Source organism: Pseudoalteromonas sp. McH1-7, assembly GCF_013366255.1.
GTDB lineage: Bacteria > Pseudomonadota > Gammaproteobacteria > Enterobacterales > Alteromonadaceae > Pseudoalteromonas > Pseudoalteromonas peptidolytica.
Genome location: NZ_JABWPQ010000003.1, coordinates 173015 through 230685, shown reverse-complemented (window position 1 = coordinate 230685; position 57671 = coordinate 173015). Strand labels below are relative to the sequence as shown.

Genomic DNA, 57671 nt, shown 5'->3' with positions numbered 1-57671 from the left:
ACCGCGACTCTGCCGTTGAAAAGCCCCTTATCAATCCAGCGTTTCACATCTTGGCACGCTTTGTCTAAAACGACTTCACCAATCTCAATTATTTGTCCTGTTTCTTCCGCGATAGGGATAAATACACCGGGGCTGATAACCCCTTTCTTTGGGGTAATAAAGCGTACTAGTGCTTCCATTCCAACTAGCTCACCTGTTTTGATATTCATTTTCGGTTGATAGTAGACGACAAAGTGATCTTCTTTTAGGCCGTAGCGCATTAGGTTTTCTATTTGTAAGCGTTTTACCGCTTGTTCGTTCATAGAATCGTTGAAGAACAAATAATGATTACCTTTTTGCTTGGCGTGATACATCGCGGTATCTGCGTTTTTCAACAAGCTTTCTGGCGACTTGCCATCCTCGGGGCACAGTACAATACCCACAGAAGAGGTGATAACTAACTCGTGGTTAGCAATTTTAAACGGGGTCGCAATCGCTGCTAAAAACTGCTTAGCAGTACGTGTAATAGTATGAATATCGTTGGTACCAGATATGACCAAAGCAAACTCATCACCGCCAAGGCGATAAAATGTATCTTGTTGACGCGCTAGTTTGTTTAAGCGCATAGCGAGTTTTGCAAGCAGGGTATCACCAAGCTGGTGTCCAAGAGAATCGTTGATTTTTTTGAAGTTGTCTAAATCAAAAACCAAAAGGGCGTGGTGCGTGCCTTGCTGTGAAAGTTTTTGTAGGTTAGTAAAAAATAGATTCCGGTTGGGTAAACCTGTGGTGCGATCGCGGTTAGATAAATTATGAAGCTGTGATTCAGCTTTTTTGCGCTCTGTTAAATCTGAATACACCACCACATAGTTACTAATTTGGCCATGATTATTTTTAATTTCATCTATGGTAATTTCAATGGGAAGTAGCACATCAGCCGCGTTTCGAAGCTTTAATTCTTCTTGCCAGTGTTCCGTTTGACTAAGTTGCGATTTTACTTGCGTAACAAATTTATTGTCATAGCCAGGTAAGTTAAAAGGCTTATTGATATAGTGCTCACGTTGTCCCCCAAATAATTTTAGATAGCTTGGGTTGAGATCAACTAAGTTATAGTCTTTGTCATATATTGCAATGGCATCCGTAAGGGATTCAACGCACTTAGCGAATAAATTAAGCCTTTCTTCGGTGCTCTTAAAGTGGCCAATATCTCGAACCGTACCTGTCATTCTAAGTGGATTTAGGTTCGTGTCTTTTTCAATAATTTTACCTCTATCTAAAACCCAATGATATTGTCCTAACTCATCCTTAATACGATAGCTGGCTTCAAAAAATGGGGTTTTTTCTGCGAAATGTTGCTTCATTAACTTTTCAACAATTAACAGATCTTGAGGATGGATCCGATGCTGATTGGGAATGATGTTACCTGGTTTTGCTGAGTTCATCCCATATTTGTCATTTATCCGAACAATCTCACCAGATTGGATATTCCAATCCCATAGAGTATCACCGCTACCTTCTATGGTACTTTTAAATCGTTGTTCGGTATGTTTTAGTTCAATGGTGGACTTTTTTAGTTGATGATTAGACCAGACTAAATAAGGGATACTGAGCAGTGCAAGAATAAAAGGGATGAGCCAAGCAAGTTGAGCATACGTCAATACACTAATGTCACTGGCGACCGCAGTAAACGGTGTAAGAGTGAATAGTATTGTACTGATTATTATTGTTTTTATTTGTTTGCTCATAAAATGCGTAACTCATCATTGCGATCTCTAATCTAAATCAAGCCCGCGTAGTAGTCAAAAAGAAAACGTTGATTAAGGTAAAATTCAGGTTGATTCTGCTTTTTAACATTAGATAAACAAAACTTTGGATGAAATTCATTACGATAGAGGATTAATGCGCACACTTTATTGCATAAAATGTACGCTTTGAGGTACCAAATAAATGAGAAAAGTCACAGTAAGTATGGCAACAAAGCTCTAGTTACATTGTAAAACTAACCTTGGAGAGTCTGGTTTGAGCATATTATCAACATAAGCAACCACATCTGAGCGCTCCAATTTGTCTAAAGCTGCAATTAACCGGCATTGCATATCAAATTGGTGGAAGTCATTAGTGATCGAGATCCACAATCGCTGTGCCCTTAATCGTAGGTTTTTATCTTTTTCAGAGATTTGTAATAGTAAGCTCTCTTTTGAACGTTGCCAGCTAGCTTCGTCACACTCTCGCAGCTGTTTAGCAAACGTTTTTAAAAACGCGCTATGTCTAGTAAGTAGGTGCTCACTATTGAAGTTTGGTGATTGAATATAAAACGCCACACCTGCACGGGTATTAAAGGGGGCATAGCCTGCACCAACTAAGTAACCAAGTTGTTCTTTTGTTCTTAATTGCTCAAAGTAATCTTGATTTAGTAAGTTGTTGATCGCCATCAAGGTTACTTTTTCTTCTACGGAATTAGTTTGTGATTGAAAATATTCAATGAAGGCATGATCGTTGCCTTCACGTTGAATTTGTATACCCTCAACACGGTTAATCTCATTAAGCGGACGTTTTAAGTCATCCAGAATTTCACTATTGGAAAATAGCCCATGAACAGAAGTTTTTAGTTTTTCTGCATGGCGACGTTGCCAGTTGCCATGCATAAACGCTTTTACGTGAATGGCAGAGAAAAACTGCTTTCGAAACAATTGAAACTCATTGAAGCTTGCACTTTTTAAAGCGATGGCTAGGTCTTCAGGGCTTGGATTCCATGGCATTAAATGTGCTCCAAGGCAGCTGAAGAGTTCACTCACAGGTTTGTTTTTATTATGATTTTTCCAGTGCCGAATAAGCTGCTTTTTGTACTCGGCAAAGCGGGCTGCATGGATAGGTTGATGAAGCAAAGCTTCAACTAACTCAAGCACTAACGTGATCTGATTACCTGTTAGCCCCGCAGTGTGTAATGTTAACCCACCTTGATGAGAGTTGATGTGATAACTGAGCCCAGCGAGTTCAGCACTGTAAAATCGTTCAGCGACGGCATCCATAAAAAGGTCTGCAAATAGTCTCGAAAGCGCCATATGCTTGTGGCAGGTCACTGACGGTGCAGAGTCTATTTCGAGATAGAAATGTCCTTTTGTAACCCTAAAGGTGGTATCTTGTTTAAACCAAAACTCAAATCCTGGTTGGTCGGCTAATCGAACGGGTTTGTCTTGCTCGTATTCCACAGCATGAAGTGGGTTTTTAGCACTGAGGTATGGATTAATCGAAGGCAGTGACATTTGAGGCAATGGCATATGCACATTATATAGTGATTCAATCCATTCTTTCGCAATCGTGGTGACGCTGTACGGTGTGTTGTACCACTTTGCCTTGTGACTGACTTCAACATCAGGGTGGATCAGCACTAACCGCATGTTTGTTGGACACAAATACGAGAGTAGCTTTTCATGATGCGCTTGACTGAAGCCGTCCATACGATAATCACCGTATAAGAAGTCCGCTTCAGAGTAATGATGCATGTTAACGCTAATTGAGTTAACCCAATCTAGCATGCGTCCTACTTCTTGGTTATCGAATGCAATATCTAATAATGTACTTTTATCCTGGTAAAGGCGTGGTAGTGCAGCGGTGTTTTGTTTGATTAATGCCAAATACTCGAACAGCATTTCAACGATGTCTTCATAGTACTCTATTCCCTCGTCGGTGAGTGCAAAGCTGATGTTGAAATCACGAAAATTACTACCTGTGATCCCACCGCCCGCAGACAAGGCGTTGATCCACCCTTGGGATTTTAAAATGGAATATAACGATCCCTTTCCCTCGTAACCCAATAAGTGTGCCAGAAAGCTAACGCTTTTGTGTTTGTATAGATCTTCAGGGTTTGGCATTGCAAAACTCACAATAAGCTTCTGCATGTGCTTTCGCGGCTTTATTTGTAACTCGAGTTGTAAGTCACTCTGACGGTACATTGGTACGTGTATGGCTTGTTTTTGCTCCTGTGAGCCAACAATATTACCAAAAGGAAGGCTATATTGTTTTAAGGTTGCTAATGGTTGAGGGGCAGCAATAACAAGCGTCATCCATTGTGCTTGATAGTGCGCATTAAAAAATGCCCTGAGTTCGGATGCGATATTATCCCCTCGGTCAGCTAGCGTATCTCGGGTACCTACTGAAAACTTAGCGAAAGGGTGGGCTGGATTGATGGTTTCTTTATGTACCTGGTAAATACGGCGGCCATCGTCTTTGATTTTCATTTTGAATTCAGCGTCAATGGCTTCACGTTCCTTTTCTGTATCACCTTCACTTAATAAAGGAGACACAAAAAACTGACTAAAGCGCTCTAAGGCTTCTTCTAATCGCTCCGCATCGCAATCGAAATAATAGCTAGAGTGCTCGGTTCCTGTCCAGGCATTGCTCTGACCGCCATATTGGCTAATAAACTGAGAAAAGCCACCCGAGTCAGGGTGCTCAATAGTTCCGAGAAATAGCATATGCTCTAAAAAGTGAGCCATACCTTGACGGTCTTCTGGGTCATCAAAATGGCCAACATTAACTGTTAACGATACGGCACTCTTGGCTGTTGACTCATCATTAATCAACAAAACTCTAAGACCATTGTCCAGTGTTAAGAATTGGTACTGCCGACTATCATTATTACTCAGTTTCAATATGCTGCTGCCGATAAATTAGTTAAAAGAAAGGTGAAGGTGATGCAAATTTCATTTCATGTTAATCCTTCATTTGTTTTAATATAGCGAACAAACTGGCTAGATAGCTACTGGTTTCAAGAAAATAATGTTAGCCATCCTAACGTTGGCATTGTTTAGACCAAGGTTTAAGTAGTGGTCTAGAGAAATATATTTTACAGAGTCATCAGGCCTAGCTGTATTAACTAACACAAAAGCGAAAGAAGAGCATGCTTTGTGTTAAAAGACGCCGAAACTGAAACGGGTATGGTGCAAGTGTTAATACGTATAAATGTAGAGTAGTGCAGAAAAGGTGCTAAATAGTATGAAGACTATCTTGATTATGCGTCATGGTGAAGCGCAAGCTATGCAGGCTGATGATGCCAGTAGGGCGCTGACACAGCTAGGTTTAAAACAAGCAAAAGACATGGGGCAATGGCTGGAACAACACTTTAAGATTGATGCGGCCTTGGTTAGTCCATATACACGAGCCCAGCAAACGGCCGAGCAGGTATTTTCCTTCCAGTCGCCGCAATTTGTTGAAACCTGTGCAGATATTGTTCCCAGTGGTTCTGCAAACACAGCTACAGATTATCTCGAAACACTCATATCCATGCACCCAGAACATCAGACTTGGCTGTTGGTCGCACATATGCCGATAGTCAGCTACCTTGTTGACTGTTTGTGTCCTGACACTATGCCTATCTTTTCTACCGCAGCGGTCGCTGTGCTGGAGTATAGCGAAGAAACAGGTCGAGCAGAATTCATTTCCATGCAGTTGCCATAGCAAGGCGATTTGTCACTGACGCAGAAAAGTTAGCAATAATCGGTCTAATGTCCTCTTTTTAATTTTTATTGAACCTTATCATAACGGCAGTGTCGTAGTATTGGCACTGCAAAGCACCCGTTTGGTCAATATATTTTGTTTGGGCGCAAACTATATTGTACAAGTAATCTGCATAGTCTCGACCGCTATGTTATGGTTCTGTTATCGGTAAAGTTGTTTTTTAGAACTAGCATTGCTTTAATTTAAAAGGACAAATGTCCTCATTTTTTGGTTTTTTGTTGCTAAATGTTGTAAACTGTCAGCTAACATCGCTAAAAGTTGCAAAAAAATTGATTTTTTAGTCCGGTTTAACAAGCAAAGTAAAATTTACCTGCTATAATTACCGCCGTCTCGTTCAGCCTTGCAAAGTTGTATCGCACTCTCAACTGCAAGGTCCGCGTTATCTTATTCGAATCGCGAAAAATTGAACGTTCACGCCAAAGTGAAACGGCGCCCAAATTTAAACCGTTGAACAAAGAGTGCACTAAAAGGTCGAAAACCAACATGAAAGCAATGAAAAGATCCACGTTAGCTACGCTTATTAATGCTACGTTGTTCTCTGCTGTGGCAGGTACTTCATTCTCTGCACTTGCTGAAGAAGAGCAAGCCAAGTCTAATCAATTAGAAGTTATCCAAATTACTGCTCGTAAACGTGTAGAAAATGCACAGGAAGTTCCTGTGTCAGTATCTGCGCTGCAAGGAGATAATTTGAATGCTTACAGCTCCGCGGGTATGGACATTCGCTTTATGAACGCCAAGATCCCGAGCTTATCGGTAGAATCTTCATTTGGCCGTACTTTCCCACGATTTTATGTCCGTGGTTTAGGAAATACAGATTTCGATCTGAATGCTTCACAACCTGTGTCTTTGGTTGTCGATGAAGTTGTTCAAGAAAACCCAATCTTAAAAGGTTTCCCTGTATTTGATATTGCTCGTATCGAAGTATTACGTGGCCCACAAGGTACCTTGTTTGGTCGTAACACACCTGCGGGTCTAGTGAAGTTTGATACAGTAAAACCAAGCCAAGAATTTGATGGCTATGCAGCGCTTTCGTATGGCAGCCGTGGTGCTGTTGACTTTGAAGGTGCTGTTGGTGGCTCGGTAACTGACCGCTTATCTACTCGTATTTCTGCATTATGGCAGGAGCAAGAAGATTATATCGATGTTAAAGCACCTGGCTTTGAACAAAATGACGTCCTAGGTGGATATAGTGAGCAAGCGGTACGTTTACAGTTTTTATATGAAGGTGATGATTTCACCGGCCTCCTAAACTACCACTACCGAGACCTTGATGGTCGTCCAATTGCATTTCGTGCTAACTTAATCGAAGCAGGCTCAAATAATATTAACCCGCTTTACGACAATGACGTTGTTTATCATGATGCTGCATCTCGTTCGACACAACAAGTTGAAACACAAGGTCTAAGTTTAAAACTTGAGTGGGATCTCCCGGAGCACACAGTGACTTCGATCACAGCATGGGAAAGTGCAGAAATCTACTCTCGTGCAGATGTTGATGGTGGCTATGGTGCCAATCTTGATTTCGTTGGATACCAAGGGCCAGGCTTAATACCGTTTGCTTCTGAAACTGCTGATGTTATTCCAGATCATAATCAGTATACACAAGAGCTTCGCTTATCAAGTAACTTCTCTGGTGACTATAACTATCAAGTTGGTCTTTTCCTATATGAAGAAGATCTCACTATTGAAAGTTACAGCTTTGATACATTCGCGTATGATCAAGGCTTAGGCCAGTATGGCGCGCAAAATGGCTACGCCTATCAAGATCAAGACACGTCAGCATGGGCGATATTTGGTTCATTCGACTACACGGTTTCGGATGATTTAAAAGTAACAGCTGGCCTACGTTACTCTGATGATGAAAAAGAGTTTTACGCTAAGCGTACTAAAAACCCAACGCCTTGGAATGGTTCACCAGACGTACTTGACGATACTGCCAACCCAAGTGATAGTCATGTGAGTTGGGATTTAAGTGCGACATATAAACTGACTGACGACGTTAACTTATTTGGCCGCATTGCAAATGGCTTCCGTGCACCAAGTGTTCAGGGTCGTATCTTATTTGGTGATGAAGTAACAGTTGCTGAATCAGAAACAACTAATTCAATCGAAGCGGGTATTAAATCTGACGTGTTAGATGGTCAAGGCCGTGTAAACGCGACGGTTTTCTACTATCAAATGGATGACCAGCAGCTTACCGCTGTGGGTGGTGGCGCTAACTTTAACCGCCTTATCAACACTGACAAAACCACAGGATACGGCTTTGAGTTGGATACTGAGTGGGTACTAACTGACGAACTAAATGCTACCTTTAACTTGAGCTACAATAATACCGAGCTAGAGGATGATAGTTTAGCTGTTGCAGTTTGTGCACAATGTACGGTAACTGATCCAACTTATATGGTAAATGGAGCGAACGGCCCTGAAGCTCGTGCTATTTTGGATGGTAACAGCTTACCTCATGCACCAGAGTGGATTGCTAACGCGACCCTTCGCTACACGAAAGAGTTAGAAGGTGGTGAGTTCTTTGTATATGGTGATATGTCTTACCGTAGCGAGATCGATTTCTTCTTGTACAAATCGGTAGAGTTTGAAGGTGAAGCTCTATTTGAAACTGGTTTACGTACAGGCTATCTGTGGTTCTCTGGTGATAATGAATACGAAGTATCAGCGTTTGTTCGTAACTTATTTGACGAGCAAGTTGTTATTGGTGGTGTAGATTTTAACAATAACACGGGTATGCTGAATGAAGCGCGCTTCATTGGAGCTGAATTCAAAGTGAAATTCTTCTAATTCATGCTACAGTGATTATAATAGAATAACTAAAGCCCGCATTAAGCGGGCTTTTTTAATGAAATTTTTATGATAGGAGTGGATATGTCAGGTTTTTGGAACTATCGAGTGATATATTGTGAAGCGACCAAAGAAGAGGCGGCTTTATATCAGATCCATGAGGTAGAATATAATCTCAACGGTAAAGTTACGAACTGGTCTGAAACAGGCGCAGCACCTTTTGGGCGCACATTAGAAGAGCTACAAGCAGATGCAGAGCGACTCAAGTCAGCATTTGATAAACCAATTCTAAAAGTAATTCGACAGCCACGTGGGTATACCTTAGTAGAAGTTGAAACAGGCGAAGAAGCCACTGCTGAGCCACCTGCGGGTCTAAACAGCTAAATAATCTATTAGGAGTGTTGTGATGCGCTATCAGGCAGTTTTATTTGATTTTGACGGCACACTGGTTGACTCAGAAGCACTCCATTATCAAAGTTGGATGACAGTACTTGCTCAGGACAATATTCATTATACTGAGTTGGAGTTTTGTGATGAGTTCTCAGGTGTACCAACATTAAAAGCAGCTCAGACGCTGAAATTACGGCATGAACTTCAGCCATCACCTCAAGCTTTGTGCGATCATAAAAATCGTATATTTGTGGCTCGGGCAGCAACTGTTTTCCCCAAGTTGATGCCTTATGCGAAACAAATACTTGAACTTACCGCTAAACGGGTGCCTATTGCACTTGTGACAGGAAGCAGCAAAGCCGAAGCACTTCCTGTGCTGGATCACTATCAACTCTTAGGGCTGTTTTCAGTGATAATTTGCAAAGATGATGTTACGCAGCCAAAGCCCCACCCAGAGCCATATAACAAGGCACTTAGTGCATTAAATATAGCGCCGCATCAGGCTGTTGCAATCGAGGACACTTATACTGGGCTTACGTCAGCCAAAGAAGCAGGTGTAACTGCGGTCGTGGTACCAAACGTACATTCACGTAAGCAAGATTTTATTCATGCTGATCATTTGTTTACCGACTTAGAAGCGGTATTTAAATGGCTCAGTGCTAGCGAATAAACCGGCTCAATAGGTTGTGAGTCTAAATTTACTCTGACTCGGTTTTACAAACGCCAAGTTATATGTAATCTTTAAATTAGAAATGCCAACACCATAAAGTAAATTAAGGGTGTAAAGTACCAGTTGGCGTCAGGTGTGCTCCTTCAGATTGGGTAAGAATCACGGCTAATTGGTATAAGGGGCTACTTTTGAGCTTTTTCGTCTAGAATTATGTGTTTACTGTAGTAAGTGAGCTTAACTTAATATCCACTGCAAAGGAATGTGCTATGAGATGTTACCTGTACGTACTATTTTTCCTACTTTGTTTTTCTCAATATATACATGGAAGTGAAGTCCATAAAAAAATCCAACTTGCTTCGATATATCAAGGTGATGAGGATATATCTGCATATCTGGTAAGTGAAAAGTTTGATGGAGTTCGAGCCATTTGGAATGGTCATCAACTACTTACTCGTGGTGGTCATGCTATTAATGCGCCAAAGTGGTTTACCCAAAAGTTACCGAGCGTTTGGTTAGATGGTGAGTTGTGGGCAGGGTATAACAACTTTGCATTTGTCAGTGCAGTGGCTAGGCGACACGCTCCAAATGAGGAGCATTGGCGTCAAGTTACCTATTATGTGTTTGATGCGCCAGATCCTAAAGAGGAATTTCAAAAGCGGTACGAGCGCTATGTTAAGCTAATAAACGTTATTCAAGTGGCACATGTTAAGCCAGTTGAACAAAATGTGTTTACCTCTGTTGAAATGCTTAATGACTATTATCATGGCGTGTTAAAACGCGGTGGTGAAGGGGTTATATTACACTCGAAAACAGCAAAACATGAAGATGGGCGAACGAAAAATCTATTGAAATACAAACCTCACTTGGATGATGAGGCGATAGTGATTAAACACCTACCTGGTAAGGGAAAATATCGAGGGATGATGGGGGCTTTGTTAGTGAGAGATGCTCATGGAAATGAATTTAGAATAGGGTCAGGCTTTAGTGACGAGCAAAGGGCATCGCCGCCTCCAATAGGCAGTCAAGTGACGTATCGATATCAAGGCTTTACAAAGTTTGGTAAGCCCCGTTTTGCACGTTTTTTAAGAGTGAGACCAGTTATAACACCATGAAATATGGTGGCATTTGTGGCATAACAGATAGTAGAAAATAGTAGGGAAGATAGCGAGGGTAGCTCGCTATCAAAGAAGTTGGCTTATTCTGCGCGGCCCATAAATTTAGACTCAGCAGTATTGATCTTAATCTTGTCACCACTAGAAATGTGCTCAGGAACCTGAACAACAAGACCTGTAGTCAGTGTTGCGGGCTTTGTTCTTGCACTCGCAGAGGCACCTTTGATTGAAGGAGAAGTATCTTCAATTACAAGCTCTACACTTGAAGGTAAGTCGATAGAAACTGGCATCCCTTGCACCACAACAACAGACAAACCTTTGGTTGACTCATCAATAAACAACAGTTGCTCTGCAATAGAGTCTTTGTTTAAGTGGTAAGGGGTGTAGTCTTCTTCGTCCATAAATACGTATTCGTCACCATCAACGTACGATAGCATTGCAGGACGGCGATTTAGGTCGGCTAAAGTTAGCATTTCTTCCGCTTTGAAGGTTTCATCGACTTTTGAGTTATCTACAACATCGTACATACGCATGCGGTACAGGCTTCCACCAGCACGACCTTGTGGTACTGAACGTTCAATATCACGAACAATCATTACACGACCATTGTACTCGATCGCGGCATGTTTTTTTATTTCACTTGCCTTTGGCATAGCTTGCTTCCTAATACAAATAAAGTTGGCACAATATAATCATTTTTCGACATTTTGGCGAGGTTCAAAGCGATCTGAAAACCTTAAATACCGTATAAAGTTTTTATGTCCGCGTACTTTACGCCAAAGTGCTGATCAAACCAGCGGTTAATATAGTCGTGTTTTGGTTCTAGTTTTGCGCATCGTAAAATATTTTCACCCTTATTGGTACCAAGTGCCTGACCACAGTAGTTTTGCTTCCAAGTTAAAGTTAAATCTTGAGAAAACTGCTCAATTAATCCATCTAAAGCCTTTTCAGTGATGTGAGCAAGGTTAAGAAAATCCGGAGATAGCGGTGTAATATCAAGCTGCTCAAAATCAGCCTGATGTGAGCGAGTTTTGTTTTGTTTGCTATCGCTGGCATTCCCTTTAATATAACGACTAGCTAAATTGGCTTCATAGCTAATATTAATGTCAAATTTCTCATCATAGACAGTGACTGGGTATGCAAACTCTCTAGTGACTTCGGTGGTGTGGGTTTTATCGGGATTATGAGGATCTGTGCGCTCAACTTCCTGCTGATAGTGTTTTCGTTGAATATGTTGATTACTGACACGATAATAATCGGCATCAGCATACAATGTTAACGAGAGCTGTTGAGCCCCTTGATTGTAAAACCATAGGCTATTATTGAAAGTCGCGTTAAGGTCAGAAATAAAAGTGCCATATTGTCCTTTAATGGAATTGCCAAACCGTAGACCAATATCAATACGTTCACGTATATTCATTGCAAAATAACGACTGTTGTCTTGCTTATCTACCGTTAAACGTTTTGGGGTTTGCCATGCTAAACAGTACTTTTCAGTGAAGCTTTTTAAATAGAAGCGCTGTCCGCTGACCTGCTTTGCGAGCGTATCACACTTCTTCTGTGCTTGGATGCTTAGCGTGTCATAATAGCTGCTCATGGCGCTTGCTAATTGCGCGTTACTGATCAAATGACGGTGGTTGTGTTCAAATAACTTAAACCTATCTGGGTAGGGCGTGTTAGACAATGAACCGGCTTCGTCGAGTAGCCACTGCCTGGCGTAATCAAGTTCTTCTCTTTGGGTATTTGCCATTGCACCATTTGGCTTCATTTGCCACTCTGCTTGATTTCTCACTATTTCTTCTAGCCTGGTAGCTGCGGCAGTATAATTATTTGCCAAGCGTAGCATGCGAACATCAATCAATCCTTTGTCTATCAGCTTATCTCTAGCGAGTGTTAAACCTTGCTTTGCTTCAAGATCTTCCGGATCTTCTGCTAGAGCTTGTGAATAGTACTCCGCCGCTTGGCGGTACATTCCCGCTTCGTAAAGTTTATTGCCTTTATAAACCAGAGATTTACAGCCGCTGATAGCTGTTAATATTGCAATGATGATGGCGGTTTTCTTGATCATAATATCATTCCATTCGCGCAAAAAGTTCCATAAGCACAGTTATTTATTTTTGGTATCTACTGAGTCGGTATATAGACAGCCTGCTCTCAGCTTCTTATCAGTTTATAATACAGGGTTCTGGCGAAATCTACATCATTGAATTGTTAAGATTTTGTTTTGTCGCAACGGTTTTTGTGGTCAAAATAACCTCAACCGACAAAGGTCGCTAGTTGTTAACATATAGCCAAAACGAAAAGCAGAGAAGGGGTAGTAATCTTTGAAGTCTTATGGTGTTGGTTTGTTGTCCTTTTGACTGGTTTCGACGCCCATCCATGGGCTACGACTACCTTTTCTTTGTTTGCCCAAAGAAAAGGTAGAAAAAGAAACATTTTTGATACACAGACAATCGGGTTTGATTAAATCTGATTAATCAAACCCGAAAGGTAAAGCTAACTCTTGTTAAACCAAGATAAGGTTACCGAGTTAACTTATCTTGGGTTTTGGTATCAAAGTCGCTGGCGTCATGCCTTTCATGCAGTTGTTCATGAGGCTCTCCCCACGTTCTGTTGACCATCTTTCCACGCTTCACAGCTTCTCTTGATGCGATTTCACCTGCCCAGCGGATCACGTGCTCATAGCCATTGACGTCTAGAAATTCAGCGGCATCATAAAGGTGGCCTTGAGCGAGTACACCGTACCACGGCCAAATTGCTATATCCGCTATGGTATATTCATCACCGCAGATATACCGCCTAGTCGCTAGGTGCTGATTGAGTAAGTCTAGTTGGCGCTTGATCTCCATGGTATAGCGGTTAATCGGGTATTCGTAATGTTCTGGCGCATAAGCATAAAAATGGCCAAACCCACCTCCAAGTAAAGGGGCAGCTCCCATTTGCCAAAATAACCAATTTAAGCATTCTGTTCTTTTGGCTGCGTCTTGAGGTATGAATTTTTGGAACTTTTCAGCTAAGTAAAGCAAGATTGAGCCCGACTCAAATACCTTGGTTGGTTCATCTGTGCTGGTATCGAGTAAAGCTGGGATCTTAGAGTTAGGGTTAAGTGCAACGAATCCTGAGCTAAACTGCTCGCCTTCCATTATATCAATTAAAAAAGCATCGTATTCAGCTTCTTCTACGCCTGCGGCAAGTAATTCTTCAAGTAAAACTGTCACTTTTACGCCATTTGGTGTAGCAAGAGAGTAGAGCTGTAGAGGATGTTTGCCTTGCGGGAGGGACTTTTCAAATCTCGCGCCTGCGGTGGGGCGGTTAATATTAGCAAATTTACTGCCATCACCACTTTGCCATTGCCAAACCTTTGGTGGGGTATAACCCGTTTTACTCATTTGATGAACTCCTTCTGTGACTGTCCTTATTGATTATAGAGCTTAGAAGTGAAATGAAAATGAACAAGCTCTTTTTGTAAAATGCTTGAGTAATACCAATTTGAAGGAGTCAATCTGATGCTAACAGCGTTACAAATTTCTTATTTAGAACAACTAAATAGCAAAATTTTCGCCTTGCCTACACGGATGTAGGTACCTTGGCGATAGCAGGACGCGGTAGCGGGGTTATCGATAAGGTTTTCTCGCCTCAAAATAGACCACTTAACTAAGATAATTGGTATAATTTAAAGTAATAACAAGATTAAAAGACAAAAAAATGCCGATCTATGATCGGCATTGTCGAATTGGTTGGGAGTTAAAACACCACAGTTTTGGTCGTCGAGCAGGTTGTTTTACTACTTTGCTCACATATTGAGTAGCTATGATACCGCTACCTTTAACACTGATGCTGTCTGTGTAGCTATTATCGTTGCTAGTTGTGACAATTTTACTACCATCGCGATAAATATCGGCTTTTGACGTACCTACACCACTCCAATTTAGGTCTACATGGCTTGTAACCGAAAGTAATAATACCAATTAGCCATAATATTTGCTCAATTTGAAGGAGTAAATCTGACGCTAACAGGACGCGGTAGCGGTGCTATCGACAAAATTTTCTCGCTTGAAAATAGAACACTTAATCAAAATAATTGGTATAACCTTCTCAACTATCAACGTCCTAATAAGCTCACAGGGCGCCACTGAGTAATTACTATTAAGTGGCGCTATGAAGCTGGTGGCGGTGTTTAGTTACCAATAGCGCTAAGAAAGGCAACGCGAGTAGAAGGTGCATTGCTAGTTGAGTTGGTGCCTTTAGTGCTAAAGGCTGACTCATTGTTGCGAGTAACCCCCCGCCACTCATTTGTAATACGCCAATAAGAGCAGAAGCTGTACCTGCTTGCTTTGCAAACCCTGATAGAGCTTTGCCAGCCGCAGCACCTATGGTAAAAGCAAAGCCGATAGATGCTAAGTACATTGGTAATACAAAATGCATAATGTCAGTTTGTGGTAACAACAATAGGACAACGCCACTGATGCAAGAAATGCTTAATCCAAAAGTGAGGGATTTCTGACTGTTACGTTTAATAAAGTGTGGGGCGATAAAGCTTGCAGCAATACTAAATATTGCGTTACCAGTAAACCAAAAGGTAAAGTCAGACACACTGCCCCCCATTTTTGCCATGATCCAGCCCGGTGCTGAAATCACGAAGACCAGCATTGCGGCCATACCAAGCATAGTGAGCATTGCGTTGTAAACAAAGGTGCTGCTATTTAGCATAGGTGTAAAGCGTCTTAGGTCTAGAATATGACCACTGTAATGCGTGTCCTCTGGACGAGTTTCTTTATAAAGCAAGATGATGAGCAACAATCCAACTAAAGCAAATCCAGCCAAAAAACTAAAATTACTTTGCCAGCCAAATTCAACTGTAAGCCATGCACCAAGAATTGGCGCGAGGGCAGGGATAAAGCACACAATACCATTTAAGTAAGTGATCATCTGGCCGCTACCTTTATGACCAAAGCTATCTCTGACAATCGCAAAAGCGCTGACGAAAGTGGCGCACGCGCCTAAGCCCTGCAAAACACGTGCGACCATCATTAATGACCACGTTGATACTGAGCTTGCCATGACTGCACCAATGGCAAACAAGCTTATTCCAATAAGTGAAATTGGTTTACGACCATATTTGTCTGCTAATGGACCCGCGATGAGTTGTCCTAAACCAACCGCTAACATATAAATACTAACAGTTTGCTGGATCTTATTTTCAGATACTTCAAGGCTAGCTTGCATATCAACAAAAGCAGGGAGGTACAGGTCGATACCTAATGGGCAAAAAATCACGAGTAGAGCAAGAATAAAAATTAGGGCTTTTGAGTTGGTTGCGGTCATGATGTCTCCTTTTGGCCGCCATTGTATTGCGGAAAATTTGAAAAGACAGGACAAAGCGCCGATTTAGCAAATTTTTAAGATATTTGATTCTTTGTGCATTTTCGGTAGTTGATAAACTGGTCAGATGTGTTAATTTTAAGCAAATTAATATTTTGATTCTACTTATGTCTGCACCACTTCTAAAAATTTATAAAAGAATGAGTTGGTTGCCATTTGGCAAATGGATGTTTAGCAAAGCTGTTTGTCGTAAAGCACCTTACTTTGGCACCATCAAACCAAAAATAACACTGTTACAACCTGGAATATGTAAAGCGACAATTAAGAACCGAAAAGCCATCCACAATCACATTGGAACGGTACATGCGATAGCGCAATGCAATCTTGCCGAGTTGTGCGCAGGTGTGATGACCGATGCCACAATCAATCACAAGTCACATCGTTGGATCCCAAAGGGGATGACAGTACAATATTTGGCAAAAGCGGAAACTGATCTGCATGCGATCGCCAAAATTGAATACCCTCGGACATGGGAAGACAAAGAAGAGTTAATTGTGCCTGTCGAAGTGTTCAGTAACTCTGGAGAAAAGGTATTTCACGCTGATATAAATATGTATATCAGTGCGAAGAAATCCTAATTAACCAAGCCTCAGATTCATTATCCCCAGCTCAGTTTAATTATTGGTGGTTTGCGTAGCTGAAGAGTCAATTAATGTCACATTATTGGCTCTTTCGCTGTGGTGAGTGAGCTTACCTTCCACATGCGCGCCAGCTTCAATTGTCAGTGTTTCATGCTCGATATTGCCAAATACTTGTGCACTTGGACGCAGAGTTACTTGCTTGGCGTGAATATCCCCCTCGACTTTTCCATGTATGGTCAAATCTGAAGAGTGAATGTTGCCTGTTACGAGACCGGTTGAACCTATGGTGAGCTTGTTGACGTTTAAGTTACCTTGTACGGAGCCATCTAGTTGCAATTCTGTTTCACAGGTAATATCGCCAGAAATTTGGGTGGTGTGGGTGATGATAGCTGGGATGCCACTTGGCTGACTTTTAAATGAGTTAAACACGAGTCCTCACTGTCGCAGCGTCAAAACAATAGATGTGATGAAACCTGAATAAGTAGTGAGTTTGCTGATCACTTATTTAAATTTCAGTTTATTTATTGAAAGCGCGAGCGATTTTAATTGGGTTTAAGTGTTTTTTACCTTGGATCACCTCATAGTGCAAGTGAGTAGAGGTACTTCTTCCTGTACTTCCCATCAAAGCAATAACGTCACCCTTGTCTACTTGCTGACCTTTTTTTACTTTGATGGTATGTAGGTGTCCATATCTAGTTGTGATCTCATTAGCATGTTCAATTTCAATAAACTTGCCATAACCACCGTTTTTTCCAGCTCTTTTTACAACACCTGCGGCAGGGGCAACAATATCTGTTTTATGCCACCCAGCTAAATCAATACCTTTATGAAAAGCACGACGCCCAGTTATCGGATCTTTACGAAAACCAAATGCACTGGACACGTAATACTTCTCTTGCTCAACTGGGAGGGTGTCAGGCAACTGTCCTATCATGGTGGATAACTGTGCATAGCTTGTATAGTAATCGATAGTATTGATAAAGCTGGCTTCGACTAAGGCTAAATCAGCTTGAAAGTAGGGACCACCTTGCGCATCTGAAGAGTCTGCAAGTTGCAAACCTACACTATCGATTGAAGCTTTTATTTGTGCTATGTCAGTTGCGTATTTTTGACCAAGAACGCGGTTCAAGGTTTGTTGTTGCAACAGTAATTTGGCAGCTTGAGGTGCGAAAGTATTGTCATTGTCTGGTGATGCTTCTTTGTCCGTTGAGTGTTCATCTGTCTTGCTATTGCTGGCCGCAAGTTCGGTTGCATCTATTAACGACTCGAGCACATTATGTTGCTGTGATAACTGCGCTAAAGTGTTTTGCTGCTGGGTAATGGTCTGCTCTAATTGTGCCTTTTCATGCTGCCACTTTGCTTGCAACTGAGTGAGATTTTGCTGTCCTTGAGAGAGCTGAATATTGTTGTTATGAAGTTGGATTGCGGCGTTTACAGACCACAGTGCAATTGCAGCGAAAATCATCAACAAACATACTTGAAGCCAAGATGGTAGTACGATCATCTTTACATTGGCGTCTTGACGGACAATCAATTGAGTGGGCTTAAACAGCTTCAGATATAGGCGCTTGAGTACTTGCAACATTCAACCTCAAATTAAATTCAGCGCTACACTCTAACAATTTTTAGTCAAATTTCCAGTTTTTAGAACTAAAAAAAGGCATGAAATAATCATGCCTTTGATTTAAAAGTAAATAAATTTGCGATTAACTCACGGTTAATTGCGATTATTTGCTGGGAGTATGGTGCCTTCAACAGAGCCGAAGCCAATACGATTATAGCCATCAGCTTCACACCAGCCGCGCATAATTACTTTATCACCATCTTCTAAGAACTTACGCTCTTCACCATTTTCTAGAGTGATGGTTTCTTTACCACCACGTGACAGTTCAAGTAATGAGCCTGCCTCTTCGTGCTCTGGGCCTGATTGCGTACCCGAACCTAGCATATCGCCCGGTAAAAAGTTACAGCCATTCACCGTGTGGTGAGTAACCATTTGTGCAACCGTCCAGTAACTATGCTTAAAGCTGGATTCAGACAATTTGCTTGGCTTAGCCCCTTCGCTACGCATTTGTTCAGTCTCGAGTAGTACATCCATACGAATATCAATTGCACCAGACTCGCGGTTTTGCGTTGACTCTAAGTATTCCAGCGGCTGTGGGTCGTTTTCATCACGATGCCAGTTAGTACGGTATGGTGCCAGAGCCTCTGTGGTTACAACCCAAGGAGAAACAGTTGAGGCAAAGTTTTTCGCAAGGAATGGACCTAATGGTTGATATTCCCAGGCTTGCAAGTCACGTGCAGACCAGTCATTGAACAAACAAAAACCAAAAACGTGATCTTCAGCGTCTTTAATTGCGATAGAGTCGCCAAGTTCATTACCCTTACCAAGGTAAATACCTAGCTCTAGCTCGTAGTCTAGGCGCTTACAAGGACCAAAAGATGGCGTATCCGCGTCAGGTGCTTTGGTTTGGCCTTTAGGGCGAGGGAAGGCTTGACCTGAAACACCAATAGATGAAGAACGGCCATGATAACCGATTGGTACCCATTTATAGTTCGGAAGCAGTGGGTTATCAGGACGGAATAGGCTACCTACTGCCGTTGCGTGATAGATAGAGGTATAAAAGTCGGTGTAATCGCCAATGTGGCAAGGTAAAGCGTATTCCACGTCATCTTGAGCAACCAATGCGCCTTCAAGGCTTGATTGCAGCTCAGAGCCTTCACGTAATGCACGAGAAAGCGCAAGTCTTAATGCTGACCAGTACTGTTGACCCATGCCCATAAACTCGTTTAATGCTGGGGCATTTGCCGCTTCTGCAGCCTGTGCTGCATCACCTGAAAGCAGGTTAGCGTCAACAACAGCGCCAAGATCTAGTACTTGATCGCCAATCGCAACACCGCCACGAAACTCTTCATTACTATTCTTACGACGAAATACTGCAAAAGGTAAGTTTTGAATGGGGAAATCAGTTCCAGTTGCATTTGCACTAGCTACCCAACTCTTTAACTGGATGTCGTGTGTTTCATTAATTTGAGACATTGCCTTTCCTTTAATTTTGGCTTTCAACTTGAGTTATGGTCAAAAATGAAAAACTCAAGTTGTAATAGCAATTTGATAAACCACAAAAAGCAGCTATCGCTAGCTGCTTTTTAATTAATTTGATAGGTGTGTTTAGATCACGCCACGGCGTTCTTGGTCACGTTCAATCGACTCGAATAACGCTTGGAAGTTACCTTCACCAAAACCACCATCATCAACACGTTGGATCATTTCGATGAAGATTGGGCCGAACAGATTCTTAGTAAAGATCTGTAGTAGATAGCAGTCTTCGCTTTGGCTATCGACTAAGATTTGGTGTTGCTTGATTTTTTCTTTGTCTTCTTTAACCCATGGTACACGATCAAAGATAGTGTCGTAGTAATGATCAACAATATCGAGAGTTGCAATTGTGCTCTTGTCTAGTTTATCTAATGAGCCAACTAAATCGTCAGTTAAGAACGCTAAATGCTGTACACCTGGACCATTGTACTCATCTAGGTACTCATCAATTTGGTTATTGTTGTCGTCTTTACCTTCGTTGATTGGAATAGAGAAGGTGCCACATGGTGACTTAAGTGCATATGAAAGTAGCGCGGTTTTTTGACCTTTGATATCAAAATAACGGACTTCGGTAAAGCCAAATACGTCTTTATAGAAGTTAGCCCAGGTTTCCATCGTCCCTTTATAAACATTGTTTGTGAGGTGGTCGATGCGCTTAAAGCCCTTATCAGCAACAATGCTTTGCTCTTCTAGGTCTACAAAGTCTTGCTCGTAGATTGAGCCTTTGTCACCAAAGTTTTCAATGAAATAGATAAGGCTGTCACCAATACCGTAAATCGCAGGGTATGGTAAGTCTTTGTGTGTTGAATCAGTCGCCGGTTTTGCACCACGCTCTACAGCAGTTTCAAACGCTTTTTGCGCGTTTTCAACACGCCAGCCCATTGAGCAAATTGCAGGACCATGGCTTTTTGCAAACTCTGCTGAGAAGCCTTCACGCTCGTTATTCAACAGGAAGTGAATATCGTGTTGGTTGTAGTACACGATATCTTTATCTTTAAATTTCTTTAGCTTTGAAAATCCAAAGTCAGTGAATACCTTATCCATATAATCAGCGTCTGGTGTTGCATACTCTGTGAACTCGATGCCGACTAGGCCTAGTGGATTATTTACTTCACTCATTGTTTTACTCCCGTATTAAGCACTGGGTGACTTGTTAGAATTTATGACTGGATAATTAATCAAATTACTGCAAAGGGGAAGTTAAAGGGCGTAAATAGCCATAGCGCACTTTGTAAATTTAGTTGCACAATTGCCATGCAAAAGACACAAAATCGACACAGACGAAGTCAAACTTATTTTTGTTTAAATTTTGAGTGAAAATACCAAAGGAAAAATACGAGGTGTTAAGTATGGTTTTTCTTATATTTTGATTTTACTGGCTTTTATTGTTTTTCTAGATCAAGAGTGTGAGGTGAAGTGTTCTGAACATAAGACTAATTGGAAAGGCGAAATAGGAAAGGCTGTATTTAAATCTTTACACTTAATGCTGCGAGAGGGGGTAAACCACGCCTGAACAGCGTGGTTTACGGTAAATATTATTGCTTCTCAGCGGATACTTCTAGCTCTTCAGCTAAATAGTGCTCCTGAGTGTGCGGCTCATGATTGCTCTCTGCACCGTGCATCCAGTCAACGAGCTTATTGCTTAGTAGATACATGAGAACTGCTGATAGTAGAGCGACACCGCCTAAGCCAATGAAAATGCTCATTGCATTGTTCATGGCTTCTTGGCCTTCACCGATGAATGAGCCCACAAGACCAGCTAGCTTGTTCGCAACCGCTGTACATAGGAACCAAATACCCATGAGCAATGACGCTAAACGTAGTGGCGCAAGTTTACTTACCATTGATAAGCCAATTGGTGATAAACACAGCTCACCTAAGGTATGGAATAGGTAGAACAATACCAACCAGATCATGCTGATCTGCAGTGTGCCGCCTGCTTCTGCACCTTCAGTTGCCAGTGCTAACATCATAGTCAAGAAGCCTAACGCAAGGAAAACGAGGCCAATGGCAAACTTTACCGGAGAGTTTGGCTCTTTCTTATCCAGTTTTAGCCATATCATTGCAACTAAAGGTGCGAAAATAATAATAAAAATAGAGTTTAGAGATTGGAACCAAGAAGCAGGGATCTCAAAGCCCATCAGCATGCGGTTAGTATAGTCATTAGCGAACAAGTTCATCAGACCACCGGCTTGCTCAAAACCCATCCAGAAGATAATAGAGAATACACTCATCGTGAAAATTACACGTATACGGTCTTTTTCTTGTTTTGTTAATGGTGCTTTTGTGGCTGAATCAGACATTTGCTGAGATAGCTTTGCTGAGGGTATTTTACCTATATCGCCTAAATATTTTTGGCTTAAGATCAGCTGCATAACCACTGAAATAACCATACCAACACCTGCGGCGATAAAGCCAGCCTGCCAGTTAATTACCGCAGCAACATAGCCCGCAACAAGTGGACCCAGTGCACCACCTAAGTTGATACCCATATAGAAAATAGTAAATGCACCGTCACGACGCTTGTCACCTTCTTGGTATAGATCGCCAACCATAGTGGAAATATTAGGTTTAAATAGGCCGTTACCTATACAAAGTAGTGCCAAGCCAAGGTAAAACACATTTACTTCTTGTCCTGCAACAATACTGTGTGGAATACCCATAATGAAGTGGCCAGCAGCCATTAGAATACCACCAATGATGATGGCTTTACGCTGACCTAGTACGTTGTCGGCAAGCCAACCACCAAATAGAGGAGTAAGATAAACTGCCATGGTAAAAGTACCGTATAGGCTAAGCGCATCGGCATTATTCCAACCAAACCCACCATTTTGTACTTGAGCAACAAGGTAAAGAACTAAGATGGCACGCATACCGTAGTAGCCAAATCGCTCCCACATTTCGGTACCAAATAATAAGAAGAGGCCTTTAGGGTGACCCAAAAATTCTCCGGCCTTCGGAACTGAATTCATATGTACTTCCTAATTTAATCAATGTGTTGTATCTGGCCATTGTTATTTCAATCAACACTGAATAATGAGCAACTTACTTTAAATACGACGTTAAAAAACGAGACGCAGTAAACAGAACACTTTTCAATGCAGATTAGCGATGCGCGACAAACAATACTGCATGCTCTGATTAAGCATGGTGGTAAACTGTCATGGCATGCCTGTACTTTTTTTGAACGGGTGGCCAGTACCTATTTTAATTAGTGTTTGTTGTATGTAACGACTAACTAATTTAAAAAAGCGCGTCAGTATACTCACAGAGAATTAATAGGGGAAGCATTTGTAGGCAGAAAGCGAATAAAATGCGTTCAGCACTACAACGAATAGATCATTAGAGAGCATTTGATGCTAGTTTTGTGCGGATATATAAAGGCGCTGCTATCTACCGTGAGTTTGAGTGAGCATCACAATTGTGGATGCAAACGGTATTTGATGTGATAGCAGCTACTTATAACAAAAGTGTTATGCCTCTTGACTTAAATATGCTTGGATAAACTCAGTTGCAGCCAAGAAATCTTGCTCTAATTTATCGCGCATTTGGATCAGCTGATCGCCAGTTAAGGTGTTTTCTTTACATAGAGTTTCAAACTCAGTAGCGGTTTCTGCGACGCTTTGCGCACCAATTGTTTTTGAAATGGATTTTAACTGATGACACGCTTCTATGATCTCTTCTTGGTTCATAGTGATAACCGCGCCATTTATATCACGGGTCAATTGGCTACTTTGTTCTAAGTACATCCTAAAGAAACGATTACGTTTGGCATCGTCATGATTGACATACTTATTTAGCATCTCCATGTTGATCGCTGGAGTCGGTAAAGGTTCTGAGTCAACACTTGGACTATCAACTACTTCAGGTAAAGCGGATCCAGTACTTTGAACCGCAAGTGGGTCAATAGATGCAGTATGTGACGCTCCTTCGACTTCGGGGGATGCCGTGCTCTGCTGCGGCTGTTTTGCTTGAGGCAGTTGCTCAATACATTTGTTTAAAGTGGTTTCTAATACATTTAACTCCACAGGTTTGGTGATATAGTCATTCATTCCTGCAGTTTCGCAGCGCTCTCGTTCACCTTTTAAGGCATTTGCAGTCACCGCAATAATGTAAGGCTGATCAAGGTTTTCGGGCGCAGTCTCCACATAATCTCTGATGTTTTTCACCATGTCGTAGCCTGACATTTTTGGCATGTGTAGATCGGTTAGAACAATCGGGAAGTGTTCTTTTTTCCAAAGCTCAAGTCCTTCCTCACCATTTTCGGCCACCTCTACACCATACCCAAGTAAGTGCAATTGGTCAGTAAGCACTTGTTGGTTTAATACGTTGTCTTCAACGAGTAAAACGAGCTTATTTGTGGCTCTTGCTTCATCAACACTTAAAAAATCATTGATTGTGCGTGTAGGTTTGATCTCTTTGGGTTTATGAAGTCCAGCGGCCACAAGAATAGACGTCATGAAGCTCGACTTACATAAAGGCGAGGCATTGAGGTAGAAGATGTGCTTGTGATTCAGCGCCGCTTCGTCCATTTTGCTCAAAACAACAACCTGTTGTGCGTTTTTCTCTAATGAATAAACAATACTTCTTAATTCTTCATTAACCCTATCCATACCATCAAGACCATCCAATACCCAGATCAGCTTATCCTCATGTTGGTGGTCTGGAATTTCTGAATCGTCAATTACCATTACATTCGCTCCCATGAACGAAAGATAGCGGTTTAAGATATTCTGCCTTTCTTTGTTTGGCGTCAGTAAAGCAACGCTTCGGGCATTTAGAAGCTGTTTATTTGCATAATTTACTTTACCGTCAACGCTAAATGGCAACTCAACGATGAACTCACTACCCATGCCAATATCTGAATTAACTTGAATACTGCCAAGCATCAACTCAATTAAACTTTTACAAATAGATAGTCCAAGCCCGGTTCCACCAAACTCTCTTGTAATTGAGCCTTCGGCTTGGATGAATGGGTTAAAGATTTCCCTTAATTGTGCTTTAGTCATACCTTTACCGTTGTCGGTTACGGTAAAGCGTAAGGTATAATGCTCAGAGGTATTTTGTGAAACTTCAACTGCGATTTTGACATACCCTTGAGTTGACTCATCGGTCGTTGTAAATTTAATGGCATTACTACATAGATTGTATAGAACTTGCCTTACACGAACCGTGTCACCCACCAAGTTAGTTGGAATATCAGGTGCTATCACTAGTTGTAAATCTAGCTTACGTTTTTTGGCAACAGAGGAGAGCACTCGAGCAACCTCTTCTGTGGTTTCAGCAACTGAAAAAGGACTGTTATCAATTCTTAACTTACCTGCCTCGATTTTTGAAAAATCAAGAATGTCATCAAGAATACCAAGTAATGAAAATGCAGAATCTCGAATGATGGTGGTTAAGCGGTGCTGCGCACCGTCGAGATCGGTTTGTCGCAGTAGATCGATAGTCCCAATGACGCCATTCATCGGAGTGCGGATCTCATGGCTCATGGTTGCTAAGAAAGTTGTTTTCGCATCGCTGGCACGCTCAGCATTTAAAATGGCTTTCTCCAGTGCCAATGTTCGCGCCTGAACTTCTGTCTCTAGGCTTTCTTGTAACTGTTTCAATTCGTGTTGAGTGGCCTGATCAGACTCAATCGAAGTCTGAACTTGCTTTAATAGCGTATTGATAGATGAAGCGATGTCAGACAATCCACCGCGGTAGTAGGTACCTACTGTCGCTTTATAATTTTTATCTGCGGTGAGTTGCTCTATCTCTTCTACGAGCGCTTGACTGTCATTGTTGGATGTCGCAGACAGCTTTCGTTGTGTAAATACAAAAACAAAGATAGCAGCCAGTAAACTTATAAATAGTAGCGCGTATGCGAGTATCGAGTCTTCTTCGGCTGTTGTACTTGGTGTTGGCGTATAGGTAAGGATAAGCTCGCCAACATTTTGCCCGTCTAACTGTAGTGGCATATGGTAGACTTGCATGTCGCCTTTGTTATAAAACTCCTCACGATTTAACGCATTAACAGGCTCCCCCGGGCTTTGTTGAAGTACCAAATTTGGTTGCCCCATGCCTGTATTGATATAAAGGTAAGCCCCAAGGTTGGCGTTCCCACTAAGTAGTGCCTGTACTACTTGTTTAGCATTATCAAAGCCATGTTGAGTAATTACTTTTGCTAAAGGTTCAGAGATGGTCGTTGATTGCTGTTTAAGGTTAGCCGTCGCTGTGGTTGGCGCTTTTGTTTGCTTGGGAAGTAAATAGGCCCCAGTGGCGCTACACATTCCAACTATAAGAATTGCGACAAAAAGAAAGAGTACTTGTCCGTTAGTGTTTGCGCTATTTGGCATGCTTTATCTCGCAAGAATTATTTATACGTATCATCTGTTGCAATCGTAACACCTTCGACAGCTTTTTACCTCTCGTTTTTCAACCAGTGACTAAAATCGAGGTAAAGAAAAGAGTATTGAAAATATCAAAATAATCAGGGTGTTGAAAGTAAAGCTGTAGTCTTTTATCAGTATGGTTATCATGGCTTTTTAATAAATATTAAATATTAAGTAACGTTTTTATAAAGTAATATTGGTTAACTTCCCCGCTTATAAGGATATCTTAATGTTTTCACATCAATCTCGACGGGTACCAGCGTGGTTCTGTGCCATATTATGTGTGTTGCTGTTCAGCGCCTGTAATAACAATGATAAATCAATCATTACTCTTAAAACTCCCACCGAGCCCAGCGTCGGCTTTACTTCCCCATATGGTGTTGCCGGAGATGATCAACTCTTTCATCAGTTAGAGCTGATCCGTGCCGAGTTTAGCATGCCTGCATTGGGAGGTTTTATCATTTCTGGGGACGAATTAATCGAATTGGATGTTACTGGAGTGCGAAGCAGTACTGGGCAAGTCCCTGTATCTGCCTTTGATAGGTGGTCTATTGGTTCATTTAGCAAATCCATGACTGCCACATTGGCTGCACGCCTTGTTGAGCAAGGAGTCATAGAGTTCGATAGTCAAGTGGCCGACATATTTCCAGAGCTTATAGGTAAGATTAATCCAGAACTTGAGTCTGTTACCTTAAATAGCTTGCTTTCAATGACTTCAGGGTTGCAACGGGATTTAGCGTCTATGTATTCGGGGAAGTGGCACCGTGATAATAGAGACATGACGAGCCAACGATATGATTGGACTATCGAACTATTAAATGCACAAAGATCCGTGCCGCAAGGGACTTATCTATATAGTAATGCCGGTTATGTTGTTGCCGGCCATATGTTAGAGCGTGTCACCGGGCAAGCATGGGAAAGCCTTATTGCTCAAGAGCTATTCGAGCCACTAGGGATGGCGGATGTTGGTTTTGGATCTGCTAGTGATGATGACCCAGATGGACAGCCCAGTGGTCATCAAATGAGAGAAGGTAAATGGCACCCAATTACGCCAACAGATAGAGTGGATTTACCAAAAGTGATTGGACCTGCGGGGTTAATCAATACGACACTACATGACTTATCTATTTACTTGGGGGCGTATTTAGCCGGTGCTAGGGGTAATGATAATCTGATTAGTGCCAGTTCATATGCACGACTATTAACGCCAGTCACGCCTGAATATGGATTAGGTTGGATCCTTACACCTAATGACAGTCGGTTTCATCATAACGGCTTTACCGGGACATTCTATTTAGACAACCTTGTATTACCTGAAAGAAATGTTGCGATTCTTGCAGTCACAAATGGCGACACGGTTAATGCTAAATTAGCCGTGGAGAAGGTAATTGATATCTTACTGAAGCGGTTGGATGCAAAGCAACATTATAGCGGCAAGTAAAAGAACCAGAACAACACAGTGGTGACTATTACTTGAGGGGGAGCTTACTGCTATATAAAGGTGGCTAGCCTTCATGCTATATGTACAGGGATAGTCAGATAAAAGCGTTTAAAACTGGAAATTAGCCTGCCTTGCGTGTTTTTTCATCGAAAATGCGGTATTTTGACCGCTTTGCCTGAAAACTGTGCAAACGATAAATGTATTTAAAAAAAGGGTTGACTTAGAACCGCAAAACCCGTTTAATACGCCGCACGCCCAGATAGCTCAGTCGGTAGAGCAGAGGATTGAAAATCCTCGTGTCGGTGGTTCGATTCCGCCTCTGGGCACCAAATTAAAAATCATTGCATTAGCAATGTGGTGCATGCAGAAACTGCATGGTACACGAATTAGTGTGCCGACTTAGCTCAGTTGGTAGAGCAACTGACTTGTAATCAGTAGGTCATCCGTTCGACTCGGATAGTCGGCACCATTTAATTTAGGCGCTAGCCTATATTTCTAGATAACTTAATAGATTGAGTTTTTTAGATAAAAAAGATTTGCCCAGATAGCTCAGTCGGTAGAGCAGAGGATTGAAAATCCTCGTGTCGGTGGTTCGATTCCGCCTCTGGGCACCACTAATTTAGTGTGCCGACTTAGCTCAGTTGGTAGAGCAACTGACTTGTAATCAGTAGGTCATCCGTTCGACTCGGATAGTCGGCACCATTTAATTTAGGCGTTAGCCTATATTTTCTAGATAACTAAGTTATTTAGAAAATAAAAGATTTACCCAGATAGCTCATTTGGTAGAGCTAATTGGAGTTGTATTGAAAATCCCTCTAAGGATTAAGATACTAAAAAGATTTGCCCAGATAGCTCAGTCGGTAGAGCAGAGGATTGAAAATCCTCGTGTCGGTGGTTCGATTCCGCCTCTGGGCACCATCATTTAAAAAGCCTCGCAATCGCGAGGCTTTTTGCTTTTATACAGTCTAAATTGACATATCTAGCTTATTGATACCTTGTTGTTCTGATAAACATCACTTTATTTTAGTTGCGTAGTAAAACATTAATACCAATTAACCTCAGTGCTTGCTCAAGTTGGAAGCGTAATACCAATTTGACTTAGTACTTGCGCAATTTGAAGAAGTCAATCTGATGCTAACCGCGTTAAAAATTTCTTATTTAGAACAACTAAATAGCAAAATTTTTGCCTTGCCTATATGGATGTAGGTACCTTAGCGATAGCAGGACGCGGTAGCGGAGTTATCGACAAGATTTTCTCGCCTCAAAATAGACCACTTAATTCAGAAAATTGGTATAAATAGCAAAACCTTTGCCTTGCTACAGGACTTAGTGAGAGCAAGACGCGAAGCGGTGTTTTCCCTAAAACTCTTTGGCTAGACAAGGAAAAAACAAAGTTGTACTTTAGCAACAATGAGTTGGAGCACGCCTTATCCAAACCTCGGGTTAAATAGGAAACCTATTGCTATTCTTTCTAGCCTATTGTCAATAAATTTTACGCAGTAGTGAGGGATAACAGCTGGTAGAAAACCAAGCGTAGATTAGGCACTCAACAGGTAGCAGGGCGCGAAAAGCGATGCTGCTACCGTTGACTTGTTTCAGAAGTGCTACTTACCCAAACAAATCTGTGTAATAGGATATGTTCACTATTAGTGACGGTACTGCTGTCGGTAGTTTTCTACCCAAAGTTTAGTAGCCCCACAAACCGCCACTGGCATTACTATTAGATTCACAAATGGAATTGAGGTTAATACGAACACCGCAAAGCCAAAACCGTAAGACAGCCCTTGCTTACTTTTTAAATCGTCCTTCATTCTTTTGAAGTGAATTTTATGGTTATCAAATGGGTAGTCATTATATTGAACACTGTACATCCAACATGTGAACATAACCCATAAAATTTGACCGACAATAGGTAGTACCCAAAGTAATATAAAAAAGCCAAGGGCGCGTGGCAGGTAGTAACACAGCTTTGTCCACTCTCGTCCTAGCATCCGTGGTACATCTTTTACAATATCAAAGAGCTTGTCATCATTGATTTTCTGGTTGGTAAGGTGAAGTTCCACTTTTTCAGATAACAGTCCATTGAAGGGAGCGGCAATAAAGTTGGTTATAACCGTGAAAATCATACTATAGCTAAAAAGTATCACTAAAATAGCGATGGGCCACATTAACCACTCTAGCCAACTTAGCCACTCTGGTAATAATCCATTCAGGTAATCAAACCCTTGGGTCAGCCAGTCGTAAAGAAAAAATAGCGATGCACCAAATAGCAATACATTTATGGTGAGAGGGATAAGCACAAAGCGTTTAAGCCCTTTTTGGGTGATCAAAGAAAAGCCGGCAATAAAGTACTCGATACCGCGTGATAGTTGCACATTACACCTCGTGTTGTGATACCAATATGACTGAATACCTGAATAAACTAAGAGGATAAAGTGGGCGCTAACTTCGTAAGAATACCTTATTTAACAACACTAAATCATAAAATTTTAAGCTTGTTAGCGGTAAAGGTGCTTATTCCAAAATAGACTATTTATAACGCCAACAGGTTTGACTTTACGCTTTAATTTTAGACAGATATCAAAAATGTTGCCCCTAGTATAGCGCTAAACTTGGAGCGGCTAACAGGAGATTAGTAACAATTTATCTCAGCCTATATTATGGCAATATTAGCGTGTAAAAATTAACCTGAATACATTTAGTGGTTTAGTGAATAGATCAGAAATAATACTTGTAAACGCAAGAAACAGCCCATACACTCAGATTATGGCAGTGGAAGTGAGAGCGTGATGCAATTAGTTCGTTGGGTTATTACATTTTGTATGTTGAGTCTGTTGACTATGTCAACGGCCGATGCTGCTAAATGTGACTCTACACTGGCTGTTACGCCTATTGTTGTTGATTTAGACAACTCGAACGTAAATCCTGACATTGACACTTGTGCTGTCTCTGCCCCCCGCAGTTTAGTCGCCACTAGCGATTTTGTTATTGAACACCCAAAGCTTACCTATTGTTTTTCCAATGCTTTATATGAATCAATAAGAGCACCACCTGTTGTAGATTAATTTAGTCCTTTTCCGTGCTTAATTAATTTAAAGATAGAGGTGATCTATGAACACTAACACCGTTATAAAAACACAGCCTGTGTTTGCCTATGAACTTGCTGAAAATCATTTTCCTGCGTGCGGTACTGATAATCTTGAACAGGCTCCAGCGCATTGTCTTATGCACACTTTGCATTTGTCACCAATGCAGCATATTGATGAAAATAGTAGTATTGATGAAGCCGCACTAGTGTTGACTAAAACGCACCGCAGAGCAAGTTTCGTTGTTGATAGCCAAGAAAAGCTGGTAGGTATGATATCGAACGCTAGGCTTGGCAGCCGTTATGTATTGAGTATGGCCGAAAAACGTGGCTGTACTAGACGAGATTTGACTGTAAATGATGTCATGATCCCACTTTCAGAGCTGCGTCAAATTACACTTAAACAAACAAGTCAGGCTGTCGTTGGCAAAGTATTAAAAACCATGGAAGAGGCAGGTCACGAGTTCTTATTAGTGATAGATGACTCAACGCTTTACCCAGTGGGTTATTTTGATCTTATTGATTTGCTGAAAGCCTGTGGACGAGCGGTAAATTCAATTAAACCAGCGAATAAATTTAGTGATATTGTTGGTACTATTTTACACCACGCCGAAATTTAAATACTGAATCCCTAAAGTTAATGTAAATTAAAGTTAGCAAGGCGTCGCGAGGCGCCTTTTTCGTGGATGACTGTACTGTTACTGCTCCTGCTTGCAATGGATAAGGTTGCGGTATGCTAGGAGCGCTTGATATAGAACTGGTTATTTTGCACCGTTAAAGTCAAGTTGTCGCCAAGACTCATATACAAATACTGAGACAGCATTGGACAGGTTCATACTACGGCTATCTGGGCGCATTGGAATACGCACGCGTTGTGGCTCTGGTAATGAGAAAATTATCTCTTCTGGTAGACCGCGAGTTTCAGGACCAAACAGCAAGCAGTCACCTTCTTCGTAGGCCACCTCGTGATGATATTTAGTACCTTTTGTTGTGCAAGCAAATACTCTTTTTGGGTTACGTTTAGCAAGGTAAGCCTCAAAATTGGGATGACGCTCGACTTCGCTAAATTCATGATAATCCAAGCCTGCACGCCTTACTCGTTTATCATCCCATTCAAATCCCAAAGGTTCAATTAAGTGCAGCGAATATCCAGTATTGGCACACAAACGAATAATATTACCAGTATTAGGTGGGATCTCGGGTTGATATAAAACGATGTCTAACATGATAAGCCTCAATAAAAATTTGCACGGCAGTATAGCCCATCTCCAATCAGAATTACACGTGTGACCGGGGTAAAAGAAAAGCACAGCAAGTATAGAGCTTTGCATCTCTTTAACTTATCAAAGTAATGAACACAGATAGGAGCGTGCAGCAACTGAACATGAGACTATTGCAAAAAAATTGACATTCGTAATCTGTTTTTCATTTCAAACCATTACCCTGTAATATAAGTATATCGCCATACTTTCGTGGGTGGTTCGTTAGTCAGTTGGGTATTTCTAAGGGGTAAATGTGAGTCGTAGCTACGAGTTTTGGGTGAGATTTTCCAGTATATTCACGATTGCTATTGTAGGGGTGATGATAGCAGCGAAGTGTTGGGCTTGGCTGTCTTCTGGAAGCGCAGCAATGCTCGGCTCTTTAACCGACTCATTACTTGATATTAGTGCGTCGTTGATGAACTTGTTTGTGTTAAGTTACGCATTGCGACCGGCTGATGATGATCATAGGTTTGGTCACGGTAAGGCTGAAGCGCTAGCTGGGCTCGGGCAAGCGGCATTTATTGCAGGGTCGGCCAGTTTACTAGCATTTCATGGTGTAGAGCGGATCATTAACCCTACACAAATTCCCCATTCTTTATTTGGGGTATGGGTGAGTTTATTTGCTATTGTCTGCACATTGTTAGTTGTTGCGGTGCAGTATCAAGTTGTCAAACGTACTCAATCTATCGCAATTAAAGCCGATTCATTGCACTATAAAGGTGATATTTTACTTAACCTAGCTGTATTGGTCGCGGTATTGCTGAACTTTTATGGCATTGGCTACGCGGATCCTATTTTTGCTATCGCTGTTGCAATGTACTTACTTTACAACAGCTGGGACATTGCCAAAGAAAGCGCTGCGCACTTGATGGATAAAGAGTTACCAGACGATGAAAAGGCGCAAATTGTGCTTATTGCTTCAAGCCATGAAGATGTTTATGGTGTACATGATTTACGTACAAGGCAAGGCGGAAAAATAAAGTTTATCCAGCTCCATTTAGAGCTAGATGATGATATGCCGTTGATGCGAGCACATAATGTTGCAGATGAAGTGGTAGCCAGTATTAAAGAAGAGTTTGAGTGTGAGATGGATATTCTTATCCATCAGGACCCTGTATCGCTTGCACTCGGTAATACCCCTGTAAATTCGTAAAAATCTCTAAGCACGGCTCTGCGAGTTATGTCTTGCTCGCAAAGCAGCTCATGTTTTCCTGCAAACTCGGTACGTGTCACCTTATCATGGTGCGCGGCAAAGCGGATCTGTGCCTTGTTGTCGACGATACTATCGTGAGTTGCACAAGCGACGCGGACTGGAATATTTAGCTCGATTTTGGTCAGTGCTCGACATTTTTGCAGTGCAGTATAAAGCCAGGCGAAGCTAACTCCTCCAAGTCGTAGTTCAGGATATTGATCGTATAACCCTCTAAATAAAGCGTAACGAATAGGGCAATCTGTCAGATCATTATCTTGAAACGGTTTACTTTGGTATTGTTGCTGACCGATAGCATATTGTTTGCCTAATCCTACTAGACATGCCAATCCAGCAATGGCTTCAGCAACCCAAGCAGGGTAGGGAGCGGTGTTGATCCCAAGCATTGGTGCTGATAAATACACGCCTTTAATATTGCTAGGGTTATACAGCGCTAAGTAGTTACAGGTGATCGCTCCTCCCATAGAATGCGCCAGTATAAACAGAGGCAGAGTGTTGTGTGGATTGACAACTTGCTGCATAAAACAGTGGAGAGTCGCTGCGTAATCATCAAATCGTTTTACGTAGCCAATGTGTTTGTTTTTTAACAAGCGAGGAGAATACCCTTGCCCTGGGTGATCATAGGTATATACTGCGATATTATTTTGTGCCAGTTCCCATAACAACTCCCTATATTTATGCGCGGATTCAATACGCCCATTAACCAATACCAAAGCAAACCGTGGTCTTTTTGGTATATGATAAACATAAAAAAGCTTGCCGTGAGGAGTATCAAAAAAGCCTCGTTGACACTGTTGCCAGTGTTTATCTATTTCAGGAAGGTGAGATTCTAATTGCTCGCTGCAGCTATAAAACATGACTACCTATATAACGGAATACGAATGCTGACCTGAAGGCCAACGTTGTTAGTAAATTCAATATGGGCATCATGCACTTTTAGTGCATGTTGGGCAATGGCAAGCCCTAAACCAAACCCTCCTTTTTGATTATGCTCTGGTGTGCGTGCAGCTGAAACTCGAAAAAACGGGATACAAAGCTTGTCTAACATATCTTCACTCACCCCCTTGCCATCATCTTTTATGATACAAAGGAGCTGCTCGTTGGTACTCTGAATATCGAGGTTAATCGTGCTATTTGCGTATTTAATGGCATTACGAATGATGTTTTCAAAGGCGCGATTTAGCAGCATAGCATCACCATTGAGCGTTACTTCAGGTATTGTGCTGGCGACAAATTGCTTGCTTAATTGTTGCGCCTCAAACAGAGCATCTTCGATGATTGGGTCGAGTAGCTCATTGAGGGGGATCGGCTGTTTTTCTATTGGTATTTGGTCGGCTTCTAGTTTTGACAAATGCAAAATATCACCGAGCATGTTCTCCACTAATTGTGCTTCACGCTCTATGCGCTCAAAGTAACCTTGGTTGTCCTTCGTTGCGTGGCCTGCGGCCAATCCCGTCGCCATTTGCAAGCGGGTAAGCGGAGAGCGAAGCTCATGAGAAATATCTGCAAGCAGGCGCTTTTGATTATTGACCAAAGACTCTAACTTATCAGCCATCAGGTTGAAGTCATGGCCTAGTTGACCAAGTTCGTCTTGACGCTTTTTGTCTATGTTTGCACGGCTGCTTAAGTCACCTTGAGATAGCTTGGCTGCGCTTATTTGCAGTGCCTTAATTGGTGTAAGCAAGTTTCTGGTAAACCAAAAACACAGCAATAAACTCGCGCCTAATACCACCGCAATTTTAGCCCACAGCGGCAATGCTCTAAGCTTAATAATTGCACCTGGCGTGTGATTTTCAAATATCAAATAAAGGCGATAGTTATCATTATTCAGTGTGACTTCAAGCGGCCCGAATGCTTTATATTCAGGTGTGTAAATGGCCAGTGGTTTGGTATCTTCTGTAAAGCTAAGTAAATCGAGGTCAAGTGCTTTGAACCTTGGATTTGCGGCAATACTCTTTTCACGAACGCGGTGACTTAGGTAGATATTTCTCGCCTTTCTTTTGCGTAATTTTGCGATATTACTTAACTCAAAGTTGGGGCGTCGGCTGACTTGGGTTAAGACTTGCTCTAATTGCTGTAAATTATGCAGCATCGACCTTGAGATCTTTTTAGTTTCCACAACGTCTGGCTGTAACAGGCTTATCCCAAGCAAAAGTAGAAGGGTAGCTATGATGGTTAGCCAAAACCATGCAAATACCTTAACTAATAAGTACCGCTTCATTCATTATGCCTTCAAAAATATATAACCAGAACCACGTATCGTTTTGATATAAGTATGGTCGCTCAAAGCTGCTATTTTCTTCCTAACGTTGGATACATGCATGTCAATTGAGCGGTCATAGGGCACCAGTGGCCTGCCTAAGACTTGACGAGATATAGTTTGTTTATCAACAACCTCACCGGCAGATCTCACCAATAATTGCAGCACTTCATATTCAGTTCCCGTCAGTGATAAGAACTCTCCACTCACAGAGGCGCTCCTTGCGCCGATGTCTAAGCTAAGCTGATGAATAGTAAAGGTGTCTTGAGGGCTGTGGTGCTTATAATGATCCACTCTGCGGGTGATCGCTTTAACCCGTGCAAGTAGCTCTCTGTGATTAAATGGCTTGGGTATATAATCATCTGCTCCCAACTCAAGACCAAAAATACGATCAAAATCGTCCCCTTTTGCGGTGAGCATAATAATTGGCGTCATTTTTTGTAAACGCAACGATTTTAACACTTCAAAGCCATCCATCTCAGGGAGCATGACATCTAACAATATAAGGTCAAAGTTTTGCTTTAACGCGCGCTGGAGCCCTTCAGTACCTGTATGCTCCATGTCGACTTCAAAACCTTCAGCACTAAAATACTCGTGCAAAAGATCACAAAGTGCTTGGTCATCATCTATAAGTAAAATGCTATGTCTTATGGTCATACTTTATCCGGCGGCGATTGAAAAGATAATTACAGTGTCTATCCCATGATGTATTACACCTTACTTTATTGCGGTATGTAAATTGCCTTTGCGTTTTTTTGCAAAGCACTGACAAAACTTTACCCTGATTTGACGTTCCTTTTCTTGTCTATTGCTAGATTAGGAGGTGACAAAGCAACGGCAAACAAGGAGCCAAAATAATGAGATTACTATCAACTTTAGCATTAGCAACAGTACTGAGCTTATCAGCAGTTAGCTTCAATGCAGATGCGGGATCTATGGGTCGGCAGTTAGAGCATTCAGCACGATTATTACTATCAGATAAAGGCCAAAAATTGTTGGAATTGAGCGATTCGCAGCAATCACAATTAGCAACCATCTATGCTGATTTCAAAGCGGCAAAAAGAGCACTGAAAGAAAAAGGCAAAGACGTACGTAAATCACATCGTGAAGAGTTGAAAGCATTAATGGACGCAGAGGTGTTTGACAAGGTACAGGCACAGCTGTTGCTTGAAAAGGGTCAAGACAAAAAACAAGCTTGGGCATTACTGGCAATGGAGACTCGACACAAAGTTTTTCACGTATTAAATGAAACACAACGTGAAAAAATCAAAACGCTTAAATCACACCGTAAGCACAAAAGAGCAAATAAAGCCGAGTAAATGATCCTTTTTCTTAAAATATCTCGCCCTTGGTCGTCTTTGCTAAGGGCTTATCTTATCTCTATTTCCACAATAATACCTACCTCACCAAAGTGTTTACTTAATTACCATTAAAATATTGGTGTGTGCGTAAAGCCCACGAATAGTATCGCCTAGAGTTACATGTTGATAACATGTGGATGTTGTGATATTTTTCGATTAAGAGTACATATGGCAAGTCTGCTGATAACTCTTTGCAATAGTGTTTAATTGAAATGGTTATTAATTTACGCACACAACCTTACCGGTAACTTTTGTCTATAAGTAAAGTCGTTTTACGAACGCTGTTGATTGCTGGTTACTAGGTATCACTGAGGAAAACATGCAGACACCTGAAGAATATGAGGTGACACTTAGGATCCGAGAGTTGCTTAAAGAGCTTAAAAAGCGTAAGGGCTACACTAAAAAAACAGTGAGTCAAAAGCTTGGGATCGGTCTAACCACGTTAGATGATTACCTAAATGGAACCAGCTCATTTCGTTTAGGTACATTGATAAAATTATCAGAAATCTGCCGCATTCAACTAAGCGATATCTTGGAAGGAGCGGGGCACATAGCAAAAAGCTATGAACAAGGTACAAAAAAGATTGAGCCTGATACAGAAAGTAATGAACAAAGAGAATCAAATTAACGATTGTTAGCCGTCAGTATTTTTTACTTATTTAGTGCTGTAATAACCTACTAAAACGCTTGTACAAGCGGTATTTTTTGGAAATAAAAAGTAATGAAAGGCCGATAACGGCCTCTACTACTCTTTGAAAAAACTGTCTTCATTTTTTGCTAAAGCAGCTTCGATGTCTTCAATTAAGCTTTGTGTATCTTGCTGAGTAAGTTCGCCGGTTTTCATCGGGGAAGAAATCTTGTTAGATTCATCTGACCAGTCACCCAAATCAATAAGCTGACAGCGCTTAGAGCAAAATGGGCGAAATTGACTCTTATCAGCCCACTCAACATCTTTTTGGCAGGTTGGGCATTTTACTATCGTCGGCATAACGTGTTACAACTCATAACTTCATTTTCTGATGCTGTAAGTCTAATGGTATTTAGAGGGTTTGTGAACTAAGTGCCTTAGTACTTTGTTTTACCGACTAAAAACTCTGGGTTTAAGAGAGCCTAGTTCAGAAGTAGTGATACAACACTACCTCTGAACAGATTTAATTAGGCCGCTTCATCCATATTTTTTTGTTTCAATAGTCTGCTTGTTACAGTACCTGCAGTCATTGAGCCTGATACATTGAGTGCCGTTCTTGCCATATCAATTAATGGCTCAATTGAAATTAGCAGTGCAGCAATTGTCACGGGAAGTCCCATAGCAGGTAACACAACTAGAGCTGCGAAGGTGGCGCCACCGCCAACTCCTGCAATGCCAAATGAGCTAATTGCGACCATTGCGACTAAGGATACGATGAAGTCGATAGCAAAAGGGTCAACGCCAACCGTTGGCGCAACCATGACCGCCAACATCGCTGGATAGATACCAGCACAACCATTTTGTCCGATTGTCGCACCAAATGAAGCGGATAAATTTGCGATGGCGGGAGGTACATTGAGCTTGTGGATCTGCGCTTCAACATTAAGTGGAATGGTTGCCGCAGAGCTACGAGAGGTGAAGGCAAACGTTAAAACAGGCCAAATCTTTTGGAAAAACTGTTTTGGATTCTCTCCAACCAAAGTAACTAACAAGCCATGGACAACAAACATCAGTAAAATTGCCACATAAGACGCGATGATAAAGCCTAATAGACTAACTATATCGGCCATACTTGATGTTGCTATTACTTTTGCCATCAAGCCTGCAACACCATAAGGTGTAAGGGCGATGATCATACGTACAAGACGAAGTACAACGGCTTGTGCGCCCTCAACCGCATTCTTTATTGGGCTGCTTAAGTTTGACTCTTCCATGATGGCTCTACGGGCGGCAATACCAGTTAATACGCCAAAAATTACCACAGCGATAATAGAGGTAGAACGTTCGCCTGTTAAGTCTGCAAATGGATTAGTTGGTACAAAGCTGAGCAACATTTGTGGGATGGTTAAATCAGCGACTGTTGTTGCTCTTTGTTCAAGTACAGCAATTCGTGCAGTTTCGCGCGCGCCTTCCACCAAGCCCGCTGCACTTAGCCCAAATGCTTGAGTGATAAAAATACCAATCAGGGCAGCAATCGCCGTGGTAAATACTAATATAGCGATAGTGACAAAAGAAATCTTACCGAGAGAGCCTTGATTGTCGAGCTTGACCACTGCTGCAATCATAGACACTAATACCAGAGGCATGATCACCATTTTAAGCAAGTTTACATAGCCACTGCCAACAATAGCGACCCAATCTAATACTGTTTGTTTTGTCGAGAGATCATTAGCGAAAACAAATTGTAGTGCGAGCCCAAATACACTACCGACAACTAAGCCGAGTAATACAGTGCGAGAGAGCGTTTCAGCGCGCTGTTGAAAGCGATAAAGACCGAAAAGTATGGCAACAAACACCACCAATGCGGCGATAACAGCAAAAGACATCATGATACCTTTCGAAACATTAAAAAATAACGCGAAACTATAGCGGTTTTAGTGATTTTGCTAAAATATTCTTTCACTATGGAATAGAACAAAAGGTTATCAAAACAGGTAAAAGTTTTCTAGGAGATACTAATTGTAGATCCTTACTTAACCGAAGCTCAGATTACTTAACCCAAGTTCAGGATACTTACATTCACAGAGCTTTAAATGTTGAACTTGATAAAAGTTAGTGAGGTTGAAGAGATGTTTGTTGTTGCAAATGTATAGATAAAAAGCAATTGAATAAAGAAAGAGGAGATTGTTCCCCGGCTTCGTGGATGCCAATGTCAGCCCTTGAACCCTGAGGTTCAAGGCGGAGAGCAACAGCCTACCGTAGGCTTCTCGGTACATGCCGAGCATGCTCAATAGTAGACAAACTGCTATCCTAAACGAAATTTATCGGCTCAGGGACTTAATCAGCTGTCCGACGAGCTAGGGAACAACTACAGTATATAAAACATCTGCCGATCACGAAACCATAGTATTGCAATTTTTGTGTCAACCGCATGGTTTTTCCCCAGTTTGCTTAGTGACTGACCAAGCGTTAATCTGGGCGTTAACTTCGGCTCAATATTTACTCCATTATTATTAGTTTATTCCTTATCTACATCTTAAGTTAAAAAGGTGTGGGGGCAGTAAAGGTCATCATCTCATTGGTTGTGGGATGTGAAATTTGCAACATCTGTGCATGTAATTGCAGCCGCTTCGCTGCTGCTAATGCTTCATCTTTGGCATATAGTCGATCGCCAAGAATGACATGTCCAAGTGAAAGCATATGGACTCTGAGTTGATGAGAGCGCCCAGTGATGGGAGTCAATTTAACTCGGGTGGCCTGCGCTTCATATTCGATGACTTCAAAATGCGTTAATGAAGGCTTTCCTGTTTCATGGCAAACCATTTGTTTTGGGCGATTTGGCCAATCACACACAAGTGGTAAATCAACAGAGCCCGTTTGTTGCTGTAATTTGCCATGAACTCGAGCGATGTAGTATTTGTGGGTTAAGCGGTCTTGAAATTGGATGCTCAGGTGTCGATGCGCTGCTTTGTGCATGGCAAGGCATAATACGCCCGATGTTGCCATATCAAGGCGGTGTACAATTCTTGCTGTGGGGTAAACAAAATTTACTCTGGCGATAGCGCTGTCCCAGTGTTTTGGATCTTTGCCTGGTACAGTAAGTAAACCACTGGGCTTATTGATCACTAACATATCTTCATCTTGGTACAAAATGTCAAGATAGGGAGAAAGGGGGGGAGCGTAATTTAATAACACCAGCTGCCTCTGTACGAACAAGAACCAAGCCGGGTATTATATATGAGTTGCTTATTAAGCGGTAGCATGAAGAGAGCCGCAGCTCTCTTCATGCTAGGGAGTTACTGGTTCGCAACCACAATCAAACGAATAGCGTCTAACTTGAGCTGTGCTTTTTCAATGTGTGTGCTCAGCTCCGCTCTTTGTTTATCAAAAACCTTTATCTCTTCATCGCGAATATTAGGATTGATGGCTTTTAGTGCTTGCAGACGACCTTGCTCATCACCGAGTTGCTTTTGCATTTTATCCATCGCACTGGCTTGAATACTTTCAAGCTGAGTTTGGGCGATATCACTTGCTTGTGTGATAAGTGGATGGATTGCGCTTTGTAGTGCATTTACAAGTTTACTACCTGTTTGTCTGCCAACGGCAGAAAGTTGCTGATTGAAAGCATCAAATGCAACATTTTGTGCTAAGTCGTTCCCGCCTTTGTCCATTAGCACGCGAATTGGCGTGGGAGGTAAAAAGCGACCTAATTGCAGTGACTTAGGTGCCGAAGACTCAGCCACAAAGATCAATTCAACAAAGAAAGTGCCTACAGGTAACTTGTTGTTTTTCAACAGCGCAACGGATGCACAGCCAAAGTCGTCGTTGCAAATCATATCCATGACGCCACTGACCATAGGGTGATCCCAGCTAATAAAATGCGCATCTTCTTGCGATAATGCTGTGTCGCGATCAAAGGTTACCGTGATCCCGTCGTCTTTTAAGCATGGAAACGATGGGTTTAGCATGTGCTCAGTAGGCTTCAGGATAATGGTATTCTCGCCTTTGTCCTCTTGATTAACACCAAAAGTATCAAACACATTAATCATGAATGCAGGCAAGATTACGTCGTTATCAAGCGCTTCGATTTCAGCAACGATGTTATCTGTCTTACCTTGACCACTAGAGTGAAGCTCAAGTAGACGGTCTCGGCCTTGCTCCATCTTTGTGCGCAGCTGAGCATTTTCTTTTGCGGCTTGCTCTAATAATGGATCTAGCTCGTCTTCGTCACAATTATGTTCAGCAATTAGCGCCAGCAAATCATCAGAGAAAGATTTATACAGCATTTGTCCTGTTGTGCTGGTGGTTTCAAACGCATCTAAGCCTTCGTGATACCAACGTAGTAATACTTCTTGTGCGGTGTTTTCAAAGTAAGGCACATGAATATTGATATCATGTTTTTGACCAATACGGTCAAGGCGACCAATACGTTGCTCAAGCAAGTCAGGGTTAAGCGGCAGATCAAATAGCACTAAGTGATGTGAGAACTGGAAGTTTCGACCTTCAGAGCCAATTTCTGAACAGAGCAATACTTGCGCACTATCGTATTCATCGGCAAAAAATGCCGCCGCACGGTCACGCTCGATAATCGACATGCCTTCGTGGAATACTGCCGCTTTAATGGCTTCACGTTCACGTAACACCTGCTCAAGGCTAATCGCGGTTTCTGCTTTGGCACAAATAAGGAGTACTTTTTCATGCTTTAGCTCTTTTAATTTAGCAATTAACCACTCAACGCGGGGGTCGAACTGTGCCCAGCCGCTTCCTTCACCTTCAAATTCTTGGAAGATTTTTTCAGGGAATAATGCACGCATCGCGTTAAATTCAGGGCTTTGAATGCCGCCAATGTTACCCATTACCGACATGGCTGTTTTGTATTGCTTGGGTAAAGGTACTGGGTATTGATGTAATAAACGACTTGGGTAGCCATCAATGCCACTACGGCTATTTCTAAATAGAATACGGCCAGTACCATGGCGGTCTAATAGCATAGACAAGATTTCAGCTTTGGCGTCGCTATCGCCATTTTGTGCCTTTGCTAGCAGCTCTGAAATATCGGTTTCTTTTAGCAATGTACAAAGTGTTTGCTCTTCTTTTGCATCTAGCTTTTTATCTTGCAGTAAGTTGTTCGCGGCTTCTGCAACTTCTTTATAATGGCTTTCCTCTTCTACAAACACGTCGTAATCATAGAAACGGTCAGGGTCTAGCAGCTGCAAACGCGCAAAGTGACTGCGGTGGCCAAGCTGATCTGGTGTTGCAGTTAGCAAGATCAATCCAGGAATGTCTTGAGCAAGTTCTGCAATACGTTGATACTCAGTGCTTGGCTTTTCCTTAGTGACTGTCAGGTGGTGCGCTTCATCGACAATCAGTAGATCCCAATCGGCGAGTGTAGCTTGCTCAAACCAGCGGCGCTTTTTGGTAATAAATTCTAGACTAACCAGTACCAGTTGTTCTGTTTCGAATACATTCGGTGCATCTGCATACGCTTCACTACAACGCTCTTCGTCAAAAATAGAAAAGTGCAGGTTAAAGCGGCGTAGCATCTCGACTAACCATTGATGTTGCAAGTTTTCAGGAACTACAATCAACACACGGTTGGCACGGCCAGATAAGATTTGCTGGTGTAAAATCATACCTGCTTCAATGGTTTTACCTAGGCCTACTTCATCAGACAGAAGTACGCGAGGTGCAAAACGCTTACCGACTTCATCGGCAATGTAAAGCTGGTGCGGAATAAGGCTTGCACGCTGACCTATCAACCCTTTGAGATGAGACTGTTCTTTATCAAACTGATGCTGCCAAGTTTGATAACGTAGCGTATAACGGTCAAAACGATCGATCTGGCCTGCGAATAGACGGTCTTGAGGTTTATTGAATTTAAGGAAGTGATCAAGAAAGGTCTCTTTAAATGAAGTCTCTTCTTCATTGTCAACTCGAGTACCATGATAGCAAAATAGTCCATTTTGCTCTTCCACGCTGTCAACACGCAGTTCCCACTCTTCAACATGGCGGATCACATCGCCTGGGTTGAATACCACTCGAGTTACAGGTGCTTCCTGTACTGAGTAAACACGGTTTTCTCCGCTAGCAGGAAATAAAATAGTCACTTGACGCCCCTCAAGTGCCACTATCGTGCCCAATCCTAAATCTGATTCCGTATCGCTGATCCAGCGCTGACCTAAGGAAAAATTCATGGTTATCTCGTCTATGCAGAAAAAAGGCGGCTATGTTACCTATTCACGCCCATTTGTTCAATATGAAAGTCTGTACACTGCTTTACAAATCAAGCTTGACAAGGAGCTGGACGAAATTGGCATGCTATTAGCCAACTAGTTGTTTTTTAACAAAACGCAAGTTGTATTTTCTTTTGTCATAAAAGCGACTTTTATGACAAATAGACTAAACTTGACCTATACCCAAAGCATAATTTGTCACACTCACCGTGTATTGGGTATAGCATAATAATCTGTAAACAACAGGAATGCGCTATGGTAAAACAAGATAAAGACCATAAAGTATACGTACTAGACACCAACGTACTTCTCCACGAACCACTCGCTTACCTTTCTTTCCAAGAGCATGACGTTGTCGTTCCCATGACAGTTTTAGAAGAACTTGACCACATCAAAGATAGAAAGAGTGATGTAAGTAGAGATGCGAGAGTTGCAATTCGCGGATTAGATGATGTACTGCGCGATGCAACGCCAGAGCAAATGCTAGAGGGGGTAGCGCTACCAACATTAAAACTTGAAAACCACAGAACGCCAAGTTCTGGAAAGTTGATAATTGTTAATGATCATTTATTTCCTGACTCTATATCAGGGTTACCTGGTAATGAAAATGACCATAGGATCATCAACTGTGCGGTACATTTACAAACGCAATATAGTGACAAAAAAGTCTTATTGGTTACCAAAGACATTAACATGCGGCTAAAAGCGAAGGGGGCTGGGCTTAAATATGTAGAAGACTATCGCACTGATCAGCTGATAGATGATATTGCATTACTTACCAGTGGGTTTAAAAAGGTTGATGGCGATTTTTGGCAAGATGTTGGGGAGTGTCAAACGCAGCAAAATGGCCGTTATACTATCCATGAGGTACCAAAATCATTGGTGCCTGATGTGTTTTGCAACGAGTATCTTATTGATGATACAAATCATTTTGCAGCGCGAGTGGTGGGGTATGATGATGAGCACATCAGATTAAAAGACCTTGGTGTTGAGCGCCTTATGCACCGTCAAGCATGGGGGGTAAAACCAAAGAATATAAACCAAGGTATGGCATTGGATGCGTTACTTGATACTGATATTGAACTGGTGATACTAACAGGGCCTGCGGGTTGCGGTAAGACATTACTAGCGCTTGCGAGCGCACTAGAGATGATTATTGAAAAAGGTATTTACGACAAAGTCATTGTGACGCGTAACACACCTGAAATCGCAGAGAGCATCGGATTTTTACCCGGCACCGAGGAAGAAAAAATGGCGCCTTGGCTTGCAGCCATCACCGATACTTTAGAGGTGCTTCATAAACATGATGAGAGCCCTGTCACGAGCCGAAACTACATCATGGAGAAAGCAAATATCCAATTTAAGTCGGTGAACTTTATGCGTGGCCGCAGTATTCAAAATGCGGTTGTTATTTTGGATGAGAGCCAAAACTTAACCGCCTCGCAATTAAAAACCATTATTACTCGCTGTGGCGAGGGCACTAAGCTTATTTGTACCGGCAACTTGGCACAGATAGACAGTAATTATCTAACCCCAGTTACATCTGGATTGACTTATATTGTGGAGCGATTTAAAGACTTTGAAGGCAGTGCTACCATCAATTTAAATGGCGTTGTAAGGAGTCGCTTAGCCAGTTTTGCGGAAGAAAATTTATAACTTGCCTTGAATCGGCTGGCTCGTTACTCTTTTGAATACGTATGTGTGCAAACGGGAATGAGCCAGTAAATGGATGCAACTAAAGAATTTTTACCACTAAGAAGCTATCGAAAGGGAATTTTAGTTGCAGTGGTTATTCCTATCTTGTTGGTACTCATTTTAGCTTACCACCTGTATCAAATTAAACTCGAACGCCAATATAAAGTGCGTTTTGGTCAGTATGAATACGTTTCTCAACAGCTCAAACAAGAGTTTTATGCTGCACATGTTGTGTTAGACAGTATTGCAGTTAATCTCGCGCAGCCAATCTCTTTTCAGAAACCACCAGAATGGTTGGAAGACATAGAACAGCACCCTGAGCATTATTATCATGCACTGCCAAATAGCGGCGGCGAAATTGTTGGCAGAGGGCAGGTAAACGAGGCCTTATTTGCAACTAAGCGTTGGCAGACCGTGTTGTCACTTAATACCGCTTTTGATGCAGCTTTGGCACTGCAAGGTGGGCTATATGCAGTTGCTTATATCGAAGATGATGGCTTTGCCTTTATTAAACGTAGGGAGGCCACGAGCAGCCACTTTATTACTCAGCTAGTGCGCGGTAAATTTCAGCCCGACTTTAGCCTTGGTAATATTGTCGTTGGCTCTCCAGTTAAATTTTTTGATAGGCAAATGTTCGCTCTTGGTAAAAAGCTCTCGACAGTCGACAATACCCATATTTTAATGATTTACGATAGTCATATTATTGATCGTTGGCTGCAAAACATAGGCTCTTTGGATGGAACCATGGAGTTTAAAAACCAAAGTAATGAAATCATTGCGGGGGAGCGTTTTGACTATGAGCATGCCGGGCTTGCAAAGTCTGCTGCGCCTTGGCAGTACGGATTACACTTTATTGCAGAGCCAGCTAAAGAACCTATTAGCTTAAATTATCATGAAAGCTATGCACAATTTGCCGCGCCCCTGCAACGAGAAATATTGCTAGAGCTTGCGCTATTGCTCTTTTTTATATTATTTACGTTTACCACCATTGTGTGGCTTAGTCGGCAGATTTTTGTGCGGCCATTAACGCACTTTGTCAACTATCTCTCGTTACAGGAACACTCACCTGAAACGACGTTAAATTATCCTATTCCCTCAGAATGGCAACCATGGTTTGCTCAAATCAAACAAGTCGTAGAGCAAAAATCGCGCTTAATGCATACGCTAAAGCAGCATAACCAAGAGCTTGATGACGAAATAAAGCGTAAGCAGCAAGCACTAAAGCAGAGTTTTGAAGCTAAGGAGCGCCAAGCTGCATTATTAAATGCCGTATTAGACTCGGTACCAGACATCATTTACTTCAAAAATATTGATGGCTCTTTCATTGGCTGTAACCGAGCGTTTGAGGAGTTTATGGGGGTGGATAAGTCTTTATTGGTGGCGAAAACTCAACGAGAAGTTACCTCAGGCCTCACTATTTTACTTGAGCAAGAGGCATTAATGGAACACTCACAAGAACAAGTGTCTACCAACTTTGTATTGGGTAAAAATACCTACTTTTTAACTATCACACCACTTAAATCAGACACTGGAAAGTTGATTGGGTGCTTGGGCGTTGCACGTGATATTACAGCAGCTCAAGAAGCTTACAACGCTTTAAGAGATTCTGAAGAAAACTTTAGAGCGGCAACTGAGTTTGCCCCCAATGGGGTTATTTTATCAGCAATAGATGGCAAAATACTGGAAATGAACAAAGCTGCAAAGCGCTTTTTATCCTTAGATAAAAACACCGGAGAAAAGCAGCTGGAGCGGTTGTTTGATGAACAAAACTGGCAGTCGCTTCAAAGTGTGTTAGCTGGGTTATTAAAGCAGCAAAAAAAAGTAGTAGAACACACGGTTTCGCAGGCAGGTAAGCACAGGTGGCTTCAACTTAGCATCTCTTTGGTTTGGGATAAGGACAAACGCCCAAAATACTATGTTATTCATATTCAAAATATTACAGGCCTGCTGCTTGCGAAGCAGGACGCTGAACGTGCAACACTTGCTAAAAGCCGCTTTATCGCAAATATTAGCCATGAAATTAGAACGCCAATCAATGCTATTTTAGGTCTTGCGGACATGATAAATAGTGAGTCGCTAACACGACTGCAAAGTAAAAAATTGCAACAGCTTTCTGGTGCTGCAAACGAACTATTGGCAATGCTCAATAGCATTTTGGAATTTGCAAAAGTAGAGAGTCACCAAGGCACTATCCAGTACGAGACCTTTCAAGCTTGTCAGGCATTTACGGCCATAGAGTCGTTGATAAAGCCTTTGTGTGTGCAAAAAGGCTTATCATTTGAGTTGCAAATTGACGCCTTAGTTTGGCCCTATCTGTATAGCGATGAAGACAAGATCAAACAAATACTAGTTAACTTATTAAGTAATGCAGTTAAGTACACCAATCAAGGCCAAATTGGCTTAAAAGTTGATGTCACAGCGGATACAACGGCTAAGCAAACAATAAAGTTTGCAGTGTGGGATACTGGTGTTGGGATTAAAGCACAACAAGTGGAACATCTCTTTGACGCCTTTACTCAAGGGGACGAGAGCTTTACTCGACGACATGAAGGGATTGGTCTTGGACTTGCGATCGTAAAACAAGAAGTGGCATTACTGGGAGGAAATATTACCGTTGACTCGACGCCCAACCAAGGTAGTTGCTTCTTTTTTGAATTGGTTGTGGATAAAGGAGCTTGCCCCATTGTCGAGAGCCATAAGGCCGTTTACTGTCTTGTTGACACACAGGAGCAATTGCCGAGCTACCTCGCGGGACTGGCAACCCCTATATTGTTAGATCAAGTATCGCAAAGTGCTGAAGATTTGGAGCAGTCCATCGTGGTTGTGCCTCCACACTGTGCCAATTTACCTGCAGGTGTTTTAGCGAGTACTAAGGCCGTTATATTACATTGTGACGAGCAACTAACAGAGCAAAATAACCATATCGCCCTGAATCAACATGTGTTCTATCAATCTGCATATACTTGGCTTGCGGAGTTTGCTCACATGACGCAAACCGTGGATAGTGGTTGTGTGCAAGTAGCAGGCGCGCTGTGTTTGGTGGTAGATGATAACAGTCTGAATCTGGATATTACTGAAAATATGTTGAAAAAGAATGGCATATCGACAGTTGCACTTCAAAGTGCTGAGAGAATTCAGGAAATAGTACAAACCTTAAGTCCTGATGTCATTTTGATGGATATTCATATGCCCAAGGTTGATGGTTATCAAGCCACTCAACAAATAAGAAAGATATGCTCAGCAGCTGAGCTTCCGATTATCGCGTTGACTGCAAATGCAAGTAAAGAAGAGCGTGCGAAGGCTGCTAAAGTCGGTATGAATGACTATTTGGTAAAACCCATTAGTAGCGCTCAAGCTTGTAAAACGCTTGCAAGTAATATTGTTAAGTCAGAGTTTACTACAGAGGCATTTTTTGATTATGAGTTTGCCTTGTCACAGATGATGCAAAATGAAACGTTTTTGCAAACAATGTTAGATAAATTTGCTAAACTTTGTCATGATTACCTAGAACAGGTCAGCCAACTTGAACAGGGGGCAGCTTTATTTGAACTTGCACATGGCATCAAAGGGGCGGCTGCGGGATTAGGGTTTAAGCGGCTTGCTAAAGTGGCCAAAGACCTTGAAACGCAAAGTAAAAAAATTACAACTATAACAAATCGCACAGACTTGGATAAACTTACCACCGCACTATCTCAAGTCATATGCTTTATTGAGCAAAGAAGGTAGTACTAAGGGATGCAGCAAGCTGAGCATATTTTTATAATTGATGACGACCCGATAAACAAAATGGTATTAACCAACATCCTGAGTGAGGATCACACACTTTTTCACTGTGAAGATCCTGCGTTTTGCATCGATGAGGTAAAAGCGAATCGTACCGATCTGATTATTTTAGATGTTGCTATGGGCAATGGATCTGGTTTTACCATTTTGGAGAAGCTAAAAAAAGACGCGAGCACTTATGGGATCCCGGTGATAGTCATATCGGGTAGCGTGAGTTTTAAAGACGAAGCGAGGGGACTCGAATTAGGCGCCGTAGACTATATTACAAAGCCTTTTAACCCTCTGATAGTAAAAACAAGACTCAAAAATCATCTGGCAATTAAGAAAAAGAATGACTTACTAGAAAAGCTGGTTTCATTGGATGGATTGACAGAATTACCAAATCGTAGACGTTTAGATGAACAAATGCGAGCGTTATTAACCGGAAGTGAGGCTGCACAGGGCTGTTTTTCTATCATGTTGGTTGAACTCGATTTCTTTAAAACGTTTAACGAGCATTATGGTTATATGCATGGTGATACTTGTTTGTTTAAGGTGGCTAAAGCGCTAGAAGAAACGGCCGCACGCTACAGCGTATTTATAGGTCGCTTCGATGGTACTCGCTTTGCATTAGTATCGGCGCAGCATGATATTGATACTGTAACATCAATTGCACAGTCACTTCATGATGCAGTTAATGCGTTAAAAATACCACATATCGCTTCTCCCATTTGTGCACATGTTAGTGTCAGTATCGGGGCTGTCCATATTGAGCAACATAAAACCCTAGAGCTCAACGAATTGATAAAAAATGCTGATAGCGCGCTGGCAGAAGCGCAAAAGCAACAGAGTACAATATTTATCAAACAGATATAATACGTTTTTTATAAAAGCTATAGCTCAGCATGGTTTCGAGCTTAGATAAAGAATGGGCACGCAATAGGTTGTGTAGTTGCTTTGTAGCTTGTCTTAATTACACCATCCTTGGTGTGTATACACGTTACAGAATTTGTTTAAGTGCGCTATCACCAAAGCCGATAAGCTGATTATTTTTGAATACTAGCGCAGTACATTCATCTTTGGTTATTTTTCCATCTGAATGCTTGCTGTTTGTAGCGTAGTAAAGCACTTGATAATTATCACCATCTTTTGCCACGAGTTCACTGAAGTCAGGAGTAGACAGCGCTTCTTTTACCGTTGCGTAATCGGTGCCCATTTTAAAATCCGCTATCTTTTCACGGTTTTCACGCTGCTTTTGTTCCCAATTCGAATTGTATTTAGATGCCCAGCCGTGCTCAACTTCACCATCCGATACTGCAACAATACAACCTGATAACAGAGTCGAGCTTAGTGCTGCTACTAACATTAATTTTTTCATTATTCTTTCCTTTTTGCTCTTTATTGCTGTTTTTTATTGTAAACAGCTTTTCACTTTTTTGTACCTTATCAATGCAAACTTTTTGCCAACTTGTAATGTTTAATAATATCAATAACTTGCTTTTTTATGTCCAACCTGGGGGTTACATTTTTACCAAAATTTAGTGATATTCATCATTGTTCAAGTAACTAGACCACTCTATTTCTGTCTGTGCCGGAGGCGAATGCGTTAATATTGAGTGCGATCTCATTTACCAAGCGTGCAATAGCCTCTTTACTTGCCCATGCAATATGAGGGGTGAGTAGCAAATTATCGCCTTGATAGTTCACTAATGGATTATCTGTGCGAGCAGGTTCATGTGTTAACACGTCCACCGCAGCTCCTGCAATTTGATTATTATTAAGTGCATTAACAAGAGCTTGCTCGTTTACTATCCCACCTCTTGCTGTATTTATTATAAAAGCATGACCTTGAAGTGCTGCAAACTCAGCGTCATCAATCAAGTTTTCAGTTTCTGCTGTCAGGGGGCAATGGATAGACACAATATCAGCAATACGTAGTGCCTCAGTAAAAGCCATTCGGCCATTTCTAACTTGAGTGGCGCCTTTACGCTCAGCAATGATCACCTTTGCACCAAATGCTTTGGCAACATTTGCAACCGCTTCACCCAAAGCGCCATGCCCTATAATGACAAAATGCTTTCCTGCGATTTCGCTAATGTCGTAATCTAAACGGCAAAACATAGGGCTTTGCTGCCAGCGTCCAGCTTGGCAATCTTGTTGGTAACGATGAATATTTGTCATCAAATTACCTAACATAGTAAAAGTATGCTGAACAACAGAGGGGGTTGAGTAACCAGCTACATTTGCCACCGCAACATGATGTGCCTTAGCTGCTTCTAACTCGATATTATTAACCCCGGTGGCTGCGACACAAATCAGCTTTAATTTAGGTAAAGACGCAATGAGCTTCGCATCAAGTTTGACTTTATTGGTAATTATGACTTCTGCGTTTTCACATCGAGACAAGATGTCTTCGTAGGCGGTCATATCATAAGATGTGAGTGTGCCTAATTTAGCAATAGGTGTAAGGTCGGTATTGGCAAGAGTTTTAGCGTCTAAAACCACTATTTGCATTATTTTTATCCTTTACTTGACTTTGGAGTTAACTCTAAGGTTTATACTTATCATATCGGCTAGGATAATCTTCGGGACTGAGGAGTGTAAAGTGATAAAGATTGGTGAGCTGGCAAATCGGCTTAATGTATCGACGGACACGTTAAGATATTACGAAGCAAATGATCTGCTTCACCCTTGCGCAAGGAGTGAAGGAGGGTATCGCTTGTTTGATGAGCAAAGTGAAAAACAGATGCGTTTTATTCTTCGTGCTAAAAAAGTGGGATTTAGCCTCAAAGAAGTGCAAGATCTGTTAAAAATTAAATTTGAAAAGCATCAGCACAGCTGTGAAGAAGTAAAAACGCTGACGCTCACTAAGCGTGATTTAGTCAGAGCGCGCATAGCAGAGTTACAAAAGTTTGAACAATCCTTGTCAACACTGGCAAAGCAATGCTGTGGTGGTGAGGAAGCAGCAGTGAGCTGCTCAATTTTAACCGCCTTGGAGGCTATCGATGAATGAACTGATATTGAATTTTTGGCAGCTATTTTTAGTATCAGCGCCATGGTTGTTACTAGGTTTAGTGTTGGCGGGCTTACTCAACGTTTTTATTCCAAAAGACTTACTGCAAAAGCACTTAGGTCAGGAAGGATTTTGGACGACAATTAAAGCTGCCTTAATTGGTGCGCCAATGCCATTATGCTCTTGCGGTGTTATACCCGCAGCGGTTGGGCTTAGAAGAGCTGGAGGGTCGAAAAGTGCGACGACAGCTTTTTTAGTTTCAACGCCCGAAACCGGCGTCGACTCAATCTCTGTTTCCTATGTGCTGCTTGGGCCTTTTATGGCGGTGATAAGACCTATTGCTGCGGTTGCTAGTGCGATTGCAGCGGGTTTATTGGTTGGAAAGGAAAAAGATGAAGATAAAAAATCAACGACGGAAAAAGTGTCAAACACGTCTCCTAAAACTAGCAGTTGTTGTAGCGCCTCAGCCCCATCGGAGCCAAAACCGCAGGTAACCAAGTCTTGTTGCGATACTAAGCCGGTAACCAGCCCAAGCTGCTGTACAACAACAGAGCCAAAGCTAGTAGCCGCTGGAAGTAGTAATAGTAGTTGCCAGAGTAAGGCTTCATCGGCGTCAAATTGTTGTGATCCCAGCCCTTCTGAAACCAATTGTTGTAGCTCACAGCCAACAGAAGCGCAGTCAGCGATTACGGCAAAAATAATTGAAGCAATAAAGTTTAGCTGTAATAAGTTATTATCTGATACCGCGGTGTGGTTATTGATAGGCTTATTTTTTGCCGCGTTAGTGCAAACATTTGTACCTGAGTCATTTTTATCTCAATGGGGCGATGGTATTTTAGCGATGCTGGTGGTTATTTTGATCAGTATTCCAATGTATATTTGTGCTACCGCTTCAACGCCAATTGCAGCAGGTTTATTAATGGCTGGAGTGTCTCCGGGGGCGGTATTGGTATTCATGTTGGCAGGCCCTGCCACCAATATTGCTACTATAGGTGTTGTAGGTAAAGAGCTTGGGCGTAGAGCCGTATTTGCTTATTTGGTCGGTGTGATTGGGGTTGCGCTTATCTTTGGCTTCCTGACCGATCACCTCGTTGCTACCTATGGCTTTGTGGTCACTCCGATGATTGGTGAAGAGCATGAAATTCTGCCTCACTGGCTTAGCGTATCCATGGGAATATTACTTGCCGCATTACTACTGAGACTGGCGATACTTAAGCTGAGTGAAGTATTTAGAGCAGAGAGTGTGTAGTGCTGACTTTAAAGTAATCGTTATCCAGCACTGCTAAATTACGCTTAGGCATTTTATGTTCCAGCAAGATGTATTACTCTGGTGGTCAGACATGAAATGCTTAGCGTCTGTTTATCTGACACGATAGAATGCGCCAAAGTATGCTTTAATCCGAGAGTTTGAGAAGTAGAGTGGATAAATACGCTGACATAAGACCGTATAATGATGATGAAGTTGTACCTGCCTTGGCACGTTTATTGGGAGATGACCAGTTTATCGATGTTATCGCTAAATATAACTTGCCGGCATGGCTAAGTGCCTGGCCGGTAGTTGCCCGACCCCTAGTAAGAATGAAGCTTAAAAATAAGTGGGGAAACTTTTGCAGTATCGAGCAGGTACAAAATGAAGTTGCGTACTATTTACAGATTTTAATCAACAAAACGACGTCTAAAGTCACATATTCAGGTCTTGAGTCGCTTGACTCGCATACCTCTTATTTATTTATTTCAAATCACCGTGATATTGTGCTGGATCCAGCTTTGGTAAACTGGGGATTGCATCAACAGCATATGCGTACTGTTCGAATCGCGATTGGGGATAACCTGTTGCAAGTACCTTACATCACGGAGCTGATGCGTCTTAACAAAAGCTTTATCGTGAAACGTTCTGCAAAAGCGCCCAAAGAAATGCTAAAGGCGTTAACCCAGCTCTCTGCCTATATTTTTGACTCGCTTAGCGAAGGAAACTCTATTTGGATTGCCCAAAAAGAAGGACGAGCTAAAGATGGCATCGATCAAACGGATCCTGCTTTACTAAAGATGTTGCAGTTGAACGGCAGAAAGCTAAAAGTAGACTTTTCTGAGTATATTAAGCAGCTAAAAATTGTACCGGTTGCGATTTCATATCAATATGAACCATGTGCAGTAGCCAAAGCAAAAGAGTTGTATCATAAGCAGCAGTTTGGCCAGTATGTTAAGGCGCAAGGGGAAGATATCGCCAGTATTGTTGACGGCTTTAGCTCAGACAAAGGCCATGTGCATGTTGCCTTTGGTGCGCCAATTACTTGCGATGTGGAGAATCCCGACGAACTAGCCCAAGTTATTGATAAACAAATCTTAGAGCTTTATCACTTACATTCAACTAATCACTTGGCAGCAGGGGATGACACGAAAGTAAGCGCTGAGGATAGAGCTGATTTTATGTCAAAGCTTGAAACTGTTCCTGATGAACTGAAACAGTTTGTGGTGAGCATGTATGCTGAACCGCTACGCCGAAAAGGGATTTAATCCCTTTCTCGCGATTTATTTTGTCTGCTATTCACTCGTGGTTAAACCATACCACTTGATCCAGTCTTTCTTCAGTAAGATAAAGGCTTGTGCGCAGATACAGTTAACTGTGTCGCGCACCGAACAGTGAATGAGGATCACTCTCAAAGCGCATTATTTCGATACTGGCTTTTCGTAATATACGACTTCCATATCGCCTAAAATGTCATTGTGTAGCCCTTTTTTGACAAAGCTCATCCCGAGCTTTTTCATTATATTGATAGAGCCTGTGTTGCCTTCATCAGCAATCGCACTAAAGTGCGTAAGATCAGGGTTTGCACTGACTAATTCAGACATGACTTGTTGCGCCGCTTCGGTTGCAAGTCCTTTTCCCCATGATATCTGTTTAAATCGCCAGCCAAGTTCTAAATCTCGATCATTTCTTTGTTCGCTAAAAAAATGAGCAGGGCGGACTAGAATCCAGCCGAGAAAGTGTTTATCTGGCAACTCAAAACAGCCCCAAAGTCCCCATCCTTTAGACTCTTCGGTGAATGTACTTAAGCGTGGAATATAGACCGTTTTCACCTCTTCCAGTGAATTTGTTTTGCCACCTGTAATAAACTTCATCACCTCAGGGTCGCTATCAAGGTCGGCGAGCAGTTGGGCGTCTGCTGCGGTGAGCAAACGGTAATGTAGCCTTTTTGAATCCTTTACTTGCATCTATTTATACTCTCAATAAAACTTTAGCGTACAAGAGCTTACATCCTGAGTAAAGGTAGTGATTAAGTTTGCGTAGACGCAGGCGTAACGCTTGACTAAAATACGCCGGCATTTTTTGATGGGGAACAGAGTGAACAATTCAGTATTAGCACTTAGACAGCAACAAATTGCTGCTGCACGACGAGAGTATAAAGCCAGAGGCTCCAAATTAGCGCGTTGTGAATGTTGCTTATTAGCGTCCACTTTGTGTATTTGCAATAAAGTACAAGTTGCTGAAGCAAACTGTGCAGTATGCTTGTTAATGTATCACAACGAAAGCTTTAAACCGTCCAATACCGGGCGTCTCATTGCTGATGTTATTCCTGATAATTATGCGTTTCGTTGGGACAGAACAGAACCTGATGAAGGTTTATTGGCGCTACTTGCAGATCCACAATATGCGCCGATAGTCGTTTTTCCTGAACAAGGGGTAGAGCCTGAGCGGGTGATCACGCAAATACATCGTACAGCCGATAAAAAACCATTGTTTATCTTTTTGGACGGAACATGGCGAGAAGCGAAAAAAATGTTTCGAAAAAGCCCTTACTTGGATAACCTGCCTGTGCTGTCAATCGCACCGGATAAGCTTTCAGATTATAAGCTTCGGGTGGCACCACATGAGCACCAGCTTGGAACGGCAGAAGTGGCTTGTGTATTGTTTGCTGAGTGTGGTGAGCAAGATGCCGCTGATAAATTAACTGCCCACTTTGTCGACTTTAGAGATGCTTACCTAAAAGGAAAGCGCAGCAAAATGTAGCCTAGGTATATTGTGAGCAATCACTAATACCAATTTGACTTAATACTTGTTCAATCTGACGGAGTAAATCTGACGCTAACCGCGTTAAAAATTTCTTATTTAGAACAACTAAATAGCAAAATTTTTGCCTTGCCTACACGGATGTAGGTACCTCGGCGATAGCAGGACGCGGAAGCGGTGTTATCGACAAGATTTTCTTGCCTCAAAATAGACCACTTAATTAAGAAAATAGGTATTATTGCTAACTATTGATGTTATTTCGAATGATAGGCTGTAAATGGATACTTCATTTTGTGCAAATAATGCAATTGGTATAACGACGCTTTTGATTTACATAGCCTCAATAGCGGGTGAGTTTAGAGAGGGAGCAAAATAAGAAGAGCGCGACCCATTGCTGAGCCGCGCTTACGGAATCTTCTAACTGCATCCTGCAAAGTTGAGTAGTTCAACGTCCTGAATCTTTCCTCTTCCATGGTATCGCTTAGTGTTCTCATTTTGCGAATAAAGGCATCTAGCCCTGTGTCCTTGTTCCTTTTAAACGTCCGCTGTTTTATCCTTCGCCGTCCAATTGCTAAGAACATCCATTTGTTCTCATTGTCCCTTGTTGCTACTTTCCAAAGCAGCAGTGCCAATAATCGCTTTATCTACTTAGGCACTTAGTAGCTTGAAGCTGGTATATCAAGCTAAGTGTTGCGCTTATAACTGCAACGATTGGTATCTCCTAAACCACTAGTTACGGGTACATCCTTTGTACCTTCCTTTTTCATCCTTAACCAACTGCGTATCCAACACAGTAACGTTAACCTTTAACGTCTAGCTTCTCCCCTGAAGCGCTCCTCAGGTTCATCATGAACCTTATATTCCATTCCCATCTCTGTGCTTACTCCCTGTAAACACTATCCTCGCTCTACTTACCCTCTCATCCTTTAAGTGGGTGCGCTTCCTTTTGCATTTCCTACCCTGAGCGTATCCTGATGTCCCTTTATTTCTCTTCCTGAGATGTTGTTAATTATAAGCAAGCCAAAAAAAATCGCTGTAGTTAAAAGTAGACCTTTTACAAGAGGGATAAATATAAAAATCTATAACTTTATAAATTTCAACGGGTTAGTTTTGTTTTGGGTGTTATTTCAGCGTCTATTTACTCAATTTCTGGTAGTTAAGTAAGAAATATCTCACAGTTGATTTTCCGCTTTTCTACAATGGATCACCAAGCCCTGATACAAGATTAAATATTCAGGGTGTAAAACGATATAATTACAGGTAGAATTATTTGATAATAATTATTGTTTACTAAATGGAGTCTTTATGAAAAAAGCACTGGTTACTTTACTGGCTGCGCTCACTTGCTTACCAGCAGTGGCGACAGAAGAGGTTAATATTTATTCGTTTAGACAACCTTTTCTAATCCAACCAATTTTGGATGATTTTACAAAGCAAACTGGTATTAAAACTAATGTGGTTTTTGCAAAAAAAGGCTTGATAGAGCGAGTTAAGCGTGAAGGTAGACACAGTCGTGCTGACCTTGTACTTACATCAAACTTCAGCGCGCTAATCCAGTTAGAGGATGAGAACCTGACGCAAACAATTAGTAGCGACACGGTTGCAAAAAATATTCCGGCAAACTTTAGAGACCCTGAAGGGCAGTGGGTAGCATTAACTAAACGGGTACGTAATGTTTATTCATCTAAAGCTCGCACTGGCAAGTTAGATGCACTTACTTATGAGGCATTAGCAGACGAGCAGTATCGCGGCAAAATTTGTACACGCTCAGGTAAGCACCCTTATAACCTTGGTTTAGTTGCCTCTATGATTGCACA

General features: G+C 41.8%; 45 protein-coding genes, 5 tRNA genes and 1 other RNA gene (2 of these 51 running past the window's edge). 26 read left to right on the top strand and 25 right to left on the bottom strand.

Going from position 1 to position 57671, the window contains the following annotated elements:
• Positions 1-1721 carry the 5' portion of a putative bifunctional diguanylate cyclase/phosphodiesterase gene (locus HUZ36_RS03545; RefSeq protein WP_128731633.1) on the bottom strand. Its footprint begins 517 nt before the window's first position, so 1721 of the gene's 2238 nt are visible here — the first part of the coding sequence; the start codon lies at positions 1719-1721; its stop codon lies off the left edge, out of view.
• A gap of 237 nt (positions 1722-1958) precedes the next feature.
• Entirely contained in the window at positions 1959-4628 is a 2670-nt protein-coding gene (locus tag HUZ36_RS03540; RefSeq protein WP_176032006.1) for an insulinase family protein, read from the bottom strand.
• Positions 4629-4971: 343 nt separating this feature from the next.
• Between HUZ36_RS03540 and sixA the strand changes: the two genes are divergently transcribed.
• The 5 genes from sixA (at position 4972) to HUZ36_RS03515 (ending at position 10458) form a co-directional block, all read left to right on the top strand.
• Positions 4972-5433, top strand: a complete 462-nt coding sequence (sixA, locus tag HUZ36_RS03535; protein ID WP_128731635.1) for a phosphohistidine phosphatase SixA — start codon at positions 4972-4974, stop codon at positions 5431-5433.
• 543 nt (positions 5434-5976) lie between these two features.
• Positions 5977-8286 carry a TonB-dependent receptor gene (locus HUZ36_RS03530; RefSeq protein ID WP_128731636.1) on the top strand — a complete coding sequence of 770 codons (2310 nt, stop codon included), beginning with the start codon at positions 5977-5979 and terminating at the stop codon, positions 8284-8286.
• An 84-nt stretch (positions 8287-8370) separates the two neighbouring features.
• Positions 8371-8670, top strand: a complete 300-nt coding sequence (locus tag HUZ36_RS03525) for a hypothetical protein (RefSeq protein ID WP_125251605.1) — start codon at positions 8371-8373, stop codon at positions 8668-8670.
• Between the two features lie 22 nt (positions 8671-8692).
• The gene (locus HUZ36_RS03520; protein ID WP_176032005.1) at positions 8693-9346 is read left to right on the top strand and encodes an HAD family hydrolase; all 654 of its coding nucleotides are present in this window, start codon (positions 8693-8695) and stop codon (positions 9344-9346) included.
• Between the two features lie 266 nt (positions 9347-9612).
• A complete protein-coding gene (locus HUZ36_RS03515) occupies positions 9613-10458 on the top strand; it encodes a DNA ligase (protein ID WP_176032004.1) in 846 nt (281 codons plus the stop codon).
• Between the two features lie 83 nt (positions 10459-10541).
• Here HUZ36_RS03515 and efpL read toward each other — a convergent pair whose 3' ends face one another.
• The 4 genes from efpL to HUZ36_RS03495 all read right to left on the bottom strand — a co-directional run bounded on the left by efpL (position 10542) and on the right by HUZ36_RS03495 (position 15783).
• A complete protein-coding gene (gene efpL / locus HUZ36_RS03510; RefSeq protein ID WP_099641735.1) occupies positions 10542-11111 on the bottom strand; it encodes an elongation factor P-like protein EfpL in 570 nt (189 codons plus the stop codon).
• Positions 11112-11194: 83 nt separating this feature from the next.
• The gene (locus HUZ36_RS03505; RefSeq protein WP_176032003.1) at positions 11195-12526 is read right to left on the bottom strand and encodes a tetratricopeptide repeat protein; all 1332 of its coding nucleotides are present in this window, start codon (positions 12524-12526) and stop codon (positions 11195-11197) included.
• 454 nt (positions 12527-12980) lie between these two features.
• On the bottom strand, positions 12981-13847 hold the full coding sequence (gene yghU, locus HUZ36_RS03500; protein ID WP_176032002.1) for a glutathione-dependent disulfide-bond oxidoreductase: 867 nt from the start codon (positions 13845-13847) through the stop codon (positions 12981-12983).
• Positions 13848-14604: 757 nt separating this feature from the next.
• Positions 14605-15783 (bottom strand): multidrug effflux MFS transporter, encoded by a 1179-nt coding sequence (locus HUZ36_RS03495; protein WP_176032001.1) that lies wholly within the window; start codon positions 15781-15783, stop codon positions 14605-14607.
• Positions 15784-15947: 164 nt separating this feature from the next.
• On the opposite strand from HUZ36_RS03495, the gene HUZ36_RS03490 reads away from it, so the two are divergent.
• Complete coding sequence (locus HUZ36_RS03490; RefSeq protein ID WP_128731040.1) at positions 15948-16418, top strand: hotdog fold domain-containing protein; 471 nt, start codon at positions 15948-15950, stop codon at positions 16416-16418.
• A 36-nt stretch (positions 16419-16454) separates the two neighbouring features.
• On the opposite strand, the gene HUZ36_RS03485 is transcribed toward HUZ36_RS03490, so the two are convergent.
• From HUZ36_RS03485 to HUZ36_RS03460, 6 genes are all read right to left on the bottom strand, one after another.
• Positions 16455-16850 (bottom strand): bactofilin family protein, encoded by a 396-nt coding sequence (locus tag HUZ36_RS03485; protein ID WP_176032000.1) that lies wholly within the window; start codon positions 16848-16850, stop codon positions 16455-16457.
• Between the two features lie 88 nt (positions 16851-16938).
• The gene (locus HUZ36_RS03480; RefSeq protein ID WP_176031999.1) at positions 16939-18006 is read right to left on the bottom strand and encodes a M23 family metallopeptidase; all 1068 of its coding nucleotides are present in this window, start codon (positions 18004-18006) and stop codon (positions 16939-16941) included.
• A gap of 132 nt (positions 18007-18138) precedes the next feature.
• Positions 18139-19461: a fumarylacetoacetase gene (fahA, locus tag HUZ36_RS03475; RefSeq protein WP_176031998.1), complete on the bottom strand. Its 1323-nt coding sequence runs from the start codon at positions 19459-19461 to the stop codon at positions 18139-18141.
• Positions 19462-19593: 132 nt separating this feature from the next.
• Complete coding sequence (gene hppD, locus HUZ36_RS03470) at positions 19594-20640, bottom strand: 4-hydroxyphenylpyruvate dioxygenase (protein WP_125251618.1); 1047 nt, start codon at positions 20638-20640, stop codon at positions 19594-19596.
• A 416-nt stretch (positions 20641-21056) separates the two neighbouring features.
• Entirely contained in the window at positions 21057-22493 is a 1437-nt protein-coding gene (locus HUZ36_RS03465) for a peptide MFS transporter (protein WP_176031997.1), read from the bottom strand.
• Positions 22494-22994: 501 nt separating this feature from the next.
• On the bottom strand, positions 22995-25859 hold the full coding sequence (locus HUZ36_RS03460) for a hybrid sensor histidine kinase/response regulator (RefSeq protein ID WP_176031996.1): 2865 nt from the start codon (positions 25857-25859) through the stop codon (positions 22995-22997).
• A gap of 265 nt (positions 25860-26124) precedes the next feature.
• On the opposite strand from HUZ36_RS03460, the gene HUZ36_RS03455 reads away from it, so the two are divergent.
• The 6 genes from HUZ36_RS03455 to HUZ36_RS03430 all read left to right on the top strand — a co-directional run bounded on the left by HUZ36_RS03455 (position 26125) and on the right by HUZ36_RS03430 (position 28254).
• Positions 26125-27336, top strand: a complete 1212-nt coding sequence (locus HUZ36_RS03455; RefSeq protein WP_128731034.1) for a serine hydrolase domain-containing protein — start codon at positions 26125-26127, stop codon at positions 27334-27336.
• A 253-nt stretch (positions 27337-27589) separates the two neighbouring features.
• Positions 27590-27665: transfer RNA gene (locus HUZ36_RS03450), tRNA-Phe, on the top strand.
• Between the two features lie 64 nt (positions 27666-27729).
• Positions 27730-27805, top strand: a tRNA-Thr gene (locus HUZ36_RS03445).
• Between the two features lie 69 nt (positions 27806-27874).
• Positions 27875-27950: transfer RNA gene (locus HUZ36_RS03440), tRNA-Phe, on the top strand.
• A 12-nt stretch (positions 27951-27962) separates the two neighbouring features.
• A tRNA-Thr gene (locus tag HUZ36_RS03435) sits at positions 27963-28038 on the top strand.
• 140 nt (positions 28039-28178) lie between these two features.
• A tRNA-Phe gene (locus tag HUZ36_RS03430) sits at positions 28179-28254 on the top strand.
• Between the two features lie 728 nt (positions 28255-28982).
• Here HUZ36_RS03430 and cysZ read toward each other — a convergent pair.
• Positions 28983-29711, bottom strand: coding sequence for a sulfate transporter CysZ (gene cysZ, locus HUZ36_RS03425; protein WP_176031995.1), 729 nt, complete (start codon positions 29709-29711; stop codon positions 28983-28985).
• Between the two features lie 414 nt (positions 29712-30125).
• Between cysZ and HUZ36_RS03420 the strand changes: the two genes are divergently transcribed.
• Both HUZ36_RS03420 and HUZ36_RS03415 read left to right on the top strand, forming a co-directional pair.
• Positions 30126-30401 carry a hypothetical protein gene (locus tag HUZ36_RS03420; RefSeq protein ID WP_176031994.1) on the top strand — a complete coding sequence of 92 codons (276 nt, stop codon included), beginning with the start codon at positions 30126-30128 and terminating at the stop codon, positions 30399-30401.
• A gap of 46 nt (positions 30402-30447) precedes the next feature.
• On the top strand, positions 30448-31041 hold the full coding sequence (locus tag HUZ36_RS03415) for a CBS domain-containing protein (protein WP_128732375.1): 594 nt from the start codon (positions 30448-30450) through the stop codon (positions 31039-31041).
• A 141-nt stretch (positions 31042-31182) separates the two neighbouring features.
• On the opposite strand, the gene trmL is transcribed toward HUZ36_RS03415, so the two are convergent.
• Entirely contained in the window at positions 31183-31647 is a 465-nt protein-coding gene (gene trmL, locus HUZ36_RS03410; RefSeq protein ID WP_125251625.1) for a tRNA (uridine(34)/cytosine(34)/5-carboxymethylaminomethyluridine(34)-2'-O)-methyltransferase TrmL, read from the bottom strand.
• A 343-nt stretch (positions 31648-31990) separates the two neighbouring features.
• Between trmL and HUZ36_RS03405 the strand changes: the two genes are divergently transcribed.
• Positions 31991-32836 (top strand): cation diffusion facilitator family transporter, encoded by an 846-nt coding sequence (locus HUZ36_RS03405; RefSeq protein ID WP_345719114.1) that lies wholly within the window; start codon positions 31991-31993, stop codon positions 32834-32836.
• On the opposite strand, the gene HUZ36_RS03400 is transcribed toward HUZ36_RS03405, so the two are convergent.
• Genes HUZ36_RS03400 through HUZ36_RS03390 form a run of 3 tightly spaced genes read right to left on the bottom strand, consistent with a single transcriptional unit; the run spans position 32788 to position 35810 of the window.
• Positions 32788-33750, bottom strand: a complete 963-nt coding sequence (locus HUZ36_RS03400; RefSeq protein ID WP_176031993.1) for an alpha/beta fold hydrolase — start codon at positions 33748-33750, stop codon at positions 32788-32790. The genes HUZ36_RS03405 and HUZ36_RS03400 overlap by 49 nt on opposite strands.
• Before the next feature lie 2 nt (positions 33751-33752).
• The gene (locus HUZ36_RS03395; protein WP_176031992.1) at positions 33753-35114 is read right to left on the bottom strand and encodes an ATP-binding protein; all 1362 of its coding nucleotides are present in this window, start codon (positions 35112-35114) and stop codon (positions 33753-33755) included.
• A gap of 3 nt (positions 35115-35117) precedes the next feature.
• Positions 35118-35810, bottom strand: a complete 693-nt coding sequence (locus tag HUZ36_RS03390) for a response regulator transcription factor (protein WP_176031991.1) — start codon at positions 35808-35810, stop codon at positions 35118-35120.
• A 200-nt stretch (positions 35811-36010) separates the two neighbouring features.
• Between HUZ36_RS03390 and HUZ36_RS03385 the strand changes: the two genes are divergently transcribed.
• Positions 36011-36472, top strand: coding sequence for a Spy/CpxP family protein refolding chaperone (locus tag HUZ36_RS03385; protein WP_176031990.1), 462 nt, complete (start codon positions 36011-36013; stop codon positions 36470-36472).
• 361 nt (positions 36473-36833) lie between these two features.
• Positions 36834-37142, top strand: coding sequence for a helix-turn-helix domain-containing protein (locus HUZ36_RS03380; RefSeq protein ID WP_128732380.1), 309 nt, complete (start codon positions 36834-36836; stop codon positions 37140-37142).
• Between the two features lie 117 nt (positions 37143-37259).
• On the opposite strand, the gene yacG is transcribed toward HUZ36_RS03380, so the two are convergent.
• The 5 genes from yacG to rapA all read right to left on the bottom strand — a co-directional run bounded on the left by yacG (position 37260) and on the right by rapA (position 43336).
• Positions 37260-37502, bottom strand: a complete 243-nt coding sequence (gene yacG / locus HUZ36_RS03375; RefSeq protein ID WP_125251631.1) for a DNA gyrase inhibitor YacG — start codon at positions 37500-37502, stop codon at positions 37260-37262.
• 167 nt (positions 37503-37669) lie between these two features.
• Positions 37670-39028 (bottom strand): L-cystine transporter, encoded by a 1359-nt coding sequence (locus HUZ36_RS03370; RefSeq protein ID WP_176031989.1) that lies wholly within the window; start codon positions 39026-39028, stop codon positions 37670-37672.
• Between the two features lie 298 nt (positions 39029-39326).
• A non-coding RNA gene (gene ssrS / locus HUZ36_RS03365) (6S RNA) lies at positions 39327-39509 on the bottom strand.
• Between the two features lie 174 nt (positions 39510-39683).
• Positions 39684-40337 (bottom strand): bifunctional tRNA pseudouridine(32) synthase/23S rRNA pseudouridine(746) synthase RluA, encoded by a 654-nt coding sequence (gene rluA, locus HUZ36_RS03360; protein WP_176031988.1) that lies wholly within the window; start codon positions 40335-40337, stop codon positions 39684-39686.
• 101 nt (positions 40338-40438) lie between these two features.
• A complete protein-coding gene (gene rapA / locus HUZ36_RS03355; protein WP_125251633.1) occupies positions 40439-43336 on the bottom strand; it encodes an RNA polymerase-associated protein RapA in 2898 nt (965 codons plus the stop codon).
• Between rapA and HUZ36_RS03350 the strand changes: the two genes are divergently transcribed.
• From HUZ36_RS03350 to HUZ36_RS03335, 4 genes are all read left to right on the top strand, one after another.
• Positions 43335-43475, top strand: coding sequence for a hypothetical protein (locus HUZ36_RS03350; protein ID WP_176031914.1), 141 nt, complete (start codon positions 43335-43337; stop codon positions 43473-43475). The genes rapA and HUZ36_RS03350 overlap by 2 nt on opposite strands.
• Before the next feature lie 155 nt (positions 43476-43630).
• A complete protein-coding gene (locus HUZ36_RS03345; protein ID WP_125251634.1) occupies positions 43631-45031 on the top strand; it encodes a PhoH family protein in 1401 nt (466 codons plus the stop codon).
• A 69-nt stretch (positions 45032-45100) separates the two neighbouring features.
• Positions 45101-48796, top strand: a complete 3696-nt coding sequence (locus HUZ36_RS03340; RefSeq protein ID WP_176031987.1) for a hybrid sensor histidine kinase/response regulator — start codon at positions 45101-45103, stop codon at positions 48794-48796.
• Between the two features lie 9 nt (positions 48797-48805).
• Positions 48806-49708 (top strand): GGDEF domain-containing response regulator, encoded by a 903-nt coding sequence (locus tag HUZ36_RS03335; protein WP_176031986.1) that lies wholly within the window; start codon positions 48806-48808, stop codon positions 49706-49708.
• A 124-nt stretch (positions 49709-49832) separates the two neighbouring features.
• Here HUZ36_RS03335 and HUZ36_RS03330 read toward each other — a convergent pair whose 3' ends face one another.
• Positions 49833-50210 (bottom strand): DUF3192 domain-containing protein, encoded by a 378-nt coding sequence (locus HUZ36_RS03330; protein ID WP_128732384.1) that lies wholly within the window; start codon positions 50208-50210, stop codon positions 49833-49835.
• A gap of 188 nt (positions 50211-50398) precedes the next feature.
• Positions 50399-51346: a D-2-hydroxyacid dehydrogenase gene (locus HUZ36_RS03325; RefSeq protein ID WP_125251638.1), complete on the bottom strand. Its 948-nt coding sequence runs from the start codon at positions 51344-51346 to the stop codon at positions 50399-50401.
• Between the two features lie 91 nt (positions 51347-51437).
• Here HUZ36_RS03325 and zntR point away from each other — a divergent pair, with 91 nt between their 5' ends.
• The 3 genes from zntR (at position 51438) to HUZ36_RS03310 (ending at position 54359) form a co-directional block, all read left to right on the top strand.
• Positions 51438-51845, top strand: a complete 408-nt coding sequence (gene zntR / locus HUZ36_RS03320; RefSeq protein ID WP_147390675.1) for a Zn(2+)-responsive transcriptional regulator — start codon at positions 51438-51440, stop codon at positions 51843-51845.
• Positions 51838-53094 carry an SO_0444 family Cu/Zn efflux transporter gene (locus tag HUZ36_RS03315; protein ID WP_176031985.1) on the top strand — a complete coding sequence of 419 codons (1257 nt, stop codon included), beginning with the start codon at positions 51838-51840 and terminating at the stop codon, positions 53092-53094. The genes zntR and HUZ36_RS03315 overlap by 8 nt, the downstream gene beginning before the upstream one ends.
• 170 nt (positions 53095-53264) lie before the next feature.
• Positions 53265-54359 (top strand): lysophospholipid acyltransferase family protein, encoded by a 1095-nt coding sequence (locus tag HUZ36_RS03310; protein ID WP_125251641.1) that lies wholly within the window; start codon positions 53265-53267, stop codon positions 54357-54359.
• Between the two features lie 153 nt (positions 54360-54512).
• Here HUZ36_RS03310 and HUZ36_RS03305 read toward each other — a convergent pair whose 3' ends face one another.
• Positions 54513-55058, bottom strand: coding sequence for a GNAT family N-acetyltransferase (locus tag HUZ36_RS03305; protein WP_176031984.1), 546 nt, complete (start codon positions 55056-55058; stop codon positions 54513-54515).
• 130 nt (positions 55059-55188) lie between these two features.
• On the opposite strand from HUZ36_RS03305, the gene HUZ36_RS03300 reads away from it, so the two are divergent.
• On the top strand, positions 55189-55854 hold the full coding sequence (locus tag HUZ36_RS03300; protein ID WP_125251643.1) for a tRNA-uridine aminocarboxypropyltransferase: 666 nt from the start codon (positions 55189-55191) through the stop codon (positions 55852-55854).
• A 1305-nt stretch (positions 55855-57159) separates the two neighbouring features.
• Positions 57160-57671: the 5' portion of a Fe(3+) ABC transporter substrate-binding protein gene (locus HUZ36_RS03295; RefSeq protein ID WP_125251644.1), read on the top strand. 493 nt of this gene lie beyond the right edge of the window; 512 of the gene's 1005 nt are visible here — the first part of the coding sequence; the start codon lies at positions 57160-57162; the stop codon falls past the right edge of the window.

Bases quoted from the DNA above. Each gene is read 5' to 3' on its own strand.
- sixA (WP_128731635.1), top strand. From the start codon at position 4,972: ATGAAGACTATCTTGATTATGCGTCATGGTGAAGCGCAAGCTATGCAG.
- HUZ36_RS03530 (WP_128731636.1), top strand. From the start codon at position 5,977: ATGAAAGCAATGAAAAGATCCACGTTAGCTACGCTTATTAATGCTACG.
- HUZ36_RS03525 (WP_125251605.1), top strand. From the start codon at position 8,371: ATGTCAGGTTTTTGGAACTATCGAGTGATATATTGTGAAGCGACCAAA.
- HUZ36_RS03520 (WP_176032005.1), top strand. From the start codon at position 8,693: ATGCGCTATCAGGCAGTTTTATTTGATTTTGACGGCACACTGGTTGAC.
- HUZ36_RS03515 (WP_176032004.1), top strand. From the start codon at position 9,613: ATGAGATGTTACCTGTACGTACTATTTTTCCTACTTTGTTTTTCTCAA.
- efpL (WP_099641735.1), bottom strand. From the start codon at position 11,111: ATGCCAAAGGCAAGTGAAATAAAAAAACATGCCGCGATCGAGTACAAT.
- HUZ36_RS03505 (WP_176032003.1), bottom strand. From the start codon at position 12,526: ATGATCAAGAAAACCGCCATCATCATTGCAATATTAACAGCTATCAGC.
- yghU (WP_176032002.1), bottom strand. From the start codon at position 13,847: ATGAGTAAAACGGGTTATACCCCACCAAAGGTTTGGCAATGGCAAAGT.
- HUZ36_RS03495 (WP_176032001.1), bottom strand. From the start codon at position 15,783: ATGACCGCAACCAACTCAAAAGCCCTAATTTTTATTCTTGCTCTACTC.
- HUZ36_RS03490 (WP_128731040.1), top strand. From the start codon at position 15,948: ATGTCTGCACCACTTCTAAAAATTTATAAAAGAATGAGTTGGTTGCCA.
- HUZ36_RS03480 (WP_176031999.1), bottom strand. From the start codon at position 18,006: ATGTTGCAAGTACTCAAGCGCCTATATCTGAAGCTGTTTAAGCCCACT.
- fahA (WP_176031998.1), bottom strand. From the start codon at position 19,461: ATGTCTCAAATTAATGAAACACACGACATCCAGTTAAAGAGTTGGGTA.
- hppD (WP_125251618.1), bottom strand. From the start codon at position 20,640: ATGAGTGAAGTAAATAATCCACTAGGCCTAGTCGGCATCGAGTTCACA.
- HUZ36_RS03465 (WP_176031997.1), bottom strand. From the start codon at position 22,493: ATGAATTCAGTTCCGAAGGCCGGAGAATTTTTGGGTCACCCTAAAGGC.
- HUZ36_RS03460 (WP_176031996.1), bottom strand. From the start codon at position 25,859: ATGCCAAATAGCGCAAACACTAACGGACAAGTACTCTTTCTTTTTGTC.
- HUZ36_RS03455 (WP_128731034.1), top strand. From the start codon at position 26,125: ATGTTTTCACATCAATCTCGACGGGTACCAGCGTGGTTCTGTGCCATA.
- HUZ36_RS03420 (WP_176031994.1), top strand. From the start codon at position 30,126: ATGCAATTAGTTCGTTGGGTTATTACATTTTGTATGTTGAGTCTGTTG.
- HUZ36_RS03415 (WP_128732375.1), top strand. From the start codon at position 30,448: ATGAACACTAACACCGTTATAAAAACACAGCCTGTGTTTGCCTATGAA.
- trmL (WP_125251625.1), bottom strand. From the start codon at position 31,647: ATGTTAGACATCGTTTTATATCAACCCGAGATCCCACCTAATACTGGT.
- HUZ36_RS03400 (WP_176031993.1), bottom strand. From the start codon at position 33,750: ATGTTTTATAGCTGCAGCGAGCAATTAGAATCTCACCTTCCTGAAATA.
- HUZ36_RS03395 (WP_176031992.1), bottom strand. From the start codon at position 35,114: ATGAAGCGGTACTTATTAGTTAAGGTATTTGCATGGTTTTGGCTAACC.
- HUZ36_RS03390 (WP_176031991.1), bottom strand. From the start codon at position 35,810: ATGACCATAAGACATAGCATTTTACTTATAGATGATGACCAAGCACTT.
- HUZ36_RS03385 (WP_176031990.1), top strand. From the start codon at position 36,011: ATGAGATTACTATCAACTTTAGCATTAGCAACAGTACTGAGCTTATCA.
- HUZ36_RS03380 (WP_128732380.1), top strand. From the start codon at position 36,834: ATGCAGACACCTGAAGAATATGAGGTGACACTTAGGATCCGAGAGTTG.
- yacG (WP_125251631.1), bottom strand. From the start codon at position 37,502: ATGCCGACGATAGTAAAATGCCCAACCTGCCAAAAAGATGTTGAGTGG.
- HUZ36_RS03370 (WP_176031989.1), bottom strand. From the start codon at position 39,028: ATGTCTTTTGCTGTTATCGCCGCATTGGTGGTGTTTGTTGCCATACTT.
- HUZ36_RS03350 (WP_176031914.1), top strand. From the start codon at position 43,335: ATGGTTATCTCGTCTATGCAGAAAAAAGGCGGCTATGTTACCTATTCA.
- rapA (WP_125251633.1), bottom strand. From the start codon at position 43,336: ATGAATTTTTCCTTAGGTCAGCGCTGGATCAGCGATACGGAATCAGAT.
- HUZ36_RS03345 (WP_125251634.1), top strand. From the start codon at position 43,631: ATGGTAAAACAAGATAAAGACCATAAAGTATACGTACTAGACACCAAC.
- HUZ36_RS03340 (WP_176031987.1), top strand. From the start codon at position 45,101: ATGGATGCAACTAAAGAATTTTTACCACTAAGAAGCTATCGAAAGGGA.
- HUZ36_RS03335 (WP_176031986.1), top strand. From the start codon at position 48,806: ATGCAGCAAGCTGAGCATATTTTTATAATTGATGACGACCCGATAAAC.
- HUZ36_RS03330 (WP_128732384.1), bottom strand. From the start codon at position 50,210: ATGAAAAAATTAATGTTAGTAGCAGCACTAAGCTCGACTCTGTTATCA.
- HUZ36_RS03325 (WP_125251638.1), bottom strand. From the start codon at position 51,346: ATGCAAATAGTGGTTTTAGACGCTAAAACTCTTGCCAATACCGACCTT.
- HUZ36_RS03315 (WP_176031985.1), top strand. From the start codon at position 51,838: ATGAATGAACTGATATTGAATTTTTGGCAGCTATTTTTAGTATCAGCG.
- HUZ36_RS03305 (WP_176031984.1), bottom strand. From the start codon at position 55,058: ATGCAAGTAAAGGATTCAAAAAGGCTACATTACCGTTTGCTCACCGCA.